The sequence below is a fragment of the Vibrio sp. 10N.261.45.E2 genome (genome assembly GCF_002875705.1).
In the GTDB taxonomy this organism is placed as follows: Bacteria; Pseudomonadota; Gammaproteobacteria; order Enterobacterales; family Vibrionaceae; genus Vibrio.
Genome location: NZ_MCZZ01000144.1, coordinates 66,323 through 123,993, shown reverse-complemented (window position 1 = coordinate 123,993; position 57,671 = coordinate 66,323). Strand labels below are relative to the sequence as shown.

Sequence of the window (57,671 nt, the reverse complement as noted above, 5' to 3'; positions counted from 1 at the left end):
CCAAGATCCAGAGATTTTGCAACAACTTGAGCAAGAGAATCAGTACGCAGATACCGTGCTCAAACATACAGAAGCGTCACAAAAACAATTGTTCGAAGAGATCAAAGGCCGCATCGCGAAAGACGACGATTCGGTGCCAGTTCGTAAAGGCAGTTACTACTACTCAAATAAAGTCACAGGTGACAACGAATACCCGGTTCACTTACGTGAAAAAAACTTTTTAGGCACAGACAAACAGGTCATCTTAGATGTTAACGAACTAGCAAAAGAACATGAGTTCTTCAGTATTGGTGGCTTAACAGTCAGCCCAGACGAAAACTTGTTAGCCTATGGCGAGGATACGCTGAGCCGCCGTATTTACACCATCAAAATCAAAGACCTCACGTCTGGTGAATACCTAGAAGATGAAATCGAAGGTGCTTCAAGTGCTATCGCGTGGCAAAACGACAACCAAGCCTTCTACTACATCAAAAAAGATCCGCAAACATTACTTGGTTATCAAGTTTACCGCCACGCTTTAGGTACGCCTCAGACAAGTGATGAGTTGATCTACGAAGAAACCAACAGCGCTTACTACACCTCCCTGAGTAAAAGCAAAGATGGTGAACAGGTCTACATTTGGCACTCGAGCACAGAAACCAGTGGTGTTTCAGTCATCGATGCCAACAACTCAGAGGCCTTAGCTGAAGCTTTCTACCCAAGAGAAACGGGTATTGAATACAGTATCGCCAAATTGGGGGACTGGTATTACATTTACACAAACTACCAAGCGGTTAACTTCCGCTTAATGAAAGTCACGACCGAAGAGATGCATGATCGGTCAAAATGGGTCGATGTCATCCCAGCCGACGACAACACTCAGCTTGTTGATTTCGAGTTATTTGATGACCACCTTGTTTACGAGCAACGTACGAATGGCTTGTCTACAGTCAAGGTTCGCCAAATCTCAACAGGTAACGAGTTTCCACTTGAATTTAACGACACCGCTTTTGCCGCTTACTTAACGGGTAACTATGAACTAGATAACTCCAAAGTTCGTATCTATTACAGCAGCTTAACCACACCAGGTACTTACTATGATTTCGACCTAAGTACAGGTGAATCCGAGCTCATGAAGCAAACACCCGTACTGGGCGATTTCAATGCCGACAACTACCAATCAGAGAGAATCATGGTTACGGCTCGCGATGGCAAGCAAGTGCCTGTCTCCTTAGTTTATCGCAAAGATTTGTTCAAGAAAGACGGTACTAACCCACTCTACCAATACGGTTACGGGTCTTACGGCTCAACTATTGAACCAACCTTCAGCTCAACTCGCCTAAGCCTACTCGATCGAGGCTTCGTTTTTGCGATTGCACATATCCGTGGTTCAGAGATGCTTGGGCGCCCTTGGTACGAAGATGGCAAGAAACTGACCAAACAAAACACATTTAATGACTTTGTCGACGTTACTAAAAGCCTAGTTGAAAAAGGTTACGCCGCTGAAGATAAAGTTTTTGCGGTAGGTGGTTCAGCAGGTGGCTTGTTAATGGGAGCAATCATCAACCAAGCACCAGAACTGTACCGTGGTATTGGAGCACATGTTCCGTTTGTCGATGTGGTGACAACCATGCTTGATGAATCGATTCCTTTAACCACCAACGAATATGATGAATGGGGCAACCCGAACGAGAAAACCTACTACGATTACATGCTGAGTTACTCGCCATACGACAACGTGAAAGCTCAAAACTACCCGAATATGTTGGTGACAACGGGCTTACATGACTCGCAAGTACAATACTTTGAACCTATGAAATGGGTCGCGAAACTGCGCGAGATGAAAACAGACAACAACGTGTTGCTCTTCAAAACCGATATGGAAGCCGGTCACGGTGGCGCTTCTGGTCGATTTAAACGACTAAAAGAATACGCACTTGAATACGCATTCTTTTTGGATTTACTAAAGACTCAATAAATTCTACGTAACTGTAAGTATTCACATCATTTAATGTCGCCATTTTGTCTCTACAAAATGGCGACAGAAATTATTCAGCATGGTTAAATACGATGAACCATGAAATCCACCAAATCAAAAGCCTTTAAAGACAAGCAGTGACAAAGGTTTACGAGAGGTATAAAAACAAATGAAAGTAATTAGCTTCAACATCAATGGCCTTAGAGCCCGCCTTCACCAACTGCAAGCTGTTATCGACAAACACCAACCGGACGTAATTGGTCTACAAGAGATAAAAGTACACGATGAAGCCTTCCCAATTGCTGATGTCGAAGCAATGGGCTACAAGGTTTACTACCACGGTCAGAAAGCACACTACGGTGTAGCAATGCTGTGTAAGCAAGAGCCTATCTCTGTGCAGAAGGGATTCCCAACGGACAATGAAGATCATCAGAAACGTATGATCATGGCGACGTTTGAAGATGAAAATGGCGAAAAGGTTACTGTGCTAAATGGCTACTTCCCTCAAGGGGATAACATCAAGCATGAAACCAAATACCCTTACAAGCGTGAATTCTACAAAGACTTGATGACCTACCTAAACGACTATCACAACAAAGATGAGCAAATCATAGTGATGGGCGACATCAATATTAGCCCTATCGATGCAGACATCGGCATCGGTGAGCCTAATGCAAAACGTTGGTTGAAAACAGGGAAATGTTCTTTCCAACCAGAAGAGCGCGAATGGCTGAAAACATTGATGGATTGGGGTTTTGTCGACAGCTTCCGCTTGCTGCATCCTGAAGTCAACGATCAATACTCATGGTTTGATTACCGTTCAAAAGGTTTCGTAGACAACCGTGGCCTGCGTATTGATGTAGTCCTAGCAACGCAAAAGTTAGCGGATAAATGCACTGAAGCAGGCATCGACTACGAGCTACGCGGCATTGAAAAACCGTCAGATCACGCGCCAATTTGGTCGACGTTTAAATAAAATCAAAATTAAATTTCAAATCAAAAGTGCACAAGCTTCTGTTTAGCTTGTGCATTTTTTTCACTTCGCTCAGAACGACTCAAAAAGCTTGAGATAGTTCACATTCTCGCCATTGCCCATCTATACTATTTGGATAACCAATGGAGTGAGTTTTATATGGATGCAAAGCCTTGGGCCGGTATAAATCCAATTAATCTGCGCAGTTTGCTTCCGATGATGGTGGTCAGCGGAGCGATCAGTGTTTTGATGTTAGTGGTGCCGTTATTTAGCCTGCAAGTATTCGATAGAGTACTCTCAAGTCAAAGCTTAGATACGCTTCTTTTTTTAGCCTTCATTGCTGTATTTCTGCTTACAGCCCAAGCATTCCTTGACGCATCCAGAGCCAAATATGCGCAAAAAAAAGCGATAAAATTTGAATTTATCGCATCTCAACAGCTCTTTGAGCAAGCAACCTTCTCATCGAAATCAAAAGAAAAGCATCTATTCAACGATATAAGTGAGGTCAAAAGCCTTCTCTCCTCTCCTGCCTACTTTGTTATGTTTGACCTGCCATTCACTCCACTGTTTCTCATTATTATGTTTGCGATTCATCCATACATAGGATTAGTCGGTGTAGGTGCCGTCGTTTTTATTCTCATGACAACATTGCTTTCTCATTGGGTTAAATCTAAGCATTTTAAAACCACTTATTTAAGCCAGTTAGCAACACAAAGAAAAAACGACGAGTGCTTTCAAAAACACGCCACAATATTTAGCCAACATCAACAGCAAGGTTTAAGTCAAACCTACCAAGAAATATTGGCGGAAAAGAGCTGGTCCCGAAGCCATTTAGATCAAGCAACCTGTTCACTAAGTGCATTTTCTCGTTACATACGTATGGTTCTTCAACTCATCATCATGGCTGTCGGAGCTAGCCTAGTCATTCAAAATGCCATGTCTGCCGGTGGCATGATTGCGGGTTCGATCTTAATGGCTCGGGCACTCCAACCAATTGAGATGCTTTCTAGTGGTATTCAAGCATGGAAAACTGGTTTGGATGCAAACAAACGCTTAGCTAAGGAGTTTGCATCCCATACTAAACATACCGAGCGAACGGAATTAGACACCATCAAAGGTGACTTAGTCATCGACAACGTCACATGGTTCGCCTCTGAAAAAATCAACAAGCCAACTCTTAATGGTTTAAAGCTGAGACTGGAATCTGGAAATCGAGTCGCACTGATTGGCCCTAGCGGATCAGGCAAGTCTTCAATTTGTAAAATGATCACTAATGGAATATCGCCCTCAAAAGGTGGGATTTCTATTGATGGACTCAATGTCGAGTTATGGAATCAAAATCAGTTCAAACACACAGTCGGTTATGTTCCTCAGCACATCGATTTTTTGCATGGCACCGTAAAACAGAATATTGCTCGATTTGATTCCAATGTTACAGATAGCCAAATTGTAAGATCCGCAATTCAAGCCGGTGTTCACGACGCTATTGTCGCCTTACCAAATGGGTATGAAACTATTATCGGTTCTTTTGGACATCAGTTATCTGGTGGACAAGCTCAGAAGCTCGCCATAGCAAGAGCATTGGTTTTCTCTCCGAAACTACTCGTGCTTGATGAGCCCGATTCACATCTGGATCGTGAAGGTGAAGAGTTTCTTGTTTCGCTATTGCAACTTGCGAAGGAGAAATCCATTTCTGTCGTGATGGTAACGCATAACCCTAGCCTACTCAGACATGTCGACTGGGTTGTTGAATTGAAAAATGGTCAGATAACACAAGCAGGCGAAGCGAATAAAGTCGTCCGGTCGCTCTTTAATGTCACCTCACCGGAGGTATCGAATGGCTAGTATTCATCATGACGACAAAGGCATTCACTTTGACGATGGTAGAAAACTGATCTTTTCTACATTCAAAATACAGATGTTCATCTGGATAGTTCTTGTGACTACTCTAGGAGGCTTTGCCGCTTGGGCTTACTTAACCCCGCTGTCCTCTGCCGCCATCGCACCTGGCGTGATCATCGTAGAATCAAAGCGAAAACCCATTCAACATTTAGAAGGCGGGATTGTAGAAAGCGTCCATGTTTCTGACGGTGATCATGTTCAAAAAGGCGACCTGCTCATCACGTTAAGTCACACACAAGCCCGAGCTTCACTTCTCAGATTAAAAGCTCAATGGCAAAGTGATTTAGCTCGACTGAACCGCCTACAATCAGAGCTAGCTAGCCATCAAGAGATTCAATTTGACATGAGATTACTCTCTCTTATGAGTGATCCAAACGTATCAAGCTTGCTTGCTACGCAAAGTAAGCTTTTCAACAAAAGACAGTCATTGAAATCCGGTGAATCCGAGGTGTTACAACAAAAAGTGGAGCAATCAAAACTTGATCTGCAAGGCTTCCAACAACGATTCATAGCTGGAAATCGAAGCCTGAAATATTTAGAAGAACAAGTGCAAATGCACCAAGATTTACTTGTTTCCGGTAACACATCCAAATCTCGTTTGCTGGATTTACAGCGAGAGCGCTCTCAATTACAAGGTGATGTAGCAGACCTCAAAGCTAGGATTGGACACGCAAAGCGCACCATCGCCGAAGCAAAATTAGAACTGATTAACGCGGATTACACTTACGCCAAAACACTCGGCGAAGAAATTCAAGACTTAGAGCGAAAGCTGAATGAAACAAGAGAAGCTATGGTTAACGCTCAAGATATTCTTACCCGTGTTGAAATCAGAGCACCTCAAAGTGGCGTGGTGGTTGGACTTAATGTAGTCTCTGAAAACGCCATCGTTCCACCCGGTGAAACCTTAATGGAATTGGTGCCACAAAACGACGAGTTGATTGTAGAAGCGTTAGTAAAGCCGGAAGACATCGAAGCCTTACGAATTGGCTTAGATACCCAAGTGAGGCTCACCGCATACAGTTTCCGTAAGACGCCACCGATTAGTGGCAAATTAGTTCATATTTCGGCTGACCGCATTAGCGATCAAGCCACAGGTTCTTCTGCTTACCTAGCCAGAGTATCGTTAGATAAATCCGAGCTAGAGGCATTAGAAAGTATCTCATTATATCCAGGCATGCCCGCCGAGGTGATGATCTTGTTAGAGCAGCAAACACCTCTTGAGTACCTACTCAACCCACTATCTGTTAGTGCCTACAAAGCGATGAGAGAAATTTAACCAAGTACAAGAAGACAAAGCCAAACCTACTGTGAAGTAGGGACGGAAAGCGACAGGTCTCTAACGAGATGGCTGAGCTGCCTCTATGTATCGAATGATATATGAGGAAAAAACGATGGCAGAAGTAATAAATACAGCAGCAGGGCTGAAAAGCAATGGTAGCAATGATACCAATACACTAGTAGATGGTCCTAACCTCCCTACCCCAGAATCTAGAGATGTCAACAACGACCTTTCTAACCTCAGCGGCGATAACCTTGAAGTCAGAGCCGGCAAAGGTGACGACATTGTGCATGCGGGCAGCGGTGATGACTTTATTGCTGCTGGACGTGGTTCGGACACAATCAAAGCCGGTGCCGGAAACGATGTGGTTGAGGCTTGGAATCATTCGCTCAATGCGGGTGATGAAGCCGGCGTTAACCGTGATCTAAGCGCAGCACGCGATAAAGATTTAGAAGCGTTAGGAGAAGAATGTGTTGACGACATTGTAGTTGCGGGTGCTGGAGATGATTACGTCGAAGGTGGTGCAAACAATGACATAATCTACGGTGACAGAGGCGCGGGTGCCGAATTCGGCGAAAACCTAATCAGCGATGGTGATTTTGAAACTTTTGATTTTGGCAATACGTGGGGAACAAATGCTAATGCTGGCGATTGGAGCGCAGAGGTTGGAAATATCGAAATTCAAGAACAACTGCACGGTGGAGTCCCTGCTGGCGGCTACGGAGGCGATATAGCCAGCGGTCACTTCTTAGAATTAGACTCACATGGTGCGAATTCAAATTCAACCGTTTCTCAAACATTTACAGTCGATAACGACGGCATATATCAACTCGATTTCTCCTACGCTTTCCGCAATAAAGGTGGCGATAGCACCACTGCTCCTTTCACGGTTCAAATCATGGCGGGCACCGAGGTCTTGTTCGAAAAGTCTTTCCAAGACATTGACGGAATAGATGATGATTGGGATCTGTTTAGCGAAGATATCGATCTCTCTTCAGGCGAATACTCACTCAAGTTTATTGCCGAAGGCGCAGAAGACACTTTTGGGGCTCTGATCGACAACGTATCATTGAAACAGGTACTGCATAATGATGTGCTCATCGGTGATAATGGGCCAGACGCTGCAAATGAGGGTGCGGCAGGTGACGACTTGATCCGAGGTGGTAAAGGTAACGACGTTATTATCGGAGATAACTTTGAATCACTGTCGTTTAACGAAGGAACTGGTGAATTTGAGTTAGCAGAACCAACGACGTCCGTAGACCTGTCAGTAAACTCATCAGCCTACAACGCTGACGGCACTGTCGGTACTGTTGATACAGGTAATGCAAGTTCTGGTGGAACAGGCTACGGCGTAGAAGGCGCTAGCGAAAGTGGTGTATTAGCTCAAATCGGTTTTAGCTACGACAGCGGTACCGGCGAAGGTGCATCAGAGGTGTTTTCCGTCTCCCTAGACGAACATACAATGATAGCCAAAGTCGGCATTGCCAACCTCTACTTAAATGAAGGCGACAATGGCGTCGATGAAGCAGGTCATTGGGCTGCATACCGAGAAGGTATTCTAGTCGCTGAGGGCGATTTCATTGCGAGTGATTTAGCGGATGGCAATAACAACAGCGGTTATCTAAACATCGGTCCTGAAGAGACTGGTTTTAAAGCCTTTGATGAACTTCAGTTTACTGCCGTTGGCCCTGCCTTTGACAAAAATGGAAACGCTAATGCCGATTCAAGTGACTACTACGTCACTTCTGTGACTACCGATGGTTTAACGGGTGACGGTACAGACATATTACGTGGTGGCCGCGGGGACGATGTTATTCTTGGTGGCGATAACGCCAAGGGTGGTACACCTGTACTCGACCCAGATACGGGTTACTACGATGTAAGTAACTTCAGAGGGACTATTGATGTCACTATGGAAGGCACCGAAGCTGGTTTTGAAAACTCGTTTGGGTACTTCACAAAAGACAGTGAAGGCAACGTAAACGCCGAGGTCATTTGGGGTGACGTTAAGCAGCACCTTCCTGAGTCTGAGAATGGTAACACCTTTAACCTCGATCTAGGGCATTGTGATGATTGTGTTGACACGCTTGGGTTCTTCATAATCCCAAATGGCGGTAATAAAGGTTTTGAATCAGGCGACAGTATTGGGATTGACTTAAACACTCAACAAGCGACAAGTTCTAATAACAGTGACCATCCTTTCCTACTCGGTGTGCAAGATTTAATCGGCAATAACGGCAACCTTACCTTAGATGTTAGTGGCATTGGCAATTTCAACCCAGGTACGGAACTCGGAAATCAGTTCTGGAATGACAACCCTGGTGGTGACGGTGACTTCGATGATGTAGTAACCACTGTCGAAATAAACGAGCAGCCAGAGCAATTGTTTGGCGGTAAGGGCGATGACTGGCTTGATGGCGGCGACGGTATCGACCATATCAAAGGTGGTAAAGGTGATGACATCATCATCGGTGGTGGTGGTGCAGACGAGATCCGTGGTGGTAAAGGTAACGATACAATAGCTTATGATGTAGAGGACACTCTAGTCCATGGTGGCAAAGGCTTTGATGTGCTTGTCGCCAATGATCCAAATGGTGTCGATATCGACATGTCTAAAGGTTCAAACATCAATGGGTTTGAAGCAGTCATCGGGGGAGATTCAACTAATGACAAACTGACTATTTCTCTTGGTAAAACCTTCAATCAAAACCATGATCTTGACGGTAACAAAGCGAAAAACGACGACCAAGTCGCTGAGTTCTTTGCTTTAGGAATTGAAGATATCGACGCAAGCCATCTCCAAGGATTCGAATATCAAGCTGCTACATCAGTAACATTAGACCAAGATATGCAAGATAAGCTTGGCCTTGATGGAACTGAGATGATTACCGCTTATAGCTTCACCAAAGGAGGCAAAGAAGTCATTATTTACACTGACGCATCTTTTGATGGTAATTTCATTGGCGTTAATGAAGTTTAATTACTTTTCGAACTAGTAAATCAGAAACAAAGCTAAAGGGCTTATTACCTGTGTAATAAGCCCTTTTATTAACAATAGTTAAATCGTCTATAGACAACAGTAACTTGTTATTGGCTATTTAGAGCGGCCAAACTGTCGTGCCATCGACGTCTAGTGCTGTTTTAGCAAATTCATCCAAGCAATATCCTTGATTAGAGGATGCAAAATATTTTAAGGGCATATCATTCAAACTAAGAGCAATGACTTGTTGCTTCGCTTTATCGCTGAAACTGAACCCCCACATATCCAAGTATTTCGTCATGTCGCGTTCTCCAACATAGCTCAACGCGATCAGCAACCAATCATTGTTTGTAATATCTGCCGCTTCTTGTCTCGTATAATCTGAAAACCCAATCGAACTTTTTCGATCATTCCAAAGTTCATCACTGCCTTTCAAACGATTAAACTCTCGCTCAATCAAATGCAAACGCCCTAAAAGGTGCCAGCCTGAATTTAATACACCTTGCTGCTCTGTAAGCATCATCATTTGAATGTAGATGCGTGCTCCCCAACTCCAACCGGTTTGATTCTGAGCTGCCATAAAAGCATTCGGGTCAGTTTCGGTTCGACTCTGCTGCAAAAGTTCATACTGCGCTTTGAAATCTAGGCCTTGGCAAGATGATACATTTCCGGTTTCTTTGTAATATTTCGATTTACTGAAATACGAATAGTAATTGGTTGTAGAGTGTCCGTCCCACCCACTGAACCTAAATCGGCCACGCTCTAACCCATGCCCTAACTCGTGAAGATCTCCATGCCCCAATGGATGAAACGACCAGTAAGCATCGTACGGGTTTCCTGAGCAACCATAACCACAGTTCGCTTGGTCTGCATTCATATGCTTTACAATATCAATGGTCACAATTTCCCAGCCCTTTGCCTCGCCGTATTGGTGTATTTCAGCAATTTCATCAATACCCGGCCCTCTGAAACCAGCAAGAGCATGAGGGAGATTGTGAACATAACGCTCTGTTGCAAGTGCCATAGCATGAGGCAGTGCCCAATCGGAGGCTCCTATAGACTCTTTCATCTTGTCTAGTTTCGAATGAACTTCAAATCCCGGGGTGATTAACTCAGCCCAGTCAAACTTTCCTTCCTTTAGTTGTGCGGCAAAACGATCGTTGTCCGCTTCACTGCGCCATACAGGGTGCTGCGCAACATTCTCAAATTTCAGTTCGACATCAATATCGTTGGTATCAAAGTGAACCTGTAGTGTCCCACCATAGGCAGAGGTGAGATAAATCGTCTCTCCCGATTTCACTGGGTAGGTTACCGAGGTTAAAAATTTCGGCCTTGCATAACCATCATTACCCGAGAACTCGTGTGTCGCGCCGCTACGCAATGTATTAAATGCTATAGATGTAGCCACTTCGTTATTGTCTAATCGAGTCACCTTAATTGTCTTACCCGGTAAAGCATACACCCCAGCGGATCGGAAGTGTCTCTTAGACTCCAAAGCAATTGTTTTCGTTACAAGAGGAACACTCTCAAAACTCTTGGTACTAAAATTACCTAGACTTGGTTGCGCAGCATTGTGTAGACGACTGTTGTATGCGGCATAATCACTGTAATAAGAACGCAGAAACTCGACTCTCTCAGTTACGCCTTTCCCCATAGGATACTGAACGTCTTGACGATAACGATCGGCAAGTAACAGTAACAGCTTTTCATATTCATAATCATCGGTTGCAAACAGATCAATTTTCTTGCTATCAAGGGTCGTTAGGTGTGAACGAATACTATTAGCCCCCGTATAAAACTCCTCATTCATGTTGGAATCATCAGGGCAAGATTTGTCATCACAGGTATTCAAGTCAACGGTGAAACTGTCGTCTTTCAATCTCTGTAAAAGCGCTTGTTGCTGGACAATATTATCAGGCATCTGATCAATTAGCTGGGTAGAGTCCCAGTCCGACAAACCCAACTTACGCCAATAGTTGTCGGCAACGTAAGTCATGTGCATTTCAGCAAACAATACATTACCTAAGTCCGTCATGCCGCCATCAAGATGCAGGTACAACACAGGAATGTTCTTGCTGAATGCGAGGCGTATACCCTTAAGAACATCGTCTATGTTATCGCCAGCATTAAGCTTTTGAGACATGATCAACAAATCAGGGTTATTAGCTTCAAGACACTGGCTTAACTGACTGCCATCACAAGCATTATCTGTGTTGATAACCATAGAAGCATTAACATTATCGGTTAACCAGTTTCGTGTCGCTTGGTCATCAGGAAAGTAATGAGACTGATCAAGCTGAGCTAACACGACATTCTGGGGTGCGTCAGTACCTGAAACCCAAGTAACCAAATTCTTCAACCATGTGTTCATTTCCTCATTTACAGAGTCAGGAAAACGTTGCTTCGTTCTAAAAGGATTGCTCGCTAATGCTGCATAACGGCTGTCGTCGGACGTATAACCCGCAATTCCTATCACTAGCTCTTGGTCATCATACCCATCAATCATCGCTTTATTGGTTTTCAAGATGACATCATTAAAGCCATAGGTAGGTAAGATAATTGCTGTGTCATGGGTTGGATCCCAATGAAGATTGCGTAACGACTCCCCATCTAAGTTTTGAGACAAAGCTTGTTTAATCAGATTGTAATCCGAGTTGTATCGAGTCACTAAAGCTTGGCTAGCATCAATGAACTCTCGGGAATCCGTCACATAAGAAGCGTCACCTGTTGACAATGCCTTTTGAACAGAAGTTAGTGGAATCAAGGGAATATCGGGGTCCCCATTTCCGCCACCTTCGTTGCCCTCCCCTCCAGAACCTCCAGAACCTCCAGAACCTCCAGAACCTCCAGAACCTCCAGAACCTCCAGAACCTCCAGAACCAGTTTGGGTACTTTCCCCTCCGCTACCACCGCCACATCCTAAAAGTGATAACGCGATAACACAAATAACTAAATTTGATAGTAAGTTACTCTTTTTCATCATTATTCCATACAACAACAAAATTTCGCCGAGTCTATCTATAGTTAAATCTAAAGCAATTATTCTAATGAATATATGGATGCATTTTGAAGCAAGTTAACTATTTAGAAAAATCTTAAGTTAGCGGGTTCTGCAGCCAACACAATTAAATATGGGTGGTTTGAAAGTATAAAAAACGGCGCTATCGAAGCGCCGTCTTATTGACCATGTTTGTACCGTCTGCAATTAACTTAGCGGTCTTAGGTAAGCAAGGAAACGCTTCTCTGCGAATTTGAAAATCGCGATGATGATGAACGTTAGCGCCATGTAGAACAGGCCTGCGGTGAGGAAAGATTCGAATGGAGCGTAGTAACGAGAGTTAACCAAACGCGCAGCACCTGTTAAGTCCATAATGGTTACGATACCTGCTACCGCAGAGCCGTGAAGCATGAAGATAACTTCGTTACTGTAAGCCGGTAATGCACGACGTAGAGCACTTGGTAAAATGATTCGACGGTAAGTCTTCGGTGTACTCATGCCGTATGCTTTTGCTGCTTCAACTTCACCTTTCGGTAATCCGTTAATGGCACCACGAATGATCTCTGCGGTATACGCTGACGTGTTAAGAATGAATGCCACCAAAGCACAGAACCATGCGTTTTCCCACAATGTATCTTTCACCGGAAAGAATTGATCCATACCGTAATAAATCAGGTACAACTGCACCAGTAAAGGCGTACCACGGAAGAAATAGATAAAAGACCAAGCCGGAGCGTTAATCAGCATATTTGGGCTGTTACGAGCGATTGCTAATGGTATGGCTACAAATAAGCCAATAATCAAAGCAACGCAAACCATCCAAGCCGTAGTCCACAAGCCTCCAAGGTAAATCGGTAGGCTTTCAATTATCAATGAAAAGTCCATAACTACCTCGCGTGGATGCTGAATTTACGTTCAACCAGCTTAAGTAAGCCCGTCGAAACACTGGTAAAGAATAAGAAGATAATTGCCACTGTCATATAGAAAGTGAATGGCATTTTGGTTGAGCCCGCAGCCAACGCACTAACACGTACCATGTCTTCTAGGCCGATAATTGAAACCAACGCGGTAGTTTTAAGTAAAACCAACCAGTTGTTACCAAAACCCGGTAGTGCGTGACGAATCATTTGCGGTAATAGAATACGACGGAACGCCAAAACTGGCCCCATGCCATAAGCTTTTGCCGCTTCCATTTCACCACTGTCAACCGCCATAATCGCGCCGCGGAAAGTTTCAGCCATGTAAGCGCCAAAGATGAAGCCAATGGTTAATACACCAGCAACAAATGGGCTGACATCAATGTAATCTGGTAGGTAAGAGGTCCATTCGTGGTTAGGGTTACTTGATGAGAACCACTCATTGAGCCACTCATTGATGGAATACAAACTGTTGTTTAAAAGGATTTGTCCACCAAAGAAAATCAGCATCATCAATACGAGATCTGGAATGCCTCGAATGACGGTTGTGTAGAGGGTTGCAATAGCACGAGCCCAGCGATAAGGCGCAAGTTTTGCTAAGGCACCTAGCATACCAAGAACCATAGCTAAAATTAGCGACAGCAAGGCAACTTCGATTGTTAGCACCGCCCCTTTCAGGATCGACGCTTCATATCCTTGTAAATCAAACATAATGGATTCCAACAGAACTGCGAAAAAGTTGGTAAGACAGGGAGAGGAGAGCCTCTCCCTTAAGAATTGACGCTAAAGATTACTGACCGTATACGTCGTAGTTGAAGTATTTAGCCGCGATATCTTGGTAGATGCCTTTTTCACGTAGTGAAAGGATTGCAGCATCTAGTTGCTTAGTCAGATCTTTGTCTTGCTTACGTAGAGCAATACCAAAACCTTCGCCGAACCACTTAGGATCAGTTAGTGATGGACCAACGAACTCGTAGTCTTCACCACCAGCTTTGTTTAGTACGCCTTCTTCTAGCGCAGATGCATCACCCAGTACAGCAGCAACACGACCGTTTGCTAGGTCAAGGTAAGCCTCGTCGAATGAACCGTAACGAACAATCTCTACAGTGTCACCATAGTTGTCTGTTAGGTATTTATCGTGAGTTGTTGCACGTTGAACAGCAATTTTTTGACCACTTAGATCATCAAAGTTAAGGCCTGCACCTTTCTTAGCGATGAACTTGTTTGGGATAAGTGCGTATTTACCAGTGAAGTCGATTTTTTTCTTACGCTCTTCAGTGATAGACATTGCCGCGATAATCGCATCATATTTACGGGCAAGTAGAGAAGGAATAATACCATCCCAGTCTTGTGCAACGATCTTACAGTGCACCTGCATTTCAGTACAAAGCGCGTTAGCCATATCGACATCGAAGCCTTTCAGTGAACCGTCAGCTTCTGTCCAGCTAAATGGAGGGTAAGCGCCTTCAATACCAAAGCGTACTGTTTTCCATTCTTTTGCTTGAGCTACGCCCGTTGCAGCAGTGGCAGCAAGTGCCGCGACTAATAACCACTTTTTCATATCCCTACTCCTGTGATTTAGGTTTTTATGTTTTGCTAGTTTTAATATTGTGTTTGTTGTTACTTATTAACTTACTTGTTGTGTTTTATTGTTCACACCGTCGCTGTTTACCTTGGCAACAGTATTTCAATTCTGATTAGTAAATCGATGAGATAAATTGTTGTAAACGCTCAGATTCAGGTTCCGTAAACAGTTTAGCTGGATCGCCCTGTTCTTCCACTAAGCCTTGATGCAGGAACATTACATGGTTTGATACGTCACGAGCAAAAGCCATTTCATGTGTTACCACAAGCATGGTTCTTCCTTCTTCTGCTAGATCGCGCATTACACCAAGTACTTCCCCTACTAACTCAGGATCAAGTGCCGATGTTGGTTCATCAAACAGCATCACTTCCGGATCAACGGCTAACGCTCTAGCAATTGCCGCACGTTGTTGTTGTCCTCCAGATAAGTGACCTGGGTAGTAATCTTTGCGCTCATACAAGCCTACTTTCTTCAGTAGTAACTCTGCATTTTCAATTGCTTGTGCTTTAGGTACACCTAAGACGTGAACTGGCGCTTCAATAACATTTTCGAGAACGGTCAGGTGAGACCACAGATTGAAACCCTGAAAAACCATCGCCAAACGAGAACGGATTCGTTGAACTTGTTTTTCATTGGCAGGAACAGAAACACCTTGGCGGTTATTTTTCATTTGAATTAATTCGCCATTAACCCAAATCTCGCCTGCGGTAGGTGTCTCTAAAAGATTGATACATCTAAGGAAAGTACTTTTACCCGACCCTGAAGATCCGATAATCGATACTACATCGCCTTTATGCGCAGAAAGTGAAATTCCCTTTAAAACTTCATTTTGACCAAACGTTTTGTGTAGATCCTTTATGTCCAGCGCTGGTACATCTTTCATGCGCTTTCTCTCCCAAGTTTGTGAAAATGCAAGGTACTCCGACCTTTTCATGCGATACAAACTAGCACCACACGGAATAACATGCAACAAATTATTAACCTAATAATTTGGAATAAATAGCGATTCACTCTGACTTATTATGCAAAAGGTAGCGTTTTCACCTCAATTTAATGAATGAGTTCTATCAACAAGCCCTAATTACACCCCTTACATTGTTTAAATAAAGTTAATCAAAATGAGATTCTCGTAGCTTGATGTCTCACAAGAAAAACAAGTTTTGTGAACTTAGAAACATTGCATTCGACAAAACATAGCGCGCACATTCAACGCAACACCTCAACATAAGGCACAATTATTTTGAGGTTATTACATTGTAAGCATTTTAGTAAGAATCAGGGGCAAGCGAGTAATAGTGAGATAACTCAGTAAACATGGAGCACTCAGCTCATGCCAGAGCGGTAAAGGCTCGAAGAAGATAAGAAAACGACAGTTTGTGAAAACTAATTACACGATTCATCAACGGGAAGTTAATGAATCGCTGCGTTTTGTAGCTTTCTTTCACATACACTCATAAAGTGATCAAGATCAATCACCCTAAAGGGTAAGCTTGTTAGACTCCTCAGCAAAGAATAAGGCATTAAAAATGCCAAACATTTCTTTTAACTTAGCTGCATAAGGCACATTAAAACCGTGCAACATAATGTTAATGAGTTATAACTAAGAAATAACGCAATTACGCGAACTTATAGAATTCAATTTTAGAATTACTAACATAAAAATATGAGGAATCTATGTCAGACGTTGTGAACAATGCGAACTCTGAAGTAGAAGAGAAAAGCTATAAAGAGCTACACCGCCCTGCTTCTGAGTTTGAGAGCCGCTCAGATTACCTAGACCACGAACTTCAAATCATGAAGCCTCGCCGCTTCGGCTTAAACCTTCCTGGTCGTGACTTCCGCTTTGAACTAGAAGACCTTGTTCCTGCACTTGCTGGTACCATTGGTATCATCGCGATGTACTCGGCAGTAATGATGTCTTGGGCTGATGGCCTAACTCAAGCTTGGGATCACGTAAACCTTGGAAAAGAGTTTGCGATTGAAGTAGCTCGTGTAGAAATGCTTATCCCTGCACTGCTGTTCTGTATTCTTGCTTCTGGTTTCTTTAACCCTAAAGCAAACCTTGCCGGTAACCACGGCCCAATGATTCCTCTTATCGGTACCATCGCTCTAGCTGGTGCTCACCCTCTTGCATTGGCAATCCTTATCGGTGTCTTCGGTCTAATCCTAAGTTTCCTAAAAGGCGGCTCCAAGTTGGTTAACCTTACTTCGGAAGGTACTGCTGGTGGCTTGCTCATATTCTTAGGCCTAACGGGTACCATGAGCCAAATCAACTCAATTCAAGAGTGGGCGGTTGGTCTTCAATCTTCTACTGTTGAAGCGGGCAGCATGGGTTACGTTGGTTTAATCGTTCTTGCTATTACTATTGCTATCTACGCTTTCTTAGCAAAAGTGAACAAGCGTTGGTTAGCTATCCCTGTTTGTGCATTCACAGGCCTTGCTATTGCATTAGTACTAGGTGCTGGTTTCGACATCGTATTCGAAACTGAAATGGGTATCCCAAACCTAAACCCAGTTTACTGGTGGGGTTCTACTTCTGAAGGTTGGATGCTTGGCTTGCCAAACGTTGAACACTTCATCGCATCTCTACCATTTGCAATTCTTGCTGTAGCAATGTGGTCTCCTGACTTCCTAGGTCACCGTATCTTCCAAGAACTGAACTACCCTAAACGTTCTGAAAAAGTTCTGATGGATGTTGATGACACAATGACTATGTGTTCTGTTCGTCAAATGGTAGGTACTGCAGTTGGTGGTGGTAACATCACATCTTCTTGGGGTACTTACATGATCCCAGCAGCAATCGCGAAACGTCCAATTCCTGGCGGCGCAATCTTGCTTGGTTCTCTATGTATTATTGTTGCGATTCTTGGTTTCCCGATGGACGTAGCAGTATGGCCACCAGTGATGCGTGTTGCGCTACTTGTAGGTGTATCTCTACCTTTACTTGAAGCAGGCATGCAAATGGTTAAGGATTCAAAAGATTCTCAAGCGGCTGGTATCTGTATCTTTGGTTCAGCGGTTGTTAACCCAGTATTAGCATGGGCACTAACTATGCTTCTTGATAATAATGGTCTAATTGGTGATAAAGAGCGTGCAAAGCGTCTATCATTTGTAGATAAGATTGTTATCCCTGTTGGCGTTTTAGTTATCTGTCTAGTGGCAATGCTTGCAGTTGGTATGCTAGAAGGTCAATATGGTCTAAAAGCTTGGCTATAATGGTCCTTACTACACAAAAGTAGTATTAGGATTAAAAAAAAGTTTGGGTGGCAACCCCTGCCACTCAAATTTTTTCAACTTTTTTTGGCATTTATTGATTTAGTTTAAGGTTTGCAGAAATTTTTTAGCGTAGTCTTGAATACATAGAGTAAAGACAACATATAAAAGGTAGTGACAATATATATAACCATATGATGCTTATATGCTCATATATATTGTTATTAATAAGAGTGTACTACCCTTACGAGGGGCGCTGGCTCAACAGTGTTAATGTACGTATTTTTTCTACTAAAAAGGTAGGTATGTCATGGCAGAGCAATTTGCTAAAGCTTGGGAAGATTTTGCTGCAGGTGAGTGGCAAAGCGAAGTAAACGTTCGTGATTTCATTCAAAAGAACTACACGCCGTATGAAGGCGACGAGTCTTTCCTAGTTTCTGAGGGTACTGAAGCAACTAACAAGCTTTGGTCTTCGGTAATGGAAGGTATCAAACAGGAAAACGCAACTAAAGCACCTGTAGACTTCGATACTTCTGTTATCTCTACCATTACTGCTCACGATGCAGGTTACATCGAGAAAGATCTTGAGACTATCGTTGGTCTACAAACTGAGAAGCCACTAAAACGTGCAATCATCCCTAACGGTGGTGTACGTATGGTTGAAGGTTCTTGTAAAGCATACGGTGAAACTCTTGACCCAATGGTTTCAAAAATCTACTCAGAATACCGTAAAACACACAACGCTGGCGTTTTCGATATCTACACTCCTGATATCCTAAAATGTCGTAAGTCTGGTGTTCTGACTGGTCTTCCTGATGCTTACGGCCGTGGTCGTATCATTGGTGACTACCGTCGTGTTGCACTTTACGGTATCGACTTCCTAATGAAAGACAAGCAAGCTCAGTTTGCTTCTCTTCAAGAGCAATTCGAAAACGGTGAAAACCTAGCAGAAACAATGCAACTGCGTGAAGAGATCTCTGAGCAACATCGTGCTCTAGGTCAAATCAAACAAATGGCTGAGAAATACGGTTTCGATATCTCTGAGCCAGCTCAAACTGCTCAAGAAGCTATCCAGTGGACTTACTTCGGCTACCTAGCTGCTGTTAAATCTCAAAACGGTGCTGCAATGTCTCTAGGTCGTACTTCGACTTTCCTAGACATCTACATCGAACGTGATATCGCTGCTGGCAAAATCACTGAAGAACAAGCACAGGAAATGATCGACCACTTCGTAATGAAGCTGCGTATGGTTCGTTTCCTACGTACTCCTGAGTACGATGAGCTATTCTCTGGCGACCCAATCTGGGCAACAGAGTCTATGGGTGGTATGGGTATCGACGGTCGTACGCTAGTAACGCGTTCGAACTTCCGTTTCCTAAACTCTCTATACACGATGGGTCCTTCTCCAGAGCCAAACATCACTGTTCTTTGGTCTGAGCAACTACCTGACGGCTTCAAGCGTTTCTGTGCGAAGGTATCTATCGATACTTCTTCTATCCAGTACGAAAATGATGACCTAATGCGTCCTGACCTAGAGTCTGATGATTACGCTATCGCTTGTTGTGTATCTCCAATGATCGTTGGTAAGCAAATGCAGTTCTTCGGTGCTCGTGCTAACCTTGCGAAAACAATGCTTTACGCAATCAACGGCGGTGTAGATGAGAAGCTTAAGCTTCAAGTTGGTCCTAAGTCTGACAAGATCACTGACGAAGTTCTAAACTACGATGACGTAATGGGTCGCCTAGACACATTCATGGATTGGCTAGCTAAGCAATACGTGACTGCGCTAAACAGCATCCACTACATGCACGACAAGTACAGCTACGAAGCGTCTCTAATGGCTCTTCATGACCGTGACGTTCGTCGTACAATGGCTTGTGGTATCGCTGGTCTTTCTGTTGCTGCTGACTCACTGTCTGCAATCAAATTCGCGACTGTTAAACCAATCCGCGACGAAGATGGCATCGCAACTGACTTCGAAATCGAAGGCGATTACCCTAAATACGGTAATAACGACTCTCGTGTAGATGACATTGCTTGTGAACTAGTTTCTACGTTCATGAACAAAATCCGTAAGCTTAAGACTTACCGTGATTCAATCCCTACACAGTCAGTTCTTACTATCACGTCTAACGTGGTTTACGGTAAGAAAACAGGTAACACTCCAGACGGTCGTCGTGCTGGCGCTCCTTTCGCTCCTGGTGCTAACCCAATGCACGGTCGTGATGAGAAAGGCGCTGTAGCTTCACTAACGTCTGTAGGTAAACTACCGTTTGCTGACGCACAAGATGGTATTTCTTACACGTTCTCTATCGTGCCAAACGCACTAGGTAAAGAACAAGACAGCCAACGTGCTAACCTTGCAGGCCTAATGGATGGTTACTTCCACCACGAAGCTGGCATTGAAGGTGGTCAACACCTTAACGTTAACGTTCTAAACCGCGAAACTCTTGAAGACGCAGTTAAGCACCCTGAGAAATACCCTCAGCTAACAATCCGTGTATCTGGTTACGCTGTTCGCTTTAACTCTCTAACTGCAGAGCAACAAGCTGACGTAATCGCACGTACATTTACTGAGTCTCTATAAGCTCACCGCTTAATAGATAGTAAATAATATTAGCCTCGCCAATGTGCGGGGCTTTTTTATATCTGAAATAAATTGCACTTCACTCGCCTATCCCTCGAAATGTTAGGTTGAGCAAAAAAGCGTCCTATCATTCACTTTTTTTCCACAAATCCACTCAATTTACGGTAATATCGCGGTTCATAATTTAAGAGTAACTGCTCCATGAAATACCTGCGTTGTTTACCCCTGATCCTTCTCTCTTTTTCATCTCTGGCATCTGACCGTTCTACGTTAACTTTTGCTTTAGATAACGATGGTATTTTTGGTGTCGACCAAGACTATACCAACGGCTTATTTCTGGGTTACACATCATCAAGTATTACGCCATACAACTGGGTAAAACCACTGAGCCTTTCTTACTGGGGCGCAAGCTCTCTAGACAAATGGGAAATTACCATTGGCCATAAGATGTACACACCTTCTGATATTGAATTAGAAACGCCATCAGCCAATGATCGTCCATATGCAGGTTACCTTCACACTGAATTCAACTACATTAGTTTGAACCCACAACAAGCCCAACGTTTTAACATCACGTTTGGTACAACTGGCGAGCGCGCACTTTCAGAAGACGCTCAAAAGCTAGTTCACTCGATCACAAAGTCAGATGAGCCTATGGGTTGGGAATACCAAGTTGATGATGAGTGGGCGGGCAGCGTTGGTTATTTAAGCCATTTCAACCTAATGCGTAATCAAGCTTTAGCAAATACTGACTTTGAGATCTCTAACGTTTCAGAGATCAACGTCGGTAACTTTAGAAGTGATATCTCGACTGGTTTTATGTTCCGTTGGGGTACGGATTTGGGTGGTAACCTTGGCGCGGCTAACATCACCACAGAAAACCCATTCAAGCCGGGCATGATTGGTGGCTCGAACACTGGCTGGTTTACCTATGCAGGCCTTGAAGGTCGTTACCGATTTAACGATCTAACAATCGAAGGCGATCGCTCTGGTGTTGATGAGTACGCTCATAAAAATAATGAAGACCCAGCGATCTACGATGTTACTTTAGAGAACATTCAAGCGACAGCTGTATTGGGTGTGGCTTGGTATAACCAATACGTTGGTGCCTCTTTCGCGCTAACAGCAAAAACGCCTGATTACAAAGAAGCAAAAGAGTCGATGTACACCACCGGCGGTATTACAATGTTTGCTTTCTTCTAGCCAATAGCAAGGGCTTTAGTCCTTTACTTTTCAAGTTTAATAAAGGCAATCATCTGCACAGGTGGTTGCCTTTATTTTTAAAGGTCTCGTTACCATTTGACCCTATTTTATGTACCGTTTTTGTAATAAAATAAACAGTATAAATTCCTCTACGAGAATAGCTCATGTCTACAACTGGTCGCATTCACTCATTTGAATCTTGTGGTACTGTCGATGGCCCTGGTATCCGCTTTATTGTGTTTCTTCAAGGCTGCTTAATGCGTTGTATGTACTGTCATAACCGTGATACATGGGATCTTCATGACGGAAAGGAAGTAACGGTCGAAGAGATCATCAACGAAGCAAAATCATACCGTCATTTCATGAAAGCATCAGGCGGTGGTATCACCTGTTCTGGTGGTGAAGCGATGCTACAACCTGAGTTTGTTCGTGACTTTTTCCGCGCAGCTCAAGCTGAAGGCATCCACACGTGTCTTGATACTAATGGCTACATTCGTAAGCACACAGAAGTGGTTGATGAAGTACTAGAAGCCTCTGATCTTGTGATGCTTGATCTCAAACACATGCGAGATGAGATTCACCACGACTTCATTGGTGTATCAAACAGACGTACTCTGGACTTCGCACGCTACTTACACAAAATTGGTAAGAAGACGTGGATTCGTTATGTGATTGTCCCTGGCTACACGGATACACCTGAAGATGCTCATCTTCTAGGTGAATTCATCAAAGACATGGATAACATCGAGAAAGTAGAACTGCTTCCATACCACAAGCTTGGTGCACATAAGTGGGAAGCGCTTGGTTTTGACTACCCTCTTGAAGGTACAAACCCGCCAAGCAAAGAGAAAATGGACGAGATTGTTGCTGTGCTTAGCCAGTACCATTCAAACGTAAAATACTAATCTCGACTTACGTTCATAGTACTTCAAACGCTTCAATTTCGAATGGGGCGTTTTCTTTTCTTGTTGGAATATCCTTTCACTTTTCTTTACAACTTTTGTTTATCAATTCAAAAAATCATATTAAATCCGTGTTGAGATCATGTTTCCACTCGTAGGAATGCTGTTACTCTTACTGCAACAAAAGAATACAACATTTAGTTTTTAGTGAGGCTCCTCCCATGGAAATGACCAATGCTCAGCGTCTAATTCTATCAAATCAATACTACCTAATGTCTCAAATGGATCCTGAGAACTCCGCTAAATACCAACGTCTACAAACGATTGTAGAACGCGGTTACGAACTCCAAATGCGCGAGCTGAACAAAGAGTTTGGTTGTTTGACTGAAGCAGAATGTCGCGAAATTATCGACATCATGGAGATGTACCATGCAATGCAAGAGTCGAACAAAATGCTTGCTGAACAAGAGCGTGCTGAAGTAGACCAACGTCGCCTACAGTTCTTAGGTTTTGATATCGCTTCTGAAGCTCAGATCGTACACTACGTGCGTTTCCTTGTTGATTCTGAAGGTCTTTACCCTCAATTCGACAAAGCCGATCACCACTTCAACAGCCAAATGCCAATGCTAGAGAAGTACCGTCGCATGCTAACAACATGGCGCAACTGCCCTCGTCAATACCACCTGTGTGCGACAGAGCTATCTCAAATCTTTAGCGCTTAATACGTTAATAGATAAGCAATAACCTTAAAAAATTCCAATAAAAAGGGTTACTCATAATGAGTAACCCTTTTTTGATTTTCGTGTTCAAAGAGAAGCCAAGTAACTAGAAAACGTAAGCCACACCAACGTTCGCGGCCATGTTGATTCCACTTTCAAGTATTGGGCTATTCTCGATATCACCTTCAAGGTTAGTATAGCGAACACCACCAGTGACTCGTATATTTGGCGTAACGTGCAGATAGCCACCTAAACCAACAAAGTATTGACCATCCCAATCTGCGTCGAATTCATTTAAGTTAGTTCTTGCCGCCTCTGCTGAACTCACACCGTATAAATGATTGTTCAAACGCTCGCTGTTGTAGGCGTAACCAATAGATGGGGTAATCGCCCAGCCATTACGACGAATTGGCAACCGCCACGCAGCTTCTGCATAAATTCCGTTGTGCTTAAAGCCTAAGTCCGAACCCGCTGTCGCTTCAAACATTCCCACCAGCGTAATCACTTGATAGCTAATACCTCCTAACACCGAAGCTTCACGCTCATCTAACTTCTGAATATCGACATTGTCGGAGTCACTCGGCTTTAATGTTCTTGGATCATAAACAGCTCGAAAGACGATGTTTTGCGGTGAACCTGCAGGTAATAAGCGGTAGCCAGCGCTAAATCCGCGCATAAAGAAGTGCTCACCTTCATAACCAATCATAGGAATCACAGCGCGGTTTGACGGTGTATCTTTATAAACAGCCGGAGAATAAGAGGCGGCAACGCCCAGTGACCACTGCGAGATTTTTGCTTGTGTTGCTGTTGAAGCCAGTAACGCAGTACTGATAGCCACTATTTTTAACCCATTATTCTTCACTACATCTACCTATTTATTGAGCAATTTTTGATAACGCCTCGCATTATATGGTACTTAGTACTTAAAAATCAATAAGGCCTAGTTATACATCTAATACACATAAATCCAGTGCAAGTATTGTTAAGCGGGCTAAAATCGCAAAACATACGGCCAAATCCCCTCGAATGTAAAATAATTGATTCTACGTGCCTCAAGTCGCCTATTGCGCTCGCCACGTTTTTTACACGTAAAATTGTAAATAAATACATAATTGTTAAGCAAAATTGTGGAAGCAGGTCTAACCTTAAAATGTAGGGAGAGCCTATTTTTCAATCGCTCGTCAGTTTTGACTGGTTAACAAGGGGAATGTGACTATGAGTATTTTTGACCACTATCAATCACGTTATGAAGCAGCCAAGGAAGAAGAGCTGACATTGCAAGAGTTCTTAGGGCTGTGTAAAGATGATAAAAGTGCTTACGCTAATGCTGCCGAGCGCTTATTACTAGCCATTGGCGAACCGGAGGTCATTGACACCGCTCAAGACCCTCAACTGAGTCGTATTTTCTCGAACCGTGTCATCTCACGCTACAGCGAATTTAAAGATTTCTACGGCATGGAAGATGCGATCGAACAGATTGTTTCTTACTTAAAACATGCTGCGCAAGGTTTAGAAGAACGTAAACAAATCCTTTACCTACTTGGCCCAGTGGGCGGTGGTAAATCATCTCTCGCTGAAAAACTCAAAGCCCTGATGCAGAAACTACCAATCTATGTGTTGTCTGCTGACGGTGAACGAAGCCCAGTAAACGATCACCCATTCTGCCTATTCGATGTAAACGAAGATGGCGACTTATTGAAGAACGAATACGGCATTGAGAAACGCTATCTTCGCTCGATTATGTCTCCGTGGGCAGCGAAACGTCTGCACGATTTTGGCGGTGATATTTCCAAATTCAAAGTCATCAAACTGCGCCCTTCGATTCTCGATCAAGTTGCGATCGCGAAAACAGAGCCAGGTGATGAAAACAACCAAGATATCTCGTCTCTGGTTGGTAAAGTTGATATCCGAAAACTTGAGCACTTCTCTCAAGATGATCCCGATGCCTACAGCTACTCTGGTGCGTTATGTAAAGCCAACCAAGGTGTGATGGAATTCGTGGAGATGTTCAAAGCACCCATCAAGGTACTGCACCCTCTATTAACAGCAACACAAGAAGGTAACTTCAACGGTACAGAAGGGCTTTCTGCACTGCCATTTGACGGTATGATTCTGGCTCACTCGAACGAATCAGAGTGGCAGACCTTCCGTAATAACAAAAATAACGAAGCCTTCCTCGACCGTGTGTACATTGTAAAAGTCCCTTACTGTCTGCGCGTCTCTGAAGAAGTTAAGATCTACCAGAAACTGCTTGAACACAGTGAGTTATCCAAAGCGCCTTGTTCACCAAGCACACTCGATCTGCTATCCCAATTCAGCATCCTATCGAGACTGAAAGAGCCTGAAAACTCATCTCTGTTCTCAAAAATGCGTGTTTACGATGGTGAAACTCTAAAAGATACCGATCCAAAAGCGAAGAGCTACCAAGAGTACCGAGACTACGCAGGCGTTGACGAAGGCATGTCTGGGCTTTCAACTCGTTTCGCCTTTAAGATCTTGTCTCGTGTGTTTAACTTCGATCAAGCCGAAGTGGCTGCGAACCCAGTGCATCTGTTCTACGTGATTGAACAGCAAATCGAACGTGAGCAATTCCCTCAAGAAACCGCTGAGAAGTACCTAGAGTTCTTGAAAGGATACCTAGTACCACGCTACGTAGAGTTCATCGGCAAAGAGATTCAAACTGCTTACCTAGAGTCTTACTCTGAGTATGGTCAGAACATTTTCGACCGCTACGTAACCTACGCAGACTTCTGGATTCAAGACCAAGAGTACCGCGATCCAGAAACAGGCCAGCTATTTGACCGTGCTTCTCTAAATGGTGAACTAGAGAAAATCGAGAAAACAGCCGGTATCAGTAACCCTAAAGACTTCCGAAATGAGATTGTGAACTTTGTGCTTCGTGCCAAAGCCAACAATAACGGTCAAAACCCAGTTTGGACGAGCTACGAGAAACTGCGCACTGTGATTGAGAAGAAAATGTTCTCTAACACAGAAGAGCTGCTTCCTGTTATTTCGTTCAATGCTAAAACCTCAACGGATGATCAGAAAAAACATGACGACTTCGTTGCTCGTATGATGGAAAAAGGCTACACCGAGAAACAAGTGAGACTGCTATCTGAGTGGTATCTAAGAGTTCGTAAATCCTCATAAACCCAACTGTATTGAGCTGCTCACGTGAGCAGCTCGTACAAATCAATAACTCTTATATCCTAATAACTCATATAACCTAACAAAAAGTAGGATCGCGACATCAGCTGAGAGGGAGTTCTTATGGCACAATTTATCGATCGGAGGCTCAATGGCAAGAATAAGAGTGCTGTGAATAGACAGCGTTTCTTACGACGCCATAAAGAGCAAATCAAAGAATCTGTGGCCGATGCAGTTAACCGACGCTCAATCACCAATACTGAAACGGGTGAAGACGTTACTATTCCCCATAAAGACATCAAAGAGCCAAGTTTTCACCAAGGTCAAGGCGGCGTAAGAGAACGCGTTCACCCTGGTAATGATCAGTTCATCACTGGTGATAAAATCGAACGCCCTAAAGGTGGCGGTCAAGGTGGTGGCTCAGGCCAAGGCGACGCGAGCCCTGATGGCGAAGGCCAAGATGAATTTACCTTCCAGATTTCAAAAGATGAGTATCTCGATATTCTCTTTGAAGATCTCGCTCTGCCTAATCTAGAGAAGAACCAAGTCAACAAAATCACTGAATGGAAAACTCACCGCTCTGGTTATCAAAGCGCGGGGATTCCATCCAACATCGCCATTGTTCGTTCCCTGCAGCAATCTTTGGCTCGTAGAACCGCGATGACAGCAGGTAAAAAGCGCGAGCTTAATCTACTGATGGAGCAACTTGACCAAGTTAAAATGACGGAGCCAGCACAACCTTTTGAAGAAAGTCGCTTGAAAGAAGAGATTGCTGAATTACGTAAAAAAATTGAAAGCGTGCCATTCATTGACACCTTCGACCTACGCTTTAAAAACTACGAGAAGCGCCCTATTCCATCTAGTCAAGCCGTGATGTTCTGTCTAATGGATGTATCTGGTTCAATGGACCAAGCCACGAAAGATATTGCGAAGCGCTTTTATGTCCTTCTGTACCTGTTCCTAAACCGCACCTACGAAAACGTCGATGTGGTGTTTATTCGTCACCATACTCAGGCAAAAGAAGTCGACGAGCATGAATTCTTCTACTCGCAAGAGACCGGCGGCACCATCGTTTCTAGTGCATTAAAACTGATGAAAGAAATAGTTGCAGATCGCTACCCAGCTAACGAGTGGAACATCTATGCGGCACAAGCTTCTGATGGCGATAACTGGGCTGATGACTCGCCTCGTTGTAAAGAGCTGTTGGTCAATACGCTTCTGCCAACTTGCCAATATTACTCTTATATAGAAATCACACGCCGCTCTCACCAAACGCTTTGGCACGAGTATGAGAAGTTAGAAGCCAGCTTCGATAACTTCGCGATGAAAAACATCAAAACAGTAGATGATATCTTTCCCGTGTTTAGAGAACTGTTCCAGAAAGAGACAGCGTAAGGGGGTTTGCCATGACAGCGAAATCAAACGTTGCAGAGAAAAAAGCTGCACAAAAGAAAAACAACAAGATGCTGCCTGATGGTCCAGATTGGACGTTCAACCTCTTGGAGAAATACCACGTAGAAATTAAACGTGTGGCGCAGCATTACCGTTTAGATACTTACCCAAACCAAATTGAAGTGATTACTTCTGAACAGATGATGGATGCCTACTCGAGCATTGGTATGCCGATCAATTACAACCACTGGTCATTTGGTAAGAAATTCATTCAAACCGAACAAAACTACAAGCATGGTCAGATGGGCTTGGCGTACGAAATCGTGATCAACTCCGATCCTTGTATCGCTTATCTGATGGAAGAAAACACGGTCACGATGCAGGCATTGGTAATGGCTCACGCTTGTTACGGTCACAACTCTTTCTTTAAAGGTAACTACCTGTTCCAAACATGGACAGATGCCAGTTCCATCATCGATTACTTGTTGTTCGCTAAGAAGTACATTAGTGGCTGTGAAGAGAAATATGGCGTCGCTGAGGTTGAGCAACTTCTTGATTCTTGCCATGCACTGATGAATTACGGCGTAGACAGATACAAACGCCCTGAGAAGATCTCCATTGCAGAAGAAACTGCAAGACAAGAAGAACGCGAAGCTTATCTGCAATCTCAAGTGAATGAGCTGTGGCGAACCGTTCCTCAAAATAAAAGTAAGGAAGAAGAAACTAAGGTCCGCTTTCCTAGCGAGCCTCAAGAAAACATTCTCTACTTTATCGAGAAGAACGCCCCGCTGCTTGAACCTTGGCAACGTGAGTGTGTTCGTATCGTTCGTAAGGTAAGCCAGTATTTCTATCCTCAAAAACAAACTCAAGTGATGAATGAGGGTTGGGCAACCTTCTGGCACTACACCATTCTGAATCATCTTTATGACGAAGGCTTGGTGAGTGATAAGTTCATCTTAGAATTCCTTCACAGCCACACCAGTGTCGTAGCACAACCCGCGTACAACAGCCCTTATTTCAGTGGGATAAACCCTTATGCGCTTGGCTTTGCGATGTTTAGAGACATCCGACGTATTTGTGAAGAACCAACCGATGAAGATAGAGAATGGTTCCCAGATCTAGCTGGGAGTGACTGGCTAGAAGCGGTGCACTTTGCAATGCACAACTTCAAAGATGAAAGCTTCATCAGCCAATACCTTTCTCCAAAAATCATTCGAGACTTTAAGTTGTTCTCTGTACTCGACGACGATCGTAAAAATACCATCGAAGTGAGTGCTATTCACGATGATCCGGGCTATCGCCTGATTCGTGAGAAGCTTGCGGCGCAATACAACCTAAGTAACCTTGAACCAAATATTCAGGTTTTTAACGTCGATGTTCGTGGCGACCGCTCAATGACACTGCAGTATGTGCCTCATGACCGTATCCCGCTTGATAAAGGCTACGACGAAGTAATGAAGCATCTCTATCGTTTATGGGGATTTGATGTAATTTTGGAAGAACTCAAAGACACAGGTCATCGAGAGATTCTGACTACTTGTCCAAAACGTAATGATTATGGAGCCAAGATTTAGTACTCATCACAGTAAACCGGTGATGTGTATAAAACTCCGCTCCCCCTACAACATAGTGGTCACCCGCTCGGAAGTGGAGCAATAAAAAAGCGCATAAGTCGGATGACTTATGCGCTTTCTTTTTCAGCTTCTTTTGGCTCTAGCTTCTTGAGCTCTAGCGTCTTAAACAAACAATATTAAACGATCGGCTTTTGACCGCGTTCAATCAGCTTCATCAGCACGCTGTCTGCAGATTTACCTGCCACGCCTGCTAGCTTGTCTGACAGCTTTTTCTTCTGTACATAATGAATCGCTAGAACCGTTTTGTCCTTACATGCAGCTACAACTAAATCATCAGAAGTGCTGATCTCATCCACCAGCCCAAGTTCATGTGCTTGTGTTCCAAACCAGTGCTCACCCGTCGCTACTTTTTCAAGATCGAGTGCTGGGCGGTGATCACGAATAAAGTCTTTGAACAGGCCATGGGTTTCTTCTAGCTCTTCTTTAAACTTCTCGCGTGCTTTATCGCTGTTCTCACCAAACATAGTAAGCGTGCGTTTGTACTCACCCGCCGTTAGCTGTTCGAACTCAATATCATGCTTTTTAAGCAGTTTGTTGAAGTTTGGTAGTTGAGCAATAACGCCAATAGAGCCAACGATAGCAAAAGGTGCAGATACAATTTTGTCTGCAATACATGCCATCATGTAACCGCCACTTGCCGCCACTTTGTCTACCGAAATAGTCAAAGGCAGGCCTGCCGCTTTGATACGATCAAGTTGAGAAGACGCTAGACCATAGCCGTGAACCATGCCACCGCCAGACTCAAGCTTAAGCAAAACTTCATCGCCTTCACGAGCCACAGCCAGAACCGCCGTTACCTCTTCACGTAATGAAGCCACTTCTTTCGCATCAATGCTGCCGTTAAAATCAAGAACGAATAGATGTGGTTCACGCTTGCTATTAAGCTCGCCCTCTTTCGCTGCTTTCTTCACTTCTTTACCGCGTGATTTTACTTTCTCTTTTTCGGCTTTCTTTTCTGCTTTATCACGGGCTTTGATGAAAGCATCATCGTGTAGATGGTGCTCTAATTGTTCAATCGTTTGTTTATGGTGTTCAGATAGGTTCGTGATTTCCAGCTCACCTTTAATCGCGCTTGATTTTCCACCCACAGATTTAGCAATCACTAAAATTGCAATGATGGCGATTACAACGGTCGCAATCTTGGCTAAAAACAAGCCGTAGTCCAACAAAAATTCCAATGTCATATCCCCTATTGTATGAATTAGTGTATTGTAACCATCTTGTCACGATTACCAAGAATTTCTCATCATTCCTGCGGTTATCTGTGTGATTAAACATCAATGGAATGACGAACATAATAAAAGAAAGAAGGATAAGCACAGTGGATTACCCGATCTCTACAGATGCCCTCAAAGATAAAGTAATTTTGGTTACAGGTGCCGGTGCTGGCATTGGTCGCCAAGCAGCACTAAGCTTCGCTCAACATGGCGCAACTGTCATTCTATTAGGCCGCAATGTTAAAAACCTTGAATTCATTTACGATGAAATCGAAAGCGCTGGTTACCCGCAGCCTGCGATTATCCCATTGGATTTAAAAGGTGCGACAAAACAGAACTACATTGATATGGCTGAAACCATTGAATCGCAGTTCGGTCGTTTAGACGGCCTACTTCATAACGCTGGCGTTTTAGGTACTCTGAGCCCGTTTGAGCAGATTGATGAAGAAACCTTTGATGATGTTATGCAGATCAATGTGAAGTCTGAGTTCTTGATGACTCAAGCACTTTTACCTGCACTTAAGAAAGCGGAAGCGGGTCGTATCGTATTCACCTCTTCGACCGTTGGTCACTCTGGCCGTGCATTCTGGGGCACTTATGCGATTTCTAAGTTTGCTACCGAAGGTATGATGCAGATCTTAGCGGACGAGCTTGAAGACACAAACATCCGTGTTAACGCGATCAACCCAGGCGGCACGCAAACACGCATGCGTGCAAAAGCGTACCCAGGGGAAGATGCAAACAAACTAAAAACGCCACTCGACATCATCCCGCTGTACCTACACTTAATGAACCCAAGTGTGACAGACATTAATGGCCAATGTATCGATGCTCAACCTAAGTAACTGATATCATTACCAACAGTAAAAAGTCGCTTCCGTAGCGACTTTTTTTGTATCTAAATCAAGCATCTAATATTTAGTTCACCTAATTCTCATCATTTTGCTTTGCATCTTTTTCATAGTTAAATATACTGTATGAACATACAGGTATTTAACTATGCATGAACTCATAAAAAACTTACAAGACCGCCAGCTAATCTGGAAAGGGTTACAATCGACAACGCAAAGAAGTACCACTTCGACAGGCTATTCGCAACTGGATAAACAGCTTGATGGTGGCTTCCCTACGCACGGCGTTATTGAAGTTGAATCACAACAAGGGATCGGTGAACTTCGCCTGCTTACACCCTATTTAGCTCAGCAAAACTCACAAAAACTGGCCATATTCATTAACCCGCCAGGAAAGATCTGTGCCGAGTTTTTTAGTAACCAAGGGATTGAGTTAGAGAACATTCTCGTTATACAACCTCAACGTGATCTCGATGCGTTGTGGGCAGCTGAGCAGTGCCTCAAAAGCGGCGCTTGCCACTCTGTATTGCTATGGGGAGCCGATCTTGAAATCCACCAAACCAAACGCCTACAAGCAGCCAGTGAAACCGGTAAGTGCTTGCAGTTTCATTTTAAAGCCACCAGCCATAATCAACTATCCCTACCCGTTTCTTTAAGCATGAAGCTGTCTTCTCACGCCCAAGGGTTGAAAGTAGAGGTAACCAAAAGAAAAGGCAGCTGGTCGTATGGCAGCTTTATTCTAGACATGACACATAACTGGCCGTTGCTCACAGAGAAAGTCGCTCATGAAGACAATTTAGACCGTGCTTTATCAGGTAACACTGTGCTGGTTTTTCCTATTGCGAAGCAAGGCTAGCGTATGTTGTGGCTTTATCTGCACTTTCCATCCCTGCAGTTGGATACCTTGTTTAACTCTAATGAATTGGGTTCGAGCGAAGACTCACGCGAACAACCTATTATCATCGTGGACGAAAAAGATCACCGTGTGTTGCAAGCTAACCCAGCTGCTCTGCAATCGGGAATTTCGCTTGGTATGGGCTTAGGGTCTGCGGCGGCGCTGTGCCACAACTTACACGTCCACCCTTACAGTATTGAACTGGAGAAAAGTAAGCTCAAAGAGATCGCTCAATGGGCGTATCTGGTCACTTCTGATATGGCGTTATTGCCACCTAATGGTTTATTGATTAAAGCCTCTAACATGCTGTCACTTTACGACGGGCTAGATAACTACTGGCATGAGCTCAAAAGCCACTTAGAAACGCTCAATATCAAGTTCAGCTTCGCTACGGGTTATTCGCCACTTTCTGCGATCCTTTTGGGTAAGCAAGCGATCAACCAAGCAACAAACAATGTTGAGCAGATGAAAACTTGGGTCAATCAACAGGCATTGAGTTCCAGTGAGCTACCGACCAAGCAAGTTGAACGCCTGAACCGTGTCGGTATCAATATCGTTGAAGATCTATTAAAGCTGCCTTTGCAAGAGGTCGCGCGTCGCTTTGATATCGACCTGGTCAACTATGTTGGTCGTCTTAATGGCCAATTCAAGCACCCTATTGATTTCTATCACCCGCCCGAGAATTTCCAACAATATCTAGAGCTGTTGTTCGATATTGAAAACATTCTATTTATCGAAAAGCCGTTACTGAAATTGCTCAATCAACTCGAGTGTTTTCTAAAGCTACGCGATCGAGTGGCTTTCGAGTTAACGCTGACTTTACACCTAAGAGATAAAGACGATCACCCTGTCTCTTTTTATTCAGCACAAGGTGATTACCTTGCTGAAAAATGGGCGAACCTTACTCATCTCACCTTAGAGTCACTAAAGCTCACAGCACCGGTTCAGGGGCTGACCCTCAGCTTGATTCGTCATGGAGAACCGCAAATGGCCTACCATGATCTTTTTGATGGTAATACCGGAACACTTGCTGCGCTAGACCTACTTTCACTGTTACAGGCGAAGCTTGGGCAGGCCTGTATTCAAACGCCGAAAATACAGCAAGACCCTAGGCCAGAAAAGGCCAATCAGTACTCACTCCCAACGCTGAGTAAATCTGTGGCAAAGAGGCAAATACCCTCGGAGTGCGAACAACAAACCACAACTCTCAACATAAACCAACAGCGAATCAGGCCCAGTATATTGCTACCAGAGCCCGAAGCCTTAACAGAAAACGTTACCTTATCTCAGGGCCCTGAGCGTATTGTTTCTGGGTGGTGGGATGGCGAGAAAATCATTCGTGACTACTTTATTGCTCACAGTGAAAACGGTCGATGGTTATGGGTATTTAGAACACCAGATAAACAGTGGTTCTTACACGGCTTATTTAGCTAGTTGGTAAGACTACTTACTCAATTTAAACGTCCCTTTCCATCATATTCACTCGCAATGGTTAAGTGAGATTACGTTATGTCTCAGCAATACTCAGAGCTATTCTGCCAAAGTAATTACTCCTTCTTAGAGGGAGCTTCACACGCAGAGGAGCTTGTTTTACAGGCCGACTTCTTACGTTATAAAGCACTCGCTGTTACTGATGAGTGCTCCGTTGCGGGTATCGTTAAGGTCCACTCTGCAATCAAGCAACATAAACTGTCGCTCAAACAGATTGTCGGGAGCATGTTTTGGCTCAATGAAGAGTGCCAGGTGGTTTTACTATGCCCGAACAGACAAGCCTATGCCGAGCTGTGCCGTATCATTACCAACGCGAGACGTCGTAGTAGCAAGGGACATTACCAACTCTCTGAGTGGGATATCATGTCGGCTAAGCACTGCTTTATTCTTTGGCTTCCTCAACAGAAAAATGAAGATTCACACTGGGGGCAATGGCTTTCTCAACATCATTCCGGTCGGTTGTGGATTGGCTTACAACGACACCTAAAACAAACCGACCAACAATACACCAATTACTGCGTTGAGCTGTCACAGCATCACCAACTGCCGATTACCGCTTGTGGTGGCGTATTAATGCACAATGCTAACCGCTTGCCCTTACAGCACTCGCTCACTGCAATTAAGTACCAGAAACCCATTACCGAAGTGGGCAGTCACTTACTCGCTAATGCCGAGCGCTGTTTGCGGAGCATCAATAAGCTCTCTCATATTTTCAAAGCTGAGTGGCTAGAAGAGAGCAACCGAATAACTGACCTGTGTGAATTTGATTTAGACAGCTTGCGCTACGAATACCCGAGCGAACTGATCCCTCAAGGTGAGACACCCATGAGTTATCTGCGCATGTTAGTCGAAAAAGGAAAACGGGCCCGTTTCCCACAAGGTGTACCTGACGACATCCAGCAAATAATAGATAAAGAGCTGGGTCTGATTGGCGAGCTCAATTACCCGTTCTTTTTTCTCACCATTCACGACATCGTTATGTTTGCCAAAAGCCAAGGCATTCTTTATCAAGGTCGAGGTTCGGCAGCTAATTCCGTGGTCTGTTACTGCCTAGAGATCACCTCTGTCGACCCAAGGCAGATCTCAGTGCTATTTGAACGTTTCATCAGTAAAGAGCGTGATGAGCCACCTGACATTGATGTCGATTTTGAACACGAGCGTCGTGAAGAAGTGATTCAATACATCTACAAGAAGTACGGTAGAGAACGGGCCGCGCTTGCCGCAACGGTCATTTCTTATCGCTTTAAAAGTGCTGTAAAAGATGTCGGCAAAGCCTTAGGGCTGCAAGAAACCCAACTTGATTACTTCATTAAAAACACCAATCGTAGGGACAAAACCCTAGGTTGGCAGGCTCAATTAACTCAATTGGGTCTACAGCCTGATTCTTTGAAGGGGCAACAGTTTATCCACTTGGTTAATGAGATCATCGGCTTTCCACGTCACCTATCTCAACACGTTGGTGGCTTTGTCATATCTTCAGGGCCTTTGTATGAACTGGTTCCCGTCGAGAATGCCGCAATGCACGATCGCACCATTATTCAATGGGATAAAGATGATCTTGAAACCTTAGGATTACTTAAAGTCGATGTACTCGCGTTGGGTATGCTGTCAGCAATTCGAAAATGTTTCGACCTGATCAAGCGTATTCATGGCCGCTCGTTAACGATCGCAGAGATCACTCGTCTTAAGGATGATCCTCAGGTCTATGGCATGATTCAGCGAGCAGATACCGTTGGGATATTCCAAATTGAGTCACGCGCGCAAATGAGCATGCTGCCAAGGCTTAAACCGAGAACTTATTACGACTTGGTGATTCAAATCGCTATCGTACGACCTGGGCCAATTCAGGGCGACATGGTGCATCCGTTTCTCAAGCGTCGAGATGGCATTGAGCCAATCAGCTATCCCTCTAAAGACGTGGAATCGGTACTCTCGCGTACCTTAGGGGTGCCCATATTCCAAGAGCAAGTGATCAAACTCGCCATGGTCGCCGCAGGCTTCACAGGCGGAGAAGCGGACCAACTCAGACGCGCAATGGCCGCTTGGAAGAAAAATGGCAACGTCTTTAAATTTAAGAACAAACTTATCGAAGGCATGCAAAAACGGGGCTACGACACAGAATTTGCCGAACAGATCTTTAAGCAGATCTGTGGCTTTGGTGAATATGGTTTTCCTGAAAGCCATTCAGCTTCGTTTGCGGTATTAGCGTATTGCTCTGCTTGGCTGAAATGCTACTACCCAGAGTGTTTCTACGCTTCTTTGCTGAATAGCCAACCGATGGGCTTTTATAGCCCATCACAGTTGGTACAAGACGCACAACGACACAATGTGGTGGTACTTCCGGTATGTGTGAACGCCTCACAAGACAGCCACATAGTCGTTGAGCATCAGAATGGTTTAGCGATTCGCTTAGGGTTGCGACAAATCAAAGGGTTCAGCGAGCATGGTATTCAAAGCGTACTCGCCAATCGTCCAAAATTTGGTTATCGCCACCCTAGCCAAGTGAAACAGTTATCGATAAATAAGAAAGATATTGAGCTACTGGCATCGGCCAATGCGCTACATAACGTCTCGGGTGACCGCTTTCAAACACGCTGGGCGATCATGGATTCGGCCTCTGATTTACCTCTGTTTAGCCAAATCTATGACAGTGTTGAGCATGATGAACATGCACTGCACAAGCCAAATGAGATGCAAGACCTACTTGAGGACTTCACCAGCATCGGGATTTCATTGAACAAACACCCTATCACTCTACTCGAAGAGGCGGGACGATTAGGGCGATTTACGCACATGAAAGACCTACTACAACAAAGACACAAATCCATGGTCACCGTTGTCGGATTAGTCACAGGTAAGCAATCTCCCGGAACCGCAGCGGGTGTCACCTTTGTCACGCTGGAAGACAGTACTGGCAACATTAATGTTGTGGTATGGAGAGCAACAGCTCGAGCTCAACAGCAAGCTTATCTCACAGCCAAGGCGTTAAAGGTACAAGGAATATTAGAAAAAGAAGGTGAAGTTGTGCATGTGATTGCCGGGAAGCTTATCGATATTACCGATGAAATTGTTGGTTTAAAAACCAAATCACGAGATTTTCATTAACGATTCAAATCACACTCCCCCTAGAAACGCTAGAAACGCTAGAAACGCTAGAAACGAAAAAGGGAAGCATCTGCTTCCCTTCATTTCAAATTGTTGAGCTATGACTCAACTTCAGCTTCCGTACGTCTTTTCTTAAATTCCCTATATAGTAATAAGCTCAAAGTCATAACGACTTTAGACGTTAACCATATCATTAAAAGGAACTACCTTAGATTGTGTGTGAAAAGTTACGTGAGTAGTTGAGCATATTTCGTTAAGAAAAATATGCTGCGTGAATATTAGCAAACGTTTTCCATAAGGTCACTCAAAACAAACCGTACAGCAGCATTAATTATAAAATCTGACGCATTCGCTCTTGAGTCACTTCCACCAAGAGGTCTGGTTGGAACTTAGAAATAAATCGGTTACATCCTACTTTCTCAACCATAGCTTCATTAAAACTTCCACTTAATGAAGTATTTAGTGTGATGAACAGGTCATGCATTCTTGGGTCAGTGCGCACTTCATGAGTCAGCTTATAACCGTCCATTTCAGGCATTTCAGCATCGGTGATCATCAACAATATTTCTTGATTGATGTCTTTGCCTTCATCACACCAGCCTTTAAGTAAGGTCAGTGCCTCTAAGCCATCACAACACTCAATAATGTTCAAACCAAGCTGCGACAAAGTACCTTTGATCTGGTTACGCGCAGTTGAAGAGTCATCAACGATAAGCACATTACGCCCAATCATCTCCTGAGCTAATTGCTGATCTAAAACACCTTCAGAGATCGATACATCGTAATCAATGATCTCAGCCAGCACTTTCTCCACATCGATAATCTCAACAATCTTGTGCTGCTCTTCTTCTTGAATATGCGTGATAGCGGTTAGGTAATTAGCACGGCCTGTTGTCTTGGGTGGCGGTTGGATTTCAGTCCATGTAGTGTTGACGATATTACGAACTTGCCCAACCAAGAACCCTTGTACGGTTCGGTTGTATTCGGTAATGATCAGGTTGCTCTCTTGAGATTCTGCACGAGATGGCGGAAAGCCAATGGCACTGCGTAAGTCAATCACAGGCACCGATTCACCACGTAGAGAAGCAACACCCGTAATATGATGGTGAGAGCCCGGTAAGCGCGTAAGAACTGGCACTTTGAGGACTTCTTTCACTTTAAATACGTTAATCGCAAACAGTTGACGACTATTTAAGCTGAATAACAAGAGTTCCAGACGGTTCTCACCGACTAGCTTGGTTCTCTGATCAACTGAATTTAAAACGCCAGACATACAACACCTTAGTGACAAATAATAACTGTGGTTACAATAGCCTACTTCAATAGGTTAAAGCAAAGCGCTAATGCACAGAATGCTTAAACTAAGTACAACAAATAATGCTATACAAAGCTTAAGTACATGGAAAGGTTCGGGGTAAGGCTAAAAGGAGAGAAAAAGAGTTAGCCTTCAATAACTTTCATTAACAGCTGACCGTCATACAAGGCCTGCTTAATCAGAGCAGCGCCTGGCATGGTTGCCTGCTTATAGAATCGAGATTCCACCAGCTCTAAGTCTTGATGGTAAACAGATAAGCTCTGCTCTTCGATACACTTTTGAATCGCCGGGTATAACACGCTCTTCGCCTGATTGATAACACCACCGACCAAGATTTTCTCTGGGTTGAATAGGTTAATCACAATCGCAATCGCAGAGCCTAAGTAACGACCTAATTGTTCAATCACTTCAACAGCTAAGGGATCGCCATCAGCCGCAGCAGCACAAATCTGTTCAATCGTGACATCCTCAAACACCGTGAGTGTTGATTCTTCACCATTGGCTAATCGTTCTTTGACTTGGTCACGGATCGCTTGTGAACTCGCAACCGTTTCTAAACAGCCTCGGTTACCACAATGGCAAAGCTTGCCTTCTTTATCGATCTGGATATGACCCAGTTCACCAATGTTACCGTGACGACCTTGCAGAACGCGACCATCAAGAATGATACCTGCACCTAAACCATGGTGAATCGAGATAAGAACAGAGTTGTCGTTGTCTTGTGAGTTGCCAAACAGCTTCTCTGCTAATGCCCAAGCTCGGGTATCATTGGCAATAAAGACTGGCAGACCGGTTTCTTTGTAGATCTCCGGCCCCAACGCTAAGTTTTCAACATTGTAGTGCGGCATCTGCAACACAATACCTTGCTCAGAGTTCACCAAGCCTGGCAGTGTGATAGCGATACTCGTCACCCTATCGAGTTGCTCGGCATAAGTTTGGAAGAATTCATCGATTTCATGGAGAAGACGGGCAAGTACATCATCTTGATCACGTTCGTGGATATCAATTTTGGTATCGATAAGCACATCGCCGCCTAATTCATGGAGCGCTATCGTCAAGTATCCGCGACCAAGACGCATCGACAAGAATTGCCAGCCTTCATTGTTGGTTTGCAAGCCGACAGCAGGACGCCCACGAGTCGTGGCTTCTTGAACCGTCGTTTCGTGAATAAGGTGAGCTTCAATGAGTTCACGGGTAATTTTAGTAATACTCGCCGGGGCCAACTCACTTTGCTTGGACAGATCGATACGAGAAATAGGACCTTTAAGGTCAATTAGTTTATATACACGACCAGCATTGACCTGTTTGATATGATCAATATGGCCCGGTTGAGCCATGTACATTTTACGCTCCAGAAATCATCAACGAGTTAATTTTTTTACTTTGCGAAGTAATTGTGAAGTCACTTGGTATATCGCCGTGACCAGTATCACGTATATACATGAATCTTTGTGTATCGAGTCAAATAGTTCGAGGAAAATTAACACCCACATCGATAATTTGCGACTTAATTTTCAGAATAAAACATCGCGTTTGAGCCCTGAATTCAATAATTCAAGGCAAATAAAGAAATATCCCCCTAGCTCCCAATAAATTATCAATTAATGCATATACTTAATTCAGTCTTTCAAAAGATTCTTGGCCTCACTCTAGGAGCATTCATGACAGCCGAATTAAGAAAAACGAAAATCGTCACAACGCTAGGCCCTTCTACTGATAAAGGTAACGTGCTTGAAGAGATCATCAAAGCCGGTGCCAATATCGTCCGTATGAACTTCTCTCATGGCACCAGCGACGACCATATACAACGCGCAGAAAAAGTCAGAGCAATAGCAAAAAGACACGGTACTCAAATCGCCATTCTCGGAGACTTACAAGGTCCCAAGATTCGTGTGTCGACATTCAAAGACGGCAAAATTCAATTAGCCGTTGGTGACCAATTTACTCTCGATAGCAGTCTAGGTTTAGGTGAAGGTAATCAAGAAGCTGTTGGCCTTGACTACAAAGAACTGCCTAACGATGTATCCGCCGGCGATATCCTGTTGCTTGATGATGGTCGTGTTCAACTCAAAGTAACCAAAGTGGAAGGCTGTCGCGTTCATACCGAAGTCATCATTGGCGGCCCACTCTCAAACAACAAAGGCATTAATAAAAAAGGTGGTGGTCTTTCTGCAGAAGCACTGACAGAAAAAGACAAGCGCGACATCGTCACCGCAGCACAAATCAAAGTGGATTATCTAGCGGTCTCTTTTCCGCGCAACGGCGAAGACATGCACTACGCTCGTCAACTCGCACGAGAGGCGGGGTTAGAAGCTCATCTAGTAGCAAAAGTGGAGCGAGCAGAGACAGTAGCGACTGTTGAAAACATGGATGACATCATAATGGCCTCAGATGTAGTCATGGTGGCTCGTGGTGACCTCGGAGTGGAAATTGGTGACCCTGAGTTGGTCGGAGTGCAAAAACAGCTTATACGCCGTGCTAGAGCGCTTAACAGAACGGTCATCACCGCAACTCAGATGATGGAATCAATGATCTCAGCGCCAATGCCAACCCGTGCCGAAGTCATGGACGTTGCCAATGCCGTACTCGATGGCACCGATGCAGTGATGCTTTCTGGTGAAACCGCTGCCGGTGATTACCCTGTAGAAACCGTAAAATCGATGGCTGAAGTCTGTATTGGTGCCGAAAAAATGGCAGGCATTAACAACCAATCCAATTACCGTATTGATCGCACCTTTGTCACCGCCGAGGAAACCGTGTCGATGGCAACCATCTACTCAGCAAACCATATGGAAGGCATCAAAGGTGTCGTCACTCTCACCGAGTCTGGCCGCACTGCACTGATGATGTCACGACTCAGTGCTGACATGCCTATCTATGCCCTGTCTCGTAACGAAGGGACGCTTAATCGCTGTACCTTGTATCGAGGTGTGACACCGATTTACTTCGAGACAGAAGCCGAGGACAGCTTTGACATTGCACTGTCTACGCTCAATTGCCTGAAGGAAAAAGGACACCTTAAATTTGGTGACCTAGTGATCGTCACTCAAGGCGACATTATGGATGTGGCGGGATCAACCAACTGTATGAGAATCTTGCCTGTTACCTAGTGTTTAACCGTCAGGTAAAATGAATAGCCAAACCTCAAAAGCAAGAAAGGGTTATCGAACCAAGTTCAATAGCCCTTTTTCATGTCAGAACACGACTCACTAACGACTGTTTAAACAACATAACGAGTTCACAGCATGCTAACTCATCAACGACGAGGATTACTTGCCAGCTGCAATGGGGGCTAGCTGTGGTATGTGCGAGTTACGGGCATTTGCCGTTGAGGTATAGGTTTCGACAAATCGGTAACCGGCTTCTAAGCCCAATTCGTAATCATGTAACAGGTCTTCTGTGTCACTCATTAATGAACTCGATTTCAGCGGCTGACTTGGCGCAATCTGCACAACAAACGCATCGTCCGGTGGCGAATTCAAAAAATCCTGAGTCAATGAGTAGGTCTGATAATGCACCATCAACATGTCAGCCAAACCTGAATCAAACTTATCACCGATTAAGTGGCTTAAGCGATAGATATCATCAGCTCCAAATAGCCATCGACCGCCATTCAGCAAATCCAAATGGCCTCGGTCACGCTTCTGTTCTTTGAGCGCATAATTTGTTGTTGGAAGAAAGAGGTCCAGTCGGTTTTCCACTGTTCCACTTTCTGTTGCCAGTGACCTTGAACACTGTCGAAAGATTCGCGGAACCACTCCAGTTCTTCGGCAGAGATTGGTTTAGGCGCTTTGACTAAAGCTCCCTTGGCTGGTGCTTTGACAGCATGCTCCCTTTCTTCCTCTATCACCGGTTCTGTGCGGATCACTACAATCGAACGCGCTTGTCTTCGCCACGCTTCTTGAACCGGTATGCATGCAGATACACCACCATCTACATAAGCACTGTCACCAATAAAAATTTCGTCATTGTACAAGCGAGGAATGGCGCAGGTTGCAATCATCACCTTGTACCAATCTTCGCCCAGTAATGGAAAGTAGTGGTCTCGTAAGTCTTTAGAATCCGTTACCGCCGCATAGAAGTGACGGTCGCCTAGCGTTTGTCGTCCTAAATCCAAATCGAGCTTATAGGGAAAAGCCATGATTTGTTCTAGCGCCCATTCTAGCCCTAGGTTCTTTCTGTGTCGTATATAGGAAAAGAGATTGAAGAACTCGGGAGAGGTTGTGAGGTCGAGAACGAAAGAACGGCCAAGACCTTTATCGCGGCATAGATAAGCGCATAAATTAAGAGCACCTGCTGAGGTACCAAAAAATTCGTCGAAGGGGTCAAAATTAGAAAGAAGAAAGGCATCCAGCACTCCAGAAGTAAAAATACTTCTCTGTCCGCCACCTTGAGCGACCAGTGCTGTTTTTCCAGCAATAAACTTAGCGTAATAATCCAAATCTATTGCTGTATCAATATTGGTTATAATCCCACTATTCATTATTCCCTGAGTATCAAAACTCAGCCTCGCGATGGATGGTATTAACTACCAATCGCAATAAAGCCAAATGAAAGGATGATTACGTAGATAAACGTTGTTATTTGTAGGGCATTTTTCAGATTATGGTCCATAGACACCTCTGGCTTATTATTAATTTGTTGAGTCTCTATTTAAGTACTATCAGGTGTGTGAAGTATCTTCAAGAATCGTCGAAATTAGTCGCACAATATTGATGTAACCATCACAATTAGTAAGTGTATGGATAAGGATATACTCATGAATAACAAAGCAAATATGATGGCATTGATTACGCTTCTCTCAGTTTCAAGCGCGTATGCTTCGCCGGAGATCATCATTACTCCGATGGTAGGTTATACCGGCGGTGGCAGTGTCGAAGACCAGGACGGTAAAACCTATGACATGAAAGGCTCTGAAAACTACACCTTTGCGATCGAAACGCCAATTGAGAAAGGACGTATCGGCTTCTTCTATTCCAATCAGAGTTCTGAATTAGAAACGCTCAACCTAAGTTCCTCCATCCAATACCTGCACTTTCAAAGCAGTATCTACTACCCTGCTTCGCCTGTGTTGTCCGGTTATTTAGGGCTTGGTCTTGGCGCTTCTTACGTCGATGTAGATTGGGCAAAAGATAAATATGGATTTTCAACCTCAATCTTTGGTGGCTTAGAGTACAAATTTAGTGACCGATTAGCGTTGAACACTCAAGTGCGTTGGTTAGGTACCGTTGTCGATAACGACACCTCCGGCGTTTGTAACATACCGAGCAACGAGCAAGAGTGCATTATTCGTTTCGACACCGACTGGATGAACCAATTCCAAGCCAATGTCGGACTGAGTTTTACTTTCTAACTGCGATTCCTGACAAAGCGAAACAGCCAGCTAAAAGCTGGCTGTTTCGCTATTAAAACGGTTTTAGTTCAGGTTAGAACTTGTAGGTAACACCCAAAGCACCGCCCACTTGCAACTCAACACCTTTATACATGTCGAGTTCAGGGTGAACTTGCGCGTAAGCATTCCAACCTTCATAGAAATTCACTTTCACGCCTAACGGCAAACGTAGGCCAAAGTCGTCATTCCATTCAGCCCAAGCACCAGCGCCAACATACCAACTCAGTGGAGCTTCAGTTTCGAACTCACCGCGCTTCCAGATATAGTCAAATGCAGCACCATCATTACCAATCGTAGCGCGGTATTTCTGATCAAATTCCACAACGACACTTAGGTCTTGGTCAATGGCGAGTCCAACTTCCAAAGCTGGAGCTTCAGAAGCATGAGCAAACGAGGCAATGCTGCCGCACATAAGGCCAATCAAGTAACGATGTTTCATAATATTCTCAGACTGTATTTAAAAAACGGTAGTTTACTGGATTAACAGCTAAAGGTGTCATCGCTAGGTAAAAGATAAAAGACGTGAAAAATTAGAGAACGAACGTCAGCGCGCTGGTTCGAGCGGTAACTCTTTGAGTTCAAAAAGATTCAACTCAGGAAGATTTTTAAGGAGCAGAAAACAAAAAAGGAGACCTTTCGGCCTCCTTTCAATTTATTGAATCAGTGAATTAACCGTTGTTACGGATCCACTCATCCATGTCTGTCTTAAGGTTGTCAGACTTAGTACCGAAGATAGCTTGTACGCCACCAGCTACTACTACAACACCTGCAGCACCTAGTTTCTTCAGTTTGTCTTGGTCAACAACTGCTGTGTCAGCAACTGCAACACGTAGACGAGTAATACAAGCGTCAAGACCAGTGATGTTCGCTTTGCCACCGAATGCAGCAACTAGCTCACCAGCAAGCTCAGAACCAGTCGCAACTGACTCTTCTTCAGACTCGTCTTCACGACCTGGAGTTTTAAGGTCTAGAGCTTTAATCACAGTGCGGAATACGATGTAGTAAATTGCAGCGTAAGCAATACCACATACAACCATTAGGCCCATCTTAGACGCGTTGCCAGATAGAACTAGGAAGTCGATTAGACCGTGTGAGAAAGATGTACCGTGTACAAAACCTAGAGTGTTCGCAAGAACGTAAGCAGAACCAGCTAGTAGAGCGTGGATTGCGTACAGTACTGGAGCAACGAATAAGAAAGAGAATTCGATTGGTTCAGTGATACCCGTTAGGAATGAAGTCAACGCAGCCGAAGCCATGATGCCCATTACTTTAGCACGGTTTTCAGGCTTAGCTGAGTGTGCAATCGCGATTGCAGCAGCAGGTAGACCGAACATCTTGAACATGTAACCACCAGCTAGCTGACCGAAGCCATTGCCCGCTGCACGAGATGCGTCATCAGCAACTAGGTAACAAGTAAGAACACCGTTTTGAGTTTCGCCAGCAGCGTTTACACAAGTACCAGCTTCAAAGAAGAAAGGTACGTTCCAAACGTGGTGAAGACCAAATGGAATTAGAGAGCGCTCAACGATACCGTAGATACCAAACGCCACTTGTGGGTTTTGGTGAGCAGCCCAATCAGAGAACGCAGAAATAGCGCCGCCAACTGGTGGCCATACTACAGATAGTAGGATTGCTAGACCAATCGCAGAGAAACCTGTGATGATTGGCACAGCACGCTTACCAGCGAAGAAGCCAAGGTACTCTGGTAGTTGAATACGGAAGAAACGGTTGAATGCCCAAGCAGCAACACCACCGACTAGGATACCACCTAGCACACCAGTATCGATTTTATCAACGCCCATTACACCAGCCATTACGCCAAGTGTAGCAGTCATGATGCCGTAACCAACGATTGCAGCTAGACCAGCTACACCATCGTTGTTAGTAAAGCCAAGTGCTACACCTACTGCGAACAGTAGTGCCATTTGACCGAATACTGAACCACCAGCTTGTTCCATTAAGTTTGAAACGATTTCTGGAATGAAAGGAAGATCTGCTGCACCGACACCTAGCAAAATACCCGCAACTGGTAAAACTGATACTGGAAGCATCAGAGACTTACCAACTTTCTGCAGGCTAGCAAAAAGGTTCTTAAACATGTTTATGCTCCTGATAAAGATAAAATAATTATATGGGTTCTAACGGCACACCCCCGTAGCCTATATGTTAGCACCCTGCGAAAATGTAACCATGTATTGCATTATATTTTCTGCCGCTAAATATATATTGATGGGGAACTAACTTTCTAGTCACTTACGAAATTTAGTTTCAAAACACGTCTTGGATCACATGTCAAATCTAGAAATGCAATGCTTTACAATTGTTTAATTCATTGAAAAATATAATTATTTTCAACCGGGGTTATTATTTTACTGGGTGAATAAAATAATAGACAATGTTATTTTTAGTAACAAAATTACAAATGTTATAATTAACGCTCTCAAGTTCAACATAATTAGTAAACATTAAAAAAAAAAGCATTTTTGGTGATCAAAAACACAAAAAGGGAGCTTTCGCTCCCTTTTATTTGTTTACTTCGTTTTTTATCGCAAAAAAAGTTTTTGATAATTTTTGGTTGTTTGTTCAGCAACCTCTTTCATTGACAAGCCTTTCAATTGTGCAATATAGGCGGCAACTTCTACGACATATGCAGGCTGATTCTGCTTACCACGATATGGAATTGGCGCTAAATATGGAGAATCTGTCTCGATCAATAGCCTATCGAGAGGAAGCTTCCTAACAACTTCTTTGAGTTCTGTAGCTTGTTTGAAGGTCACAATACCTGAAATTGAGATATAAAAACCTAACTCCATTGCAGCTTCAGCGAACGCTTGATCTTCAGTAAAGCAATGAATAACACCACCACACTTCTCAGCTCCGCCATCACGTAAAATAGCCAATGTGTCTTCACGTGCGTTACGAGTGTGGATGATCAAAGGTTTATTAAGCTCAACGGCCAATTCAACATGCTGCTTAAATCGTAGCTGTTGTAGCTCTGCAGTCTCTGGTTGGTAGTGGTAATCTAAACCTGTCTCACCAATCGCCACCACTTTGGGGTTACTCGCGTACTCACGCATTGTCTCCAGACAGAAATCACTTTCAACATCGAGAGGGTGAACGCCACAAGAGGCTTTAACGTTATCAAACGGCGAGATCATCTCGAGCATGTTTTCAAACGAATCTAGTGTCACACCAACAGAGAGCAATTGGTCTACGTTAGCAGCCTTCGCCTTGTTAACTACATCTTCTACGCTGGTGTGTAAATCTTGGTAATCCAGTTTGTCTAAGTGACAGTGGGAATCTACGAACATGTTTCCTCGCAAGTGGCTATTAGCCAATTCATTATGAGTAGCTCCGTATTGAGCCCTGGGTGTTGCTTTAACTGCTCAATCAATATCAGCAATTTGTTCGATGCTGCATAAGCACTTTGATAAGACATCACTTCATACAGCGTTTTTGCACTAGGAGTGATAGCCTGATTTGCCAAACCAAAATGCAGCTTCTGTACATCTGACAGTAAATGCCAAAGCCAGCCAAGTTGAATCAAAGGGTCTTTACTCAGCTCTGTCGAGAACTTTAGCATGTCAGGTTGCGTGCCTTTAATCACATTCACAAAGCTATCGAATGCTTTGGTTGAGGCTTCAACGCCGCCCTGTTCAAACATCGCCTTTGCTTTTAAAGGCGCGTTGTCATTGAGTGCTAAAATATACTGCGGAACAGCTTTACCCACTTCACCATCTAACCATGCCGATCCTGCGTCCAACTGCGGGCTTACCACATTGAACTGCTGACAACGGCTAATAATCGTCGGCATTAAGCGGTTACTGTTACGCGTAGACAGAATGAAGATGCACTTACTTGATGGCTCTTCCAAAGTTTTCAGCAATGCATTGGAGGCCGATTCGTTCATTGCTTCAGCAGGGTTAAGCAAGATAACGCGTAAACCACCTAACTGAGAAGACTCTTGAGCCCAGCGGTTACTGGCGCGTACTTGATCAACCGTGATCGACTTGCCTTCTTTCTCTGGTGAAATCACATGAAAATCAGGATGGCTGCCTGACTTCATTAATTCACAACTGTGGCAAAACCCGCACGACTCACTTTCATAGTTCGTACACATCAACGCATCGGTCAGTTGGCTAATCAGCGCCTCAACGCCGAGCCCTTGCGGTGCATTAACGATCACGGAGTTAGGAAAACGCTCCGCATCAAGACTTTTTTTCCACTCACTCCATACCGGTGTGAGCCAAGAATACACTTCAGCCATGACTACCTACTGTTTGCTGAGCCAAGCAGTTAGCGCGACTTTAATATCAGCCGCTACTTGCTCAATTTCTTGCTGCGCGTTAATCACAAGTACAGAATCATCTTGCTCTGCAATTTCTAGATAGCGCTCGCGCGTGCGGTCGAAAAATGAGATGTCCATCTTTTCAATTCTATCAAGCTCTCCACGGCCTCTAGCACGCTCTAGCCCTACTCTAGGGTCTAGGTCCAAATATAGCGTTAGATCGGGCTTAAAGCCGCCTAGCGTGGTTGTTTTCAAGGATTCCATCGTAGTGCGTGCGATCTGGCGACCACCACCTTGGTATGCCTGTGAAGACATATCATGACGATCACCTAATACCCATTGACCACTGTCGAGTGCAGGCTTGATAACATTTTCAACTAATTGAACACGTGCTGCGTACATCAGCAGCAACTCAGTCATATCTTGAAGCTTCTCGCCTTCGTGCTCTTCTTTAACCAGTGAGCGCATCTTCTCAGCTAAAACAGTGCCACCCGGCTCGCGAGTATTAACAATATCTTCAACACCTGATGCTTTTAATGTCTCGACGATGGCATTGATTGCTGTGCTTTTGCCTGCGCCTTCAAGGCCTTCAACCACGATAAATTTCGACTGATTCATAATTATTTCTTTATTTGTTTTTTCTTAATTGCTTTAAGTAAGCTCGTACTGCACGGTTATGCTCAGTCAAACTCTTTGAAAATACGTGACCGCCCGTTCCACTCGCAACGAAATACAAGTAGTTGCTCTTCTCTGGATTCAACGCCGCGTTGATGGACGCTTTACCTGCCATAGCGATAGGTGTCGGTGGTAAGCCGCTCATTGTATAGGTGTTGTATGGCGTTGGCGTGCGTAAGTCTTTCTTACGGATATTGCCATCGTAACTATCACCCATTCCGTAGATAACTGTTGGGTCCGTTTGCAAACGCATACGTTTGTTCAGACGGTTAACGAACACAGAAGATACACGCTCACGTTCTGACGCAACAGCGGTCTCTTTCTCAATAATAGACGCTAGAATCAACGCTTCGTATGGTGATTTAAGAGGGAGTTTATCAGCTCGATTTTCCCACTCCTCGTTAACCACATTCATTAGGTCTCGATGCGCGCGTTTCAACAAATCCAGATCACTTGTGCCATAGGTGTAGTGATAGGTTTCCGCTAAGAAAAGGCCTTCTAGCTTTTCGTTTTCGATGCCAAGCTTTTCTGCAATCTCTTTTTCAGACATGTCATCGAGCGTTTGTTGAATGAATTCGTTGTCTTTTAACTGAACAAGCCATTCGTCAAAACGACTGCCTTCAACAAAGGTAATAGTAAATTGGTGCTCTTTTCCTTCTACAAGCACTTTTAGCGCTTGCTCTAAGGTCAACCCAGGTTCAAGCAGGAATGTACCCGCTTTTACGTCTACAAGCTCAGGGTGTAACTTACGAATGAGTTTCTCATAAGGAGAAGCCTCAAAAAGCCCCTCATTGATTAACTGAGCGAGAACACGATTGAAGCTACTGCCGGAAGCCACAGTCACGACTTGTGGCTTTTCTAATTGAATAACTTGTTTCAGGTTATCTTGTGCTTGGTTATACACATAAAAACCAGCAGCACCGGCTGCGATTAGGCACAAGATAATAAAAATAAATAACTTTTTGATCACGAGTTTAGTTGTCCTTGAAGGCTACGAGTAACGGTTCCAATGTTAAATTGGGTATCACTAATACGGGTAACTGGGGCAACCCCTAAAATGGAGTTGGTCATGAAAACCTCATCAGCTTGCATGAGTTGAGATAAGCAGTAGTCACTGATTGTAACGGAAAGTTCAGCTTGATTCAGCGCGGTTAACACTTGCTTACGCATCACCCCCGCGACACCACTTTGAGTGAGTTGAGGTGTGTGTATCGCCTGACCTTTACGCCAAAACAGATTGGCCATGGTGGTTTCAATCACATTGCCCGAAATATCAAGAACCACACCATCCACTTCATTGGCCTGTTCCATTTCGTCTTTCATCAAGATTTGCTCAAGGCGATTATTGTGCTTATGCCCGGCAAGCAATGTGCCCAAACCTAACGCTTGTTGGCAGACACCGAGTTCAACACCGGAGTCTTGCCACGCTGAATAATGGCTTGGGAAATCAAATGTACTAATGGTGACCGTAGGTTTAGCGATGTTCTTGGTGCTATAACCCCTACCACCCGAGCCGCGACTAACGTGCAGCTTTATCCCTGCTTTTTCACTATGGGGCTTGTTTGTCTTCTGGAGGCTCTTTGTCTCATGAAGAGAATTGTGTTGGATATGTTGAAGTGCCGTATCGAGCCAAAGACGAACAACATCCCAATCGAGAGCAGAAATGCGTAACGCTTTCAGGCATTCGTCGACACGGTGCTGATGATCGTGAAAGTGTTGAATCTGACCGTCTCGAACAAGCATCGTCGTAAAGCAGCCATCTCCGTACTGAAACGAGCGATCCAATATATCGATAGTTTGCTGGCTTTCTCCTTCAACCCAAAACATGTTTTTTCCCCATAAAAAGAAACGGCTCAATGCTAAAGCATCGAGCCGTTTAAAAACAGTTCTAATTATGACTATCTACGATGTTTGACTCTTATATAAGATGATTAAATCTTTTTGAAGATCAAACAGCCGTTTGTACCACCGAAACCGAATGAGTTACATGCAGCATATTCCATGTTACTAACTTCACGCGCAGTGTGAGGTACTAAGTCAATATCTAAGCCTTCTTCAGGATCATCTAGGTTAATTGTTGGTGGAACAATTTGGTCAACCAGAGACATAGCCGTGATGATAGCTTCAGCAGAACCTGCAGCACCTAGAAGGTGACCAGTCATCGATTTCGTAGAAGAAACCAATACTTGCTTGCTGCCTGCTTCGCCAAGAGCACGCTTAATGCCCTTCACTTCCGCTACGTCACCTGCTGGAGTCGAAGTACCGTGTGCATTTACATAACCGATTTGTTCACCAGTAATGCCAGCATCACGCATAGCCGCTTCCATAGCTAGTGCGCCACCTGAGCCATCTTCACTTGGAGATGTCATGTGGTAAGCGTCACCCGACATACCGAAGCCAACTAGCTCACAGTAAATCTTAGCGCCACGAGCTTTCGCATGTTCGTACTCTTCAAGAACCATCATGCCCGCACCGTCACCAAGAACGAAGCCATCACGGCCTTTGTCCCACGGACGAGAAGCTTTTTGAGGCTCATCGTTGCGAGTAGATAGTGCTTTAGCCGCACCAAAACCGCCCATACCTAGTGGAGTTGATGCTTTTTCAGCACCGCCCGCTAGCATTGCGTCAGCATCGCCGTATGCAATCATACGAGCTGCGTGACCAATGTTATGAAGGCCAGTCGTACATGCAGTAGAGATCGCGATGTTTGGACCGCGTAGGCCGCGCATGATAGACATGTGACCAGCAATCATATTCACGATCGTCGACGGTACGAAGAACGGGCTGATCTTACGAGGGCCTTTTTCAGTTAGAGCTTGGTGACCAGCTTCGATCAAACCAAGACCACCAATACCAGAACCGATAGCAACACCCACACGTGGAGCGTTTTCTTCAGTAATAGTTAGGGCTGAATCATCTAAAGCTTGAATACCTGCTGCGACGCCGTACTGGATGAACAAGTCCATCTTACGAGCATCTTTTTTAGACATATACTCTTCGCAGTTAAAGTCTTTAACTAGACCTGCAAAACGAGTTGAGAAATTGGTTGCATCAAAATGTTCGATATTAACGATACCACTTTGACCAGCTAGCAGGGCTTTCCAAGAAGATTCTACAGTGTTGCCTACCGGTGACAACATACCCATGCCAGTGACAACTACACGACGCTTGGACACGATTTTACACTCCGGGGATTGAGGTGATTTAAGATGAGGATAGATGAGTTAGATAAAACACAGGCGGTCGAGATGACCGCCTGGGAGAGATTATTACTGAGCGCTAGTTACGTAATCGATAGCTGCTTGAACAGTAGTAATTTTCTCAGCTTCTTCATCTGGGATTTCAGTGTCGAATTCTTCTTCTAGAGCCATTACTAGCTCAACTGTGTCTAGAGAATCTGCACCTAGGTCATCAACGAAAGAAGCTTCGTTTTTAACTTCAGCTTCGTCTACACCTAGCTGTTCAACAATGATTTTCTTTACGCGTTCTTCGAGGTTGCTCATTTTTTCTTTTCCTTTACAGAGTTCGCTTTATGCGATGTTTTCCGTAGTTTATTCAATCTATTGAAAGTTGCAAGGTCAACTTTTCTGGTCAAACCACAATTTTCACGATTTTAACCGAAATTACGTATGATCTTGACTTAAATCATGCACAAATGTTGCACATAATTTACACCATGTACATACCGCCATTGACGTGAAGTGTTTCACCTGTGATATAAGCTGCCGCAGGTGACGCCAAAAATACCACAGCTTCAGCGATTTCGCGAGGGTCACCTAGGCGACCTGCTGGTACATTCGCCAAAGTTGCTGCACGTTGGTCATCATTTAGCGCTTTAGTCATGTCAGTTTCGATGAAACCAGGAGCTACAGTGTTCACTGTAACACCACGAGACGCAACTTCACGAGCCATTGATTTAGTAAAACCAATTACGCCTGCTTTTGCGGCGGCGTAGTTAGCTTGACCAGCGTTACCCATAGTACCTACTACAGAACCAACGTTTACAATACGACCTTGACGCTTCTTCATCATGCCACGCAATACCGCTTTAGACATGCGGAAGATAGGCGTTAGGTTAGTATCGATAATGTCATTCCATTCGTCGTCTTTCATACGCATAAGTAGGTTATCACGAGTGATACCAGCGTTGTTAACTAGAATGTCAATCGCACCGAATTCATCGTTGATGGTTTTCAGTGTAGCAGCAATTGAGTCAGTATCAGTTACATTAAGTGCAAGACCTTTACCGTTCTCGCCAAGGTACTCACTGATTGCAGCAGCGCCGCCTTCAGATGTAGCAGTACCGATAACTTTAGCACCACGCTCAACTAAAAGTTCAGCGATTGCACGACCGATACCACGGCTTGCGCCTGTAACTAGTGCAACTTTGCCTTCTAAATTCATCATAACTTCTCTATTAAGTGGTTTACTTAGCAGCTTCTAGTGATGCAGTGTCATTAACTGCAGCAGCTGTCATAGTTTTTACGATTCGTTTCGTCAGACCAGTAAGAACTTTACCAGGGCCTAATTCAAGTAGCTTCTCAACACCTTGCTCGTTCATCGCTTGTACACCTTCAGTCCAACGAACTGGGCTGTATAGCTGACGAACAAGTGCGTCTTTAATTTTTGCAGGATCTGTTTCAGCAGCAACATCAACATTATTGATAACAGGCAGTGCTGGCGTGTTGAACTCTAGAGCTTCTAGAGCTACTGCTAGCTTGTCTGCTGCTGGCTTCATCAATGCACAGTGAGATGGTACAGAAACAGGTAACGGAAGTGCTCGCTTAGCGCCCGCTTCTTTACAAAGTGCACCAGCACGCTCTACTGCCGCTTTGTTACCCGCGATAACAACTTGGCCAGGAGAGTTAAAGTTAACTGGAGAAACAACTTCGTCTTGCGCTGCTTCTTCACACGCTTTAGCAATCGCTTCATCATCTAGGCCGATGATTGCGTACATTGCACCAACGCCTGCTGGAACCGCTTCTTGCATCAGTTGACCACGTAGTTCAACCAGCTTGATCGCTTCTTTAAAGTCGATAACGCCAGCACATACAAGCGCAGAGTATTCACCTAAGCTGTGACCCGCTAGATTTACAGGTTGCTCTAGACCAAGCTCTTGCCATACACGCCAAATTGCAACAGACGCTGTTAATAGAGCCGGTTGAGTGCGGAAAGTTTCATTTAGATTTTCTACTGGACCATCTTGAACCAATGCCCATAGATCGTAACCAAGTGCTTCTGAAGCTTCAGCAAATGTCTGTTTAACAACATCATACTGTTCGCCTAGGTCAGCAAGCATACCGATAGCTTGAGAGCCTTGGCCTGGGAATACGATAGCAAACTTGCTCATTGTAATTATCCTTTAAGCAAAGCAAAAAATTGAATAAGGCACATAAGTTATGTGCCTTGTTTGTTGATTATCGCTTGAGGTTAGAATTTAACTAACGCAGAACCCCAAGTGAAGCCGCCGCCAAATGCTTCTAATAGAAGCGTTTGACCACGTTTAATTCGCCCGTCGCGAACAGCCTCATCGAGTGCTGTTGGTACGGTAGCTGCCGATGTATTACCGTGCTTATCGAGGGTAATCACCACTTGATCAAGCGACATCGTCAGCTTTTTAGCCGTTGCTGAGATAATACGGTAGTTCGCTTGATGTGGAACTAACCAATCAAGCTCTGACTTATCCATATTGTTCGCCGCTAATGTGTCTTTAACTAACTTAGAAAGCTGAGTTACCGCCACTTTGAATACTTCGTTGCCCGCCATGTGCAGCCATTTGTCTGCATCACCGCCACGCTCTGGTACTTCTAGGCTTAGAAGCTCACCGTATTTACCATCAGAGTAAATATGAGTAGACAAAATACCTGGCTCTTCGCTTGCGCCTACAACCACCGCGCCTGCTGCATCACCAAATAGGATGATAGTAGAGCGGTCAGTCGGATCACAGGTTTTTGACAGTGCATCAGCACCAATTACCAAAACGTTCTTACACATGCCAGTCTTGATGTGTTGATCAGCAACAGACAATGCATAGACAAAGCCAGAACATGCCGCAGCCAAATCAAACGCAGGGCAGCCTTTGATACCAAGCTTGCCTTGAACCTGACATGCCGAAGACGGAAATGTGTGGCTACTGCTGGTTGTCGCAACGATGATTAAATCAATATCTTCTTTGTCGATACCTGCCATTTCAATGGCATTTTCAGCAGCGTAAAACGCCATATCCGCAACAGTTTCATTTTCCGCTGAAATACGACGCTCTTTAATACCAGTTCTAGCAACGATCCACTCATCGCTAGTCTCTACCATTTTCTCTAAGTCTGCGTTAGTACGCACCTGAGATGGCAAGTAGCTGCCAGTACCTAAAATTTTGCTATACATGAAGACTAATAATGCCTCTCGAGTAAAACCGCTTCCAAACGATCGCTAATGCGGCTGGGGACTTGTCGTTTGACCTCGTGTACTGCTTCACCAATCGCGTTGACGACTGCAGACACATCAGCACTTCCATGACTTTTAATGACAATGCCGCGCAATCCTAACAAACTTGCGCCGTTATACTGGTCGGGGTTCAAGGTTTTTAATTCAGTAAATAGCTCAGAAAACAGCATTCTGGCTATCCAACCCTTTATTGTTGAAGCCATCATGCGCGTTTTTAGCTTATCAATAAAGAGCTGAGCCGTACCTTCGCACGTTTTTAAGCAGACATTGCCCACAAAACCATCACATACGACGACATCAGCAGCATCTTGAAGTAATTGATTACCTTCAATATAGCCTATGAAGTTCACAGACTGAGTATTAGACAACATTTCAGCGCATCGTTTTACAAGGTCATTGCCTTTGATTTCTTCTGCACCGATATTCAAGATAGCGACACGTGGAGCGCGGCCTAAATGTTGTTCCGCTAATGCACTGCCCATCACGGCAAACTGAAAGAGTGAATCCGCGTCACTAGAAACGTTGGCCCCTAAATCAAGCATCCATGTGCGATTCCCCGATGCGGTAGGCAAAGCGGAAACCAATGCAGGCCTATCAATACCAGGAAGGAGTTTAAGTCGGAAACGGGACAAAGCCATCAGTGCGCCAGTGTTACCACCACTCACACAAGCATCAGCCTGTGATTCAGCAACCAGATCGATAGCGGCACGCATAGAACTGCCCTGACTATTACGTAAGGCTAGTGAAGGTTTTTCAGAATTGGAAATAACTCGATCACAATGCTGGATACTCAAACGAGAATCAGGCATTCGACCTAATGAAGATAATTGAGATGTGATCGCGTTTCGATCACCTATGAGAATGACTTTTAGCTCTGGGAAATACGACAGTGCCTGCACGGCGGCAGGCACTGTTACACGAGGACCGAAGTCCCCGCCCATTGCATCAAGCGCAACGGTTAGATTTTGCAAAGGTCAACCTTACTTGTTGATAACCTTTTTGCCGCGGTAGAAACCTTCGGCAGTCACGTTGTGACGTAGGTGAGTTTCACCTGAAGTTGCGTCTACAGAAAGTGCAGCTGTAGTTAGTGCATCGTGTGAACGACGCATGCCACGCATTGAACGTGATTTCTTGCTCTTTTGTACGGCCATTGACCCTACTCCTATGTAAATTCTTAAAGAAGCTGTTACTTCTTCAAGCTTTTTAAAACATCAAATGGATTCGGCTTTTTATCTTCCTCAATTTCTTCAGGAAGTTCGCCAAATACCAAATTATTTGAGTTAACGCTACAGTCCGCATCGTCGTGCATTGCTATTTGTGGCAATCCAAGGATGAACTCGTCTTCAACTAATTGAATCAGGTCTAACTCACCGTACTCGTTCAGATCTACCAAATCGTACTCTTCCGGTGCTTCCTCTTCACTTTTCTCACTGTAAACAGGAGTATAAGTAAATTGGACATCGCACTCATGTGCGAAAACCTCATTACAACGTTGACACTCTAAATCGACTTCGACGTTAGCTTTACCAGAGATAACGACTAATCGTTGTTCATCAAGCCCAAATGACATTGAGACTTGCGCGTCACGTTTTACGCCTTCAGTTGCTTCGGTTAAACGCTTTAAAAGACTGACCTGAATGATACCATTCATATCGAGTCGTTTTTGAGCCGTTCTTGCCGGATCAACTGTACGCGGTATTTTTTCCTTTTGCATAGGGCGCGAATCTTATCTTCCAAATCATGTTTAGTCAAAGGAAATGGCAAAAAAAATGTACTTTCCTGCCTTTCCTATTCAGAGCATTATGAATAGCAGGACAAGTTACGTTATCCTGAGATAAATGCTTCCTTGAATTGTAAATTAAAATGAGAAATTACCAACTAGTTTTAGCCTCTACATCACCATTTAGGCAAGAGATCCTCAAAAAACTACAGTTAAGCTTCATTACAGCCAAGCCAGACTGTGATGAAACGCCGCTTCCTGAAGAGACACCTCAACAGTTGGTGATGCGCCTTGCCGAGACCAAAGCTAAATCGTGTGCTGTGGATCAACCTAGCTTGGTGATTGGATCAGATCAGGTTTGTGTGATTGACGGTGAGATCATAGGTAAGCCTCATACTCGAGAAAAAGCGATAGAACAGCTGTCTCGTCAAAGCGGCAAGAGCATTACTTTTTATACTGGGCTATCGGTTTGGAACAGTGAAACTAACAAAGCTGACACGCGTCTCGACACCTTCATTGTGCATTTCCGTGATCTAACCGAGCAGCAGATCGTCTCTTATGTTGAGAAAGAACAGCCTTATTATTGCGCAGGTAGCTTTATGTGTGAAGGGTTAGGCATCGCGTTATTTAAGCAGATGGAAGGCAAAGATCCGAACACCCTAATCGGTCTGCCACTGATCGACTTGGTTGATATGCTTGAGTCACAGGGGATGAGCGTGCTTTAACTCGCACTGAAACACTTACAGAGATTCCCGACTTCGTCAGTCTAGGGGATACAGAAATAGCCACCAAACAAAAAAGGTTGACGATATTCGTCAACCTTTCTCATTTGTCGATACTTGATAACTAATTCAGGAAGCCTTCTTTCTTTTCGTATCTCGTATCTCGTA

44 protein-coding genes, 1 pseudogene and 1 riboswitch (1 of these 46 cut by a window edge) are annotated in these 57,671 nt (G+C 44.2%); of the genes and pseudogenes, 20 read left to right on the top strand and 25 right to left on the bottom strand.

Annotated features, from left to right (window positions below):
- From BCT34_RS18695 to BCT34_RS18675, 5 genes are all read left to right on the top strand, one after another.
- On the top strand, nucleotides 1–1,957 hold the 3' portion of the coding sequence (locus BCT34_RS18695) for a S9 family peptidase (RefSeq protein WP_076656994.1). Its footprint begins 134 nt before the window's first position; 1,957 of the gene's 2,091 nt are visible here — the last part of the coding sequence; its start codon lies beyond the left edge, outside the window; it ends in the stop codon at nucleotides 1,955–1,957.
- A 169-nt stretch (nucleotides 1,958–2,126) separates the two neighbouring features.
- On the top strand, nucleotides 2,127–2,933 hold the full coding sequence (xthA, locus tag BCT34_RS18690; RefSeq protein WP_076656993.1) for an exodeoxyribonuclease III: 807 nt from the start codon (nucleotides 2,127–2,129) through the stop codon (nucleotides 2,931–2,933).
- A gap of 156 nt (nucleotides 2,934–3,089) precedes the next feature.
- The gene (locus tag BCT34_RS18685) at nucleotides 3,090–4,775 is read left to right on the top strand and encodes an ATP-binding cassette domain-containing protein (protein WP_076656992.1); all 1,686 of its coding nucleotides are present in this window, start codon (nucleotides 3,090–3,092) and stop codon (nucleotides 4,773–4,775) included.
- A complete protein-coding gene (locus BCT34_RS18680; protein ID WP_076656991.1) occupies nucleotides 4,768–6,108 on the top strand; it encodes an HlyD family type I secretion periplasmic adaptor subunit in 1,341 nt (446 codons plus the stop codon). Before BCT34_RS18685 ends, BCT34_RS18680 begins: the two co-directional genes overlap by 8 nt.
- A 9-nt stretch (nucleotides 6,109–6,117) precedes the next feature.
- A riboswitch (cyclic di-GMP riboswitch) is annotated at nucleotides 6,118–6,193 on the top strand.
- Between the two features lie 30 nt (nucleotides 6,194–6,223).
- Nucleotides 6,224–9,094 carry a hypothetical protein gene (locus tag BCT34_RS18675; protein ID WP_076656990.1) on the top strand — a complete coding sequence of 957 codons (2,871 nt, stop codon included), beginning with the start codon at nucleotides 6,224–6,226 and terminating at the stop codon, nucleotides 9,092–9,094.
- Between the two features lie 118 nt (nucleotides 9,095–9,212).
- On the opposite strand, the gene BCT34_RS18670 is transcribed toward BCT34_RS18675, so the two are convergent.
- From BCT34_RS18670 to BCT34_RS18650, 5 genes are all read right to left on the bottom strand, one after another.
- Entirely contained in the window at nucleotides 9,213–12,074 is a 2,862-nt protein-coding gene (locus BCT34_RS18670) for an ImpA family metalloprotease (protein WP_102305863.1), read from the bottom strand.
- Nucleotides 12,075–12,299: 225 nt separating this feature from the next.
- The gene (locus tag BCT34_RS18665; protein WP_017062123.1) at nucleotides 12,300–12,977 is read right to left on the bottom strand and encodes an ABC transporter permease; all 678 of its coding nucleotides are present in this window, start codon (nucleotides 12,975–12,977) and stop codon (nucleotides 12,300–12,302) included.
- A 2-nt stretch (nucleotides 12,978–12,979) separates the two neighbouring features.
- Nucleotides 12,980–13,720 (bottom strand): ABC transporter permease, encoded by a 741-nt coding sequence (locus tag BCT34_RS18660; protein ID WP_076656988.1) that lies wholly within the window; start codon nucleotides 13,718–13,720, stop codon nucleotides 12,980–12,982.
- 79 nt (nucleotides 13,721–13,799) lie between these two features.
- Nucleotides 13,800–14,570, bottom strand: a complete 771-nt coding sequence (locus BCT34_RS18655) for an ABC transporter substrate-binding protein (RefSeq protein WP_076656987.1) — start codon at nucleotides 14,568–14,570, stop codon at nucleotides 13,800–13,802.
- A gap of 136 nt (nucleotides 14,571–14,706) precedes the next feature.
- On the bottom strand, nucleotides 14,707–15,477 hold the full coding sequence (locus BCT34_RS18650; RefSeq protein WP_004736532.1) for an ABC transporter ATP-binding protein: 771 nt from the start codon (nucleotides 15,475–15,477) through the stop codon (nucleotides 14,707–14,709).
- Nucleotides 15,478–16,268: 791 nt separating this feature from the next.
- Between BCT34_RS18650 and BCT34_RS18645 the strand changes: the two genes are divergently transcribed.
- From BCT34_RS18645 to BCT34_RS18625, 5 genes are all read left to right on the top strand, one after another.
- Nucleotides 16,269–17,810 carry a DUF3360 family protein gene (locus tag BCT34_RS18645; protein ID WP_076656986.1) on the top strand — a complete coding sequence of 514 codons (1,542 nt, stop codon included), beginning with the start codon at nucleotides 16,269–16,271 and terminating at the stop codon, nucleotides 17,808–17,810.
- 307 nt (nucleotides 17,811–18,117) lie between these two features.
- Nucleotides 18,118–20,394: a formate C-acetyltransferase gene (gene pflB / locus BCT34_RS18640; protein ID WP_076656985.1), complete on the top strand. Its 2,277-nt coding sequence runs from the start codon at nucleotides 18,118–18,120 to the stop codon at nucleotides 20,392–20,394.
- Between the two features lie 201 nt (nucleotides 20,395–20,595).
- Nucleotides 20,596–21,597 (top strand): lipid A deacylase LpxR family protein, encoded by a 1,002-nt coding sequence (locus tag BCT34_RS18635; protein ID WP_076656984.1) that lies wholly within the window; start codon nucleotides 20,596–20,598, stop codon nucleotides 21,595–21,597.
- A 164-nt stretch (nucleotides 21,598–21,761) separates the two neighbouring features.
- A complete protein-coding gene (gene pflA, locus BCT34_RS18630) occupies nucleotides 21,762–22,502 on the top strand; it encodes a pyruvate formate lyase 1-activating protein (RefSeq protein ID WP_010437353.1) in 741 nt (246 codons plus the stop codon).
- 218 nt (nucleotides 22,503–22,720) lie between these two features.
- The gene (locus BCT34_RS18625; protein WP_017066932.1) at nucleotides 22,721–23,221 is read left to right on the top strand and encodes a YfbU family protein; all 501 of its coding nucleotides are present in this window, start codon (nucleotides 22,721–22,723) and stop codon (nucleotides 23,219–23,221) included.
- A 103-nt stretch (nucleotides 23,222–23,324) separates the two neighbouring features.
- Here the strand turns inward: BCT34_RS18625 and BCT34_RS18620 are convergent, their stop codons facing one another.
- A complete protein-coding gene (locus tag BCT34_RS18620; protein WP_076656983.1) occupies nucleotides 23,325–24,080 on the bottom strand; it encodes a MipA/OmpV family protein in 756 nt (251 codons plus the stop codon).
- A 353-nt stretch (nucleotides 24,081–24,433) separates the two neighbouring features.
- On the opposite strand from BCT34_RS18620, the gene BCT34_RS18615 reads away from it, so the two are divergent.
- The 3 genes from BCT34_RS18615 to BCT34_RS18605 all read left to right on the top strand — a co-directional run bounded on the left by BCT34_RS18615 (nucleotide 24,434) and on the right by BCT34_RS18605 (nucleotide 29,331).
- Nucleotides 24,434–26,368: a PrkA family serine protein kinase gene (locus BCT34_RS18615; protein WP_048607448.1), complete on the top strand. Its 1,935-nt coding sequence runs from the start codon at nucleotides 24,434–24,436 to the stop codon at nucleotides 26,366–26,368.
- A 120-nt stretch (nucleotides 26,369–26,488) separates the two neighbouring features.
- On the top strand, nucleotides 26,489–27,760 hold the full coding sequence (locus BCT34_RS18610) for a YeaH/YhbH family protein (RefSeq protein WP_009848997.1): 1,272 nt from the start codon (nucleotides 26,489–26,491) through the stop codon (nucleotides 27,758–27,760).
- An 11-nt stretch (nucleotides 27,761–27,771) separates the two neighbouring features.
- On the top strand, nucleotides 27,772–29,331 hold the full coding sequence (locus BCT34_RS18605) for a SpoVR family protein (RefSeq protein WP_076656982.1): 1,560 nt from the start codon (nucleotides 27,772–27,774) through the stop codon (nucleotides 29,329–29,331).
- A 176-nt stretch (nucleotides 29,332–29,507) separates the two neighbouring features.
- On the opposite strand, the gene sohB is transcribed toward BCT34_RS18605, so the two are convergent.
- A complete protein-coding gene (sohB, locus tag BCT34_RS18600; protein WP_076656981.1) occupies nucleotides 29,508–30,575 on the bottom strand; it encodes a protease SohB in 1,068 nt (355 codons plus the stop codon).
- Between the two features lie 137 nt (nucleotides 30,576–30,712).
- Here sohB and BCT34_RS18595 point away from each other — a divergent pair, with 137 nt between their 5' ends.
- The 4 genes from BCT34_RS18595 to BCT34_RS18580 all read left to right on the top strand — a co-directional run bounded on the left by BCT34_RS18595 (nucleotide 30,713) and on the right by BCT34_RS18580 (nucleotide 36,950).
- Nucleotides 30,713–31,453: a YciK family oxidoreductase gene (locus BCT34_RS18595; RefSeq protein ID WP_017629695.1), complete on the top strand. Its 741-nt coding sequence runs from the start codon at nucleotides 30,713–30,715 to the stop codon at nucleotides 31,451–31,453.
- Nucleotides 31,454–31,607: 154 nt separating this feature from the next.
- A complete protein-coding gene (imuA, locus tag BCT34_RS18590; protein WP_076656980.1) occupies nucleotides 31,608–32,315 on the top strand; it encodes a translesion DNA synthesis-associated protein ImuA in 708 nt (235 codons plus the stop codon).
- A 3-nt stretch (nucleotides 32,316–32,318) separates the two neighbouring features.
- On the top strand, nucleotides 32,319–33,788 hold the full coding sequence (locus BCT34_RS18585; protein WP_076656979.1) for a DNA polymerase Y family protein: 1,470 nt from the start codon (nucleotides 32,319–32,321) through the stop codon (nucleotides 33,786–33,788).
- A gap of 75 nt (nucleotides 33,789–33,863) precedes the next feature.
- On the top strand, nucleotides 33,864–36,950 hold the full coding sequence (locus BCT34_RS18580) for an error-prone DNA polymerase (RefSeq protein ID WP_076656978.1): 3,087 nt from the start codon (nucleotides 33,864–33,866) through the stop codon (nucleotides 36,948–36,950).
- A gap of 331 nt (nucleotides 36,951–37,281) precedes the next feature.
- Here BCT34_RS18580 and BCT34_RS18575 read toward each other — a convergent pair whose 3' ends face one another.
- Together BCT34_RS18575 and BCT34_RS18570 are read right to left on the bottom strand one after the other, a co-directional pair.
- Nucleotides 37,282–38,223 (bottom strand): chemotaxis protein CheV, encoded by a 942-nt coding sequence (locus tag BCT34_RS18575; RefSeq protein ID WP_076656977.1) that lies wholly within the window; start codon nucleotides 38,221–38,223, stop codon nucleotides 37,282–37,284.
- Between the two features lie 167 nt (nucleotides 38,224–38,390).
- A complete protein-coding gene (locus BCT34_RS18570; RefSeq protein ID WP_076656976.1) occupies nucleotides 38,391–39,608 on the bottom strand; it encodes an ROK family protein in 1,218 nt (405 codons plus the stop codon).
- Nucleotides 39,609–39,926: 318 nt separating this feature from the next.
- Here BCT34_RS18570 and pyk point away from each other — a divergent pair, with 318 nt between their 5' ends.
- Nucleotides 39,927–41,375, top strand: a complete 1,449-nt coding sequence (gene pyk, locus BCT34_RS18565) for a pyruvate kinase (RefSeq protein ID WP_076656975.1) — start codon at nucleotides 39,927–39,929, stop codon at nucleotides 41,373–41,375.
- A 159-nt stretch (nucleotides 41,376–41,534) separates the two neighbouring features.
- Here the strand turns inward: pyk and BCT34_RS18560 are convergent.
- A pseudogene (locus tag BCT34_RS18560) lies at nucleotides 41,535–42,748 on the bottom strand (DUF6363 domain-containing protein).
- 276 nt (nucleotides 42,749–43,024) lie between these two features.
- On the opposite strand from BCT34_RS18560, the gene BCT34_RS18550 reads away from it, so the two are divergent.
- A complete protein-coding gene (locus tag BCT34_RS18550; protein ID WP_076656974.1) occupies nucleotides 43,025–43,618 on the top strand; it encodes an outer membrane beta-barrel protein in 594 nt (197 codons plus the stop codon).
- 73 nt (nucleotides 43,619–43,691) lie between these two features.
- Here BCT34_RS18550 and BCT34_RS18545 read toward each other — a convergent pair whose 3' ends face one another.
- From BCT34_RS18545 to yceD, 15 genes are all read right to left on the bottom strand, one after another.
- Entirely contained in the window at nucleotides 43,692–44,096 is a 405-nt protein-coding gene (locus tag BCT34_RS18545; RefSeq protein ID WP_076656973.1) for a hypothetical protein, read from the bottom strand.
- Between the two features lie 229 nt (nucleotides 44,097–44,325).
- Nucleotides 44,326–45,756: a PTS glucose transporter subunit IIBC gene (gene ptsG / locus BCT34_RS18540; protein WP_076656972.1), complete on the bottom strand. Its 1,431-nt coding sequence runs from the start codon at nucleotides 45,754–45,756 to the stop codon at nucleotides 44,326–44,328.
- Nucleotides 45,757–46,200: 444 nt separating this feature from the next.
- Nucleotides 46,201–46,968 carry a YchF/TatD family DNA exonuclease gene (locus BCT34_RS18535; RefSeq protein WP_076656971.1) on the bottom strand — a complete coding sequence of 256 codons (768 nt, stop codon included), beginning with the start codon at nucleotides 46,966–46,968 and terminating at the stop codon, nucleotides 46,201–46,203.
- The gene (locus BCT34_RS18530; protein ID WP_076656970.1) at nucleotides 46,959–47,924 is read right to left on the bottom strand and encodes a DNA polymerase III subunit delta'; all 966 of its coding nucleotides are present in this window, start codon (nucleotides 47,922–47,924) and stop codon (nucleotides 46,959–46,961) included. Before BCT34_RS18530 ends, BCT34_RS18535 begins: the two co-directional genes overlap by 10 nt.
- 6 nt (nucleotides 47,925–47,930) lie before the next feature.
- Complete coding sequence (gene tmk / locus BCT34_RS18525; protein WP_076656969.1) at nucleotides 47,931–48,563, bottom strand: dTMP kinase; 633 nt, start codon at nucleotides 48,561–48,563, stop codon at nucleotides 47,931–47,933.
- Nucleotides 48,564–48,573: 10 nt separating this feature from the next.
- A complete protein-coding gene (mltG, locus tag BCT34_RS18520) occupies nucleotides 48,574–49,590 on the bottom strand; it encodes an endolytic transglycosylase MltG (RefSeq protein WP_076656968.1) in 1,017 nt (338 codons plus the stop codon).
- A complete protein-coding gene (pabC, locus tag BCT34_RS18515) occupies nucleotides 49,587–50,447 on the bottom strand; it encodes an aminodeoxychorismate lyase (RefSeq protein ID WP_076656967.1) in 861 nt (286 codons plus the stop codon). The genes mltG and pabC overlap by 4 nt, the downstream gene beginning before the upstream one ends.
- Before the next feature lie 104 nt (nucleotides 50,448–50,551).
- The gene (gene fabF, locus BCT34_RS18510; protein WP_017630538.1) at nucleotides 50,552–51,796 is read right to left on the bottom strand and encodes a beta-ketoacyl-ACP synthase II; all 1,245 of its coding nucleotides are present in this window, start codon (nucleotides 51,794–51,796) and stop codon (nucleotides 50,552–50,554) included.
- Between the two features lie 93 nt (nucleotides 51,797–51,889).
- Nucleotides 51,890–52,123: an acyl carrier protein gene (gene acpP / locus BCT34_RS18505; protein ID WP_004737381.1), complete on the bottom strand. Its 234-nt coding sequence runs from the start codon at nucleotides 52,121–52,123 to the stop codon at nucleotides 51,890–51,892.
- A gap of 166 nt (nucleotides 52,124–52,289) precedes the next feature.
- The gene (gene fabG / locus BCT34_RS18500; RefSeq protein ID WP_029235138.1) at nucleotides 52,290–53,024 is read right to left on the bottom strand and encodes a 3-oxoacyl-ACP reductase FabG; all 735 of its coding nucleotides are present in this window, start codon (nucleotides 53,022–53,024) and stop codon (nucleotides 52,290–52,292) included.
- 22 nt (nucleotides 53,025–53,046) lie between these two features.
- On the bottom strand, nucleotides 53,047–53,970 hold the full coding sequence (fabD, locus tag BCT34_RS18495) for an ACP S-malonyltransferase (protein WP_076656966.1): 924 nt from the start codon (nucleotides 53,968–53,970) through the stop codon (nucleotides 53,047–53,049).
- 80 nt (nucleotides 53,971–54,050) lie between these two features.
- Entirely contained in the window at nucleotides 54,051–55,001 is a 951-nt protein-coding gene (locus BCT34_RS18490; protein ID WP_010437276.1) for a beta-ketoacyl-ACP synthase III, read from the bottom strand.
- Between the two features lie 5 nt (nucleotides 55,002–55,006).
- On the bottom strand, nucleotides 55,007–56,032 hold the full coding sequence (gene plsX, locus BCT34_RS18485; protein ID WP_017062152.1) for a phosphate acyltransferase PlsX: 1,026 nt from the start codon (nucleotides 56,030–56,032) through the stop codon (nucleotides 55,007–55,009).
- Between the two features lie 9 nt (nucleotides 56,033–56,041).
- The gene (gene rpmF, locus BCT34_RS18480; RefSeq protein WP_004737376.1) at nucleotides 56,042–56,212 is read right to left on the bottom strand and encodes a 50S ribosomal protein L32; all 171 of its coding nucleotides are present in this window, start codon (nucleotides 56,210–56,212) and stop codon (nucleotides 56,042–56,044) included.
- Between the two features lie 35 nt (nucleotides 56,213–56,247).
- Nucleotides 56,248–56,775 (bottom strand): 23S rRNA accumulation protein YceD, encoded by a 528-nt coding sequence (gene yceD / locus BCT34_RS18475; protein ID WP_017630536.1) that lies wholly within the window; start codon nucleotides 56,773–56,775, stop codon nucleotides 56,248–56,250.
- 149 nt (nucleotides 56,776–56,924) lie between these two features.
- Between yceD and BCT34_RS18470 the strand changes: the two genes are divergently transcribed.
- Nucleotides 56,925–57,506, top strand: coding sequence for a nucleoside triphosphate pyrophosphatase (locus tag BCT34_RS18470; protein ID WP_076656965.1), 582 nt, complete (start codon nucleotides 56,925–56,927; stop codon nucleotides 57,504–57,506).
- Nucleotides 57,507–57,671: the final 165 nt, after the last annotated feature.

Bases quoted from the DNA above. Each gene is read 5' to 3' on its own strand.
- xthA (WP_076656993.1), top strand. From the start codon at position 2,127: ATGAAAGTAATTAGCTTCAACATCAATGGCCTTAGAGCCCGCCTTCAC.
- BCT34_RS18685 (WP_076656992.1), top strand. From the start codon at position 3,090: ATGGATGCAAAGCCTTGGGCCGGTATAAATCCAATTAATCTGCGCAGT.
- BCT34_RS18680 (WP_076656991.1), top strand. From the start codon at position 4,768: ATGGCTAGTATTCATCATGACGACAAAGGCATTCACTTTGACGATGGT.
- BCT34_RS18675 (WP_076656990.1), top strand. From the start codon at position 6,224: ATGGCAGAAGTAATAAATACAGCAGCAGGGCTGAAAAGCAATGGTAGC.
- BCT34_RS18670 (WP_102305863.1), bottom strand. From the start codon at position 12,074: ATGAAAAAGAGTAACTTACTATCAAATTTAGTTATTTGTGTTATCGCG.
- BCT34_RS18665 (WP_017062123.1), bottom strand. From the start codon at position 12,977: ATGGACTTTTCATTGATAATTGAAAGCCTACCGATTTACCTTGGAGGC.
- BCT34_RS18660 (WP_076656988.1), bottom strand. From the start codon at position 13,720: ATGTTTGATTTACAAGGATATGAAGCGTCGATCCTGAAAGGGGCGGTG.
- BCT34_RS18655 (WP_076656987.1), bottom strand. From the start codon at position 14,570: ATGAAAAAGTGGTTATTAGTCGCGGCACTTGCTGCCACTGCTGCAACG.
- BCT34_RS18650 (WP_004736532.1), bottom strand. From the start codon at position 15,477: ATGAAAGATGTACCAGCGCTGGACATAAAGGATCTACACAAAACGTTT.
- BCT34_RS18645 (WP_076656986.1), top strand. From the start codon at position 16,269: ATGTCAGACGTTGTGAACAATGCGAACTCTGAAGTAGAAGAGAAAAGC.
- pflB (WP_076656985.1), top strand. From the start codon at position 18,118: ATGGCAGAGCAATTTGCTAAAGCTTGGGAAGATTTTGCTGCAGGTGAG.
- BCT34_RS18635 (WP_076656984.1), top strand. From the start codon at position 20,596: ATGAAATACCTGCGTTGTTTACCCCTGATCCTTCTCTCTTTTTCATCT.
- pflA (WP_010437353.1), top strand. From the start codon at position 21,762: ATGTCTACAACTGGTCGCATTCACTCATTTGAATCTTGTGGTACTGTC.
- BCT34_RS18625 (WP_017066932.1), top strand. From the start codon at position 22,721: ATGGAAATGACCAATGCTCAGCGTCTAATTCTATCAAATCAATACTAC.
- BCT34_RS18615 (WP_048607448.1), top strand. From the start codon at position 24,434: ATGAGTATTTTTGACCACTATCAATCACGTTATGAAGCAGCCAAGGAA.
- BCT34_RS18610 (WP_009848997.1), top strand. From the start codon at position 26,489: ATGGCACAATTTATCGATCGGAGGCTCAATGGCAAGAATAAGAGTGCT.
- BCT34_RS18605 (WP_076656982.1), top strand. From the start codon at position 27,772: ATGACAGCGAAATCAAACGTTGCAGAGAAAAAAGCTGCACAAAAGAAA.
- sohB (WP_076656981.1), bottom strand. From the start codon at position 30,575: ATGACATTGGAATTTTTGTTGGACTACGGCTTGTTTTTAGCCAAGATT.
- imuA (WP_076656980.1), top strand. From the start codon at position 31,608: ATGCATGAACTCATAAAAAACTTACAAGACCGCCAGCTAATCTGGAAA.
- BCT34_RS18585 (WP_076656979.1), top strand. From the start codon at position 32,319: ATGTTGTGGCTTTATCTGCACTTTCCATCCCTGCAGTTGGATACCTTG.
- BCT34_RS18580 (WP_076656978.1), top strand. From the start codon at position 33,864: ATGTCTCAGCAATACTCAGAGCTATTCTGCCAAAGTAATTACTCCTTC.
- BCT34_RS18575 (WP_076656977.1), bottom strand. From the start codon at position 38,223: ATGTCTGGCGTTTTAAATTCAGTTGATCAGAGAACCAAGCTAGTCGGT.
- BCT34_RS18570 (WP_076656976.1), bottom strand. From the start codon at position 39,608: ATGTACATGGCTCAACCGGGCCATATTGATCATATCAAACAGGTCAAT.
- pyk (WP_076656975.1), top strand. From the start codon at position 39,927: ATGACAGCCGAATTAAGAAAAACGAAAATCGTCACAACGCTAGGCCCT.
- BCT34_RS18550 (WP_076656974.1), top strand. From the start codon at position 43,025: ATGAATAACAAAGCAAATATGATGGCATTGATTACGCTTCTCTCAGTT.
- BCT34_RS18545 (WP_076656973.1), bottom strand. From the start codon at position 44,096: ATGAAACATCGTTACTTGATTGGCCTTATGTGCGGCAGCATTGCCTCG.
- ptsG (WP_076656972.1), bottom strand. From the start codon at position 45,756: ATGTTTAAGAACCTTTTTGCTAGCCTGCAGAAAGTTGGTAAGTCTCTG.
- BCT34_RS18535 (WP_076656971.1), bottom strand. From the start codon at position 46,968: ATGTTCGTAGATTCCCACTGTCACTTAGACAAACTGGATTACCAAGAT.
- BCT34_RS18530 (WP_076656970.1), bottom strand. From the start codon at position 47,924: ATGGCTGAAGTGTATTCTTGGCTCACACCGGTATGGAGTGAGTGGAAA.
- tmk (WP_076656969.1), bottom strand. From the start codon at position 48,563: ATGAATCAGTCGAAATTTATCGTGGTTGAAGGCCTTGAAGGCGCAGGC.
- pabC (WP_076656967.1), bottom strand. From the start codon at position 50,447: ATGTTTTGGGTTGAAGGAGAAAGCCAGCAAACTATCGATATATTGGAT.
- acpP (WP_004737381.1), bottom strand. From the start codon at position 52,123: ATGAGCAACCTCGAAGAACGCGTAAAGAAAATCATTGTTGAACAGCTA.
- fabG (WP_029235138.1), bottom strand. From the start codon at position 53,024: ATGAATTTAGAAGGCAAAGTTGCACTAGTTACAGGCGCAAGCCGTGGT.
- fabD (WP_076656966.1), bottom strand. From the start codon at position 53,970: ATGAGCAAGTTTGCTATCGTATTCCCAGGCCAAGGCTCTCAAGCTATC.
- BCT34_RS18490 (WP_010437276.1), bottom strand. From the start codon at position 55,001: ATGTATAGCAAAATTTTAGGTACTGGCAGCTACTTGCCATCTCAGGTG.
- rpmF (WP_004737376.1), bottom strand. From the start codon at position 56,212: ATGGCCGTACAAAAGAGCAAGAAATCACGTTCAATGCGTGGCATGCGT.
- yceD (WP_017630536.1), bottom strand. From the start codon at position 56,775: ATGCAAAAGGAAAAAATACCGCGTACAGTTGATCCGGCAAGAACGGCT.
- BCT34_RS18470 (WP_076656965.1), top strand. From the start codon at position 56,925: ATGAGAAATTACCAACTAGTTTTAGCCTCTACATCACCATTTAGGCAA.